Source organism: Actinomyces sp. zg296 (genome assembly GCF_009829695.1).
GTDB lineage: Bacteria > Actinomycetota > Actinomycetes > Actinomycetales > Actinomycetaceae > Actinomyces > Actinomyces marmotae.
On record NZ_VWPG01000003.1, the window covers coordinates 57672 to 115342 of the forward strand.

General features: G+C 70.7%; 37 protein-coding genes and 2 tRNA genes (2 of these 39 cut by a window edge). 19 read left to right on the forward strand and 20 right to left on the reverse strand.

The window, feature by feature from the left end:
- Together GVV76_RS02600 and GVV76_RS02605 are read right to left on the reverse strand one after the other, a co-directional pair.
- A protein-coding gene (locus tag GVV76_RS02600; protein ID WP_159624787.1) for a S8 family peptidase crosses the window boundary here: on the reverse strand, positions 1-1088 show its start. Its footprint begins 1468 nt before the window's first position; only the first 1088 of its 2556 coding nucleotides appear in the window; the start codon lies at positions 1086-1088; the stop codon falls past the left edge of the window.
- An 8-nt stretch (positions 1089-1096) separates the two neighbouring features.
- Positions 1097-2074 carry an AAA family ATPase gene (locus GVV76_RS02605; RefSeq protein WP_159624789.1) on the reverse strand — a complete coding sequence of 326 codons (978 nt, stop codon included), beginning with the start codon at positions 2072-2074 and terminating at the stop codon, positions 1097-1099.
- A 216-nt stretch (positions 2075-2290) separates the two neighbouring features.
- On the opposite strand from GVV76_RS02605, the gene GVV76_RS02610 reads away from it, so the two are divergent.
- Genes GVV76_RS02610 through GVV76_RS02620 form a run of 3 tightly spaced genes read left to right on the forward strand, consistent with a single transcriptional unit; the run spans position 2291 to position 10358 of the window.
- Positions 2291-5356: a helicase-related protein gene (locus GVV76_RS02610; RefSeq protein WP_236263164.1), complete on the forward strand. Its 3066-nt coding sequence runs from the start codon at positions 2291-2293 to the stop codon at positions 5354-5356.
- Entirely contained in the window at positions 5356-10119 is a 4764-nt protein-coding gene (locus GVV76_RS02615) for a class I SAM-dependent DNA methyltransferase (protein WP_159624791.1), read from the forward strand. Before GVV76_RS02610 ends, GVV76_RS02615 begins: the two co-directional genes overlap by 1 nt.
- Before the next feature lie 41 nt (positions 10120-10160).
- Positions 10161-10358 carry a hypothetical protein gene (locus GVV76_RS02620; RefSeq protein WP_159624793.1) on the forward strand — a complete coding sequence of 66 codons (198 nt, stop codon included), beginning with the start codon at positions 10161-10163 and terminating at the stop codon, positions 10356-10358.
- A gap of 287 nt (positions 10359-10645) precedes the next feature.
- On the opposite strand, the gene GVV76_RS02625 is transcribed toward GVV76_RS02620, so the two are convergent.
- Positions 10646-11299 carry an RloB domain-containing protein gene (locus GVV76_RS02625; RefSeq protein ID WP_159624795.1) on the reverse strand — a complete coding sequence of 218 codons (654 nt, stop codon included), beginning with the start codon at positions 11297-11299 and terminating at the stop codon, positions 10646-10648.
- A 9-nt stretch (positions 11300-11308) separates the two neighbouring features.
- Positions 11309-12658, reverse strand: coding sequence for an AAA family ATPase (locus GVV76_RS02630; RefSeq protein WP_159624797.1), 1350 nt, complete (start codon positions 12656-12658; stop codon positions 11309-11311).
- Positions 12659-12957: 299 nt separating this feature from the next.
- Here GVV76_RS02630 and GVV76_RS10555 point away from each other — a divergent pair, with 299 nt between their 5' ends.
- The 4 genes from GVV76_RS10555 to GVV76_RS02650 all read left to right on the forward strand — a co-directional run bounded on the left by GVV76_RS10555 (position 12958) and on the right by GVV76_RS02650 (position 22505).
- Entirely contained in the window at positions 12958-19431 is a 6474-nt protein-coding gene (locus tag GVV76_RS10555; RefSeq protein ID WP_159624799.1) for a DEAD/DEAH box helicase, read from the forward strand.
- Position 19432: 1 nt separating this feature from the next.
- Positions 19433-21937 (forward strand): 3'-5' exonuclease, encoded by a 2505-nt coding sequence (locus tag GVV76_RS02640; protein ID WP_159624801.1) that lies wholly within the window; start codon positions 19433-19435, stop codon positions 21935-21937.
- Positions 21938-22018: 81 nt separating this feature from the next.
- On the forward strand, positions 22019-22258 hold the full coding sequence (locus GVV76_RS02645; protein WP_201288709.1) for a ribbon-helix-helix domain-containing protein: 240 nt from the start codon (positions 22019-22021) through the stop codon (positions 22256-22258).
- Entirely contained in the window at positions 22251-22505 is a 255-nt protein-coding gene (locus tag GVV76_RS02650) for a toxin (protein ID WP_236263165.1), read from the forward strand. Before GVV76_RS02645 ends, GVV76_RS02650 begins: the two co-directional genes overlap by 8 nt.
- A 166-nt stretch (positions 22506-22671) precedes the next feature.
- Here the strand turns inward: GVV76_RS02650 and GVV76_RS02655 are convergent, their stop codons facing one another.
- The 8 genes from GVV76_RS02655 to rpmF all read right to left on the reverse strand — a co-directional run bounded on the left by GVV76_RS02655 (position 22672) and on the right by rpmF (position 32618).
- On the reverse strand, positions 22672-24216 hold the full coding sequence (locus GVV76_RS02655) for an alpha/beta hydrolase family protein (protein WP_159624806.1): 1545 nt from the start codon (positions 24214-24216) through the stop codon (positions 22672-22674).
- Positions 24217-24237: 21 nt separating this feature from the next.
- Complete coding sequence (locus tag GVV76_RS02660; protein ID WP_159624808.1) at positions 24238-25854, reverse strand: hypothetical protein; 1617 nt, start codon at positions 25852-25854, stop codon at positions 24238-24240.
- Positions 25855-26103: 249 nt separating this feature from the next.
- Positions 26104-29385, reverse strand: a complete 3282-nt coding sequence (locus GVV76_RS02665; RefSeq protein ID WP_159624810.1) for a DEAD/DEAH box helicase — start codon at positions 29383-29385, stop codon at positions 26104-26106.
- 68 nt (positions 29386-29453) lie between these two features.
- Positions 29454-30119, reverse strand: coding sequence for an NAD(P)H-dependent oxidoreductase (locus GVV76_RS02670; RefSeq protein WP_159624812.1), 666 nt, complete (start codon positions 30117-30119; stop codon positions 29454-29456).
- A gap of 303 nt (positions 30120-30422) precedes the next feature.
- Positions 30423-30845, reverse strand: a complete 423-nt coding sequence (locus tag GVV76_RS02675; RefSeq protein ID WP_159624815.1) for an Hsp20/alpha crystallin family protein — start codon at positions 30843-30845, stop codon at positions 30423-30425.
- Between the two features lie 1377 nt (positions 30846-32222).
- Positions 32223-32296 (reverse strand) — tRNA-Pro (locus GVV76_RS02680).
- A gap of 53 nt (positions 32297-32349) precedes the next feature.
- Positions 32350-32420, reverse strand: a tRNA-Gly gene (locus tag GVV76_RS02685).
- 33 nt (positions 32421-32453) lie between these two features.
- Positions 32454-32618, reverse strand: a complete 165-nt coding sequence (gene rpmF, locus GVV76_RS02690; protein ID WP_073451189.1) for a 50S ribosomal protein L32 — start codon at positions 32616-32618, stop codon at positions 32454-32456.
- Between the two features lie 402 nt (positions 32619-33020).
- On the opposite strand from rpmF, the gene GVV76_RS02695 reads away from it, so the two are divergent.
- From GVV76_RS02695 to epsC, 3 genes are all read left to right on the forward strand, one after another.
- The gene (locus tag GVV76_RS02695) at positions 33021-33794 is read left to right on the forward strand and encodes an IMPACT family protein (protein ID WP_159624817.1); all 774 of its coding nucleotides are present in this window, start codon (positions 33021-33023) and stop codon (positions 33792-33794) included.
- Between the two features lie 432 nt (positions 33795-34226).
- Positions 34227-35165, forward strand: coding sequence for a cysteine synthase A (gene cysK / locus GVV76_RS02700; RefSeq protein WP_159524337.1), 939 nt, complete (start codon positions 34227-34229; stop codon positions 35163-35165).
- 153 nt (positions 35166-35318) lie between these two features.
- Complete coding sequence (gene epsC / locus GVV76_RS02705; RefSeq protein WP_159524336.1) at positions 35319-35894, forward strand: serine O-acetyltransferase EpsC; 576 nt, start codon at positions 35319-35321, stop codon at positions 35892-35894.
- Positions 35895-36022: 128 nt separating this feature from the next.
- Here the strand turns inward: epsC and GVV76_RS02710 are convergent, their stop codons facing one another.
- Genes GVV76_RS02710 through GVV76_RS02720 form a run of 3 tightly spaced genes read right to left on the reverse strand, consistent with a single transcriptional unit; the run spans position 36023 to position 38711 of the window.
- Positions 36023-37033: an Fpg/Nei family DNA glycosylase gene (locus GVV76_RS02710; protein ID WP_159624819.1), complete on the reverse strand. Its 1011-nt coding sequence runs from the start codon at positions 37031-37033 to the stop codon at positions 36023-36025.
- 57 nt (positions 37034-37090) lie between these two features.
- Complete coding sequence (locus GVV76_RS02715; protein ID WP_159624822.1) at positions 37091-38200, reverse strand: glycerate kinase; 1110 nt, start codon at positions 38198-38200, stop codon at positions 37091-37093.
- 49 nt (positions 38201-38249) lie between these two features.
- On the reverse strand, positions 38250-38711 hold the full coding sequence (locus GVV76_RS02720) for a ribose-5-phosphate isomerase (protein WP_159524174.1): 462 nt from the start codon (positions 38709-38711) through the stop codon (positions 38250-38252).
- 92 nt (positions 38712-38803) lie between these two features.
- Here GVV76_RS02720 and GVV76_RS02725 point away from each other — a divergent pair, with 92 nt between their 5' ends.
- The 7 genes from GVV76_RS02725 to GVV76_RS02755 all read left to right on the forward strand — a co-directional run bounded on the left by GVV76_RS02725 (position 38804) and on the right by GVV76_RS02755 (position 47758).
- Positions 38804-40924, forward strand: coding sequence for a M13 family metallopeptidase (locus tag GVV76_RS02725; protein ID WP_159624824.1), 2121 nt, complete (start codon positions 38804-38806; stop codon positions 40922-40924).
- A 317-nt stretch (positions 40925-41241) separates the two neighbouring features.
- Positions 41242-42195 carry an LPXTG cell wall anchor domain-containing protein gene (locus GVV76_RS02730; protein ID WP_159624826.1) on the forward strand — a complete coding sequence of 318 codons (954 nt, stop codon included), beginning with the start codon at positions 41242-41244 and terminating at the stop codon, positions 42193-42195.
- 20 nt (positions 42196-42215) lie between these two features.
- Complete coding sequence (locus tag GVV76_RS02735) at positions 42216-43292, forward strand: LCP family protein (protein WP_236263166.1); 1077 nt, start codon at positions 42216-42218, stop codon at positions 43290-43292.
- A gap of 123 nt (positions 43293-43415) precedes the next feature.
- A complete protein-coding gene (gene pepN / locus GVV76_RS02740) occupies positions 43416-45995 on the forward strand; it encodes an aminopeptidase N (RefSeq protein WP_159624828.1) in 2580 nt (859 codons plus the stop codon).
- Between the two features lie 118 nt (positions 45996-46113).
- Entirely contained in the window at positions 46114-46908 is a 795-nt protein-coding gene (locus tag GVV76_RS02745) for a GntR family transcriptional regulator (RefSeq protein ID WP_159624830.1), read from the forward strand.
- Positions 46909-47021: 113 nt separating this feature from the next.
- The gene (locus tag GVV76_RS02750) at positions 47022-47303 is read left to right on the forward strand and encodes a PTS glucose/sucrose transporter subunit IIB (protein ID WP_268891767.1); all 282 of its coding nucleotides are present in this window, start codon (positions 47022-47024) and stop codon (positions 47301-47303) included.
- On the forward strand, positions 47300-47758 hold the full coding sequence (locus GVV76_RS02755; RefSeq protein WP_159624832.1) for a PTS sugar transporter subunit IIA: 459 nt from the start codon (positions 47300-47302) through the stop codon (positions 47756-47758). The genes GVV76_RS02750 and GVV76_RS02755 overlap by 4 nt, the downstream gene beginning before the upstream one ends.
- Before the next feature lie 80 nt (positions 47759-47838).
- Here the strand turns inward: GVV76_RS02755 and malQ are convergent, their stop codons facing one another.
- Together malQ and GVV76_RS02765 are read right to left on the reverse strand one after the other, a co-directional pair.
- The gene (gene malQ, locus GVV76_RS02760; RefSeq protein ID WP_159524167.1) at positions 47839-50025 is read right to left on the reverse strand and encodes a 4-alpha-glucanotransferase; all 2187 of its coding nucleotides are present in this window, start codon (positions 50023-50025) and stop codon (positions 47839-47841) included.
- Positions 50026-50271: 246 nt separating this feature from the next.
- Positions 50272-50526 (reverse strand): glucose PTS transporter subunit EIIB, encoded by a 255-nt coding sequence (locus GVV76_RS02765; protein WP_159524166.1) that lies wholly within the window; start codon positions 50524-50526, stop codon positions 50272-50274.
- A gap of 235 nt (positions 50527-50761) precedes the next feature.
- Here GVV76_RS02765 and ptsP point away from each other — a divergent pair, with 235 nt between their 5' ends.
- Complete coding sequence (gene ptsP, locus GVV76_RS02770) at positions 50762-52459, forward strand: phosphoenolpyruvate--protein phosphotransferase (RefSeq protein ID WP_159624834.1); 1698 nt, start codon at positions 50762-50764, stop codon at positions 52457-52459.
- Positions 52456-53412 carry an acyl-CoA thioesterase gene (locus GVV76_RS02775; RefSeq protein WP_159624836.1) on the forward strand — a complete coding sequence of 319 codons (957 nt, stop codon included), beginning with the start codon at positions 52456-52458 and terminating at the stop codon, positions 53410-53412. The genes ptsP and GVV76_RS02775 overlap by 4 nt, the downstream gene beginning before the upstream one ends.
- A gap of 283 nt (positions 53413-53695) precedes the next feature.
- On the opposite strand, the gene ettA is transcribed toward GVV76_RS02775, so the two are convergent.
- The 3 genes from ettA to sucD all read right to left on the reverse strand — a co-directional run.
- Entirely contained in the window at positions 53696-55378 is a 1683-nt protein-coding gene (gene ettA, locus GVV76_RS02780) for an energy-dependent translational throttle protein EttA (protein WP_159624838.1), read from the reverse strand.
- 192 nt (positions 55379-55570) lie between these two features.
- Entirely contained in the window at positions 55571-57466 is a 1896-nt protein-coding gene (purN, locus tag GVV76_RS10320) for a phosphoribosylglycinamide formyltransferase (protein ID WP_236263167.1), read from the reverse strand.
- Positions 57463-57671 carry the 3' end of a succinate--CoA ligase subunit alpha gene (gene sucD / locus GVV76_RS02790; RefSeq protein ID WP_159624840.1) on the reverse strand. 730 nt of this gene lie beyond the right edge of the window, so 209 of the gene's 939 nt are visible here — the last part of the coding sequence; the start codon falls outside the window, past its right edge — the gene reads right to left on this strand; the stop codon is at positions 57463-57465. Before sucD ends, purN begins: the two co-directional genes overlap by 4 nt.

A 57671-nucleotide genomic window follows, 5' to 3' on the forward strand; every position in this document is an offset into this window, starting at 1 on the left:
ATACGCACCGACTCCAGGCGGTGCTGCAACGCGACGCCCCCGAGTCCCTGCAAGAGGTCATCGAGATGGTCACCGTACAGCGCCAATCCCGCCATGGACGTGCCGTGCCCATCAGCATCATTGCCAGGTCCTCCAACAGCCGTATGCTGATCCCGGCTCGCCAGCGACGAGCGGAGCAGCCGGTGTTCCCGGAACACGCCGGTGTCGAGATGACAGACCGCGGGAGCATCTTCACTCGCCGCACTCACCCTGCCCGCGAGGTCAACAACGTACTCCATCCGTTCGTCGACATCGAGGTCTTCGATCGTGTCGATGAAGGAAGGCACGCGCACCTCAGTCAGAGGAAGATCAGTAGCAGTCAGCGGCCCGAGGTCTCGCCACGTCGAATTAACATGGACGACGAGCGAGTCTTTGACGCGGACATGCCGGTCGAGAGTCTCCAGGTTGTACGCCATCAGGACCCGTTCCAGGAGTCCAGGACGTTCCCGGCGCATATCGAGCCATAACTCCCACCACACTTTCCCTTCCTCGGGCGGCTCTCCTTGAGAAGTCCACAGATCCCTCAAGAAAGCACCTTGAACCCGAGAGATATTGGCTACCAACCCACTGTTCTTCGGAGCACTTCTCTCACCGTCCTTCGACCACCTATCCTTCTCAGGATCAAGATACTCCTCAAACAGTTTAAGGAAATGAGATCTAAACTCGTCGGCCACCCAGATGACGGCACGTTCCGGGGAGACCTCGGTCGCCTCATGAACGGACAGCAGGATCCATTTCGGCTTCTTGAGCGTCTTACGGTGCGCAGTTAAGGAGGTCAGACGATCTAACTGGAGGGGGAACTCGGCCGCTTCCCCCTCAAGGGTCAGGTACGTGCCGGTAGCACGAAGAACCTCCTCTACATCATCCACTTTTCGAGACTCGTCCGTGGACGCGAACACCCCCGCGACCTCGTCAAGAATCCGCTGCCCGTGAACGGCGCGATCCACTGCGCGCCTCGCACTCTCTCCGCCTCCGCGCGCCACCCAACTCTTCGGCTCGACGCGATCGCGCACGAGCAGGTGGTCGAGGTTGTCGGCAGCCGGGGACATCGTGGTCCTCAGGCGAGACTGGCCGACCGACGTACGACGAGCGCTGTCTCGAGATCACTGCGGGTCACTCCGTCATCTCCTCGCATAAGTGCCGACTTGGCGGCGGACTCGGCCGCCTTGACAAGGTCTGCATGGCTGAGCCCGTCCGTCAACGGGCTGAGACCACTGAAGCTGACGCCCTTGACCAGGCTGCCCAGCCGTTTGCGCATGACCGACTGCGCCTGCTTGCTCGTGGGCAGGGCGTAGGTCAGTACGGCGTCGAAGCGCCGGAAGAGAGCGCGGTCAAGGATGGTGCGGTGGTTCGTCGCGGCGATGACGATGGACTCCGCACTGGCTCCCTCCAAGAAGACGAGGAAGGAGTTGAGGATGCGCCGGGCCTCTCCGACGTCGTTGCCCGCTCGGTCCCCGCCAAGCGCGTCGAACTCGTCGAAGAGGTAGACCGCGCGACGTGTGGCGATCTCATCGAAGATGACCCTCAGCTTTGAGGCCGTCTCACCCATGAACTTGCTGAGAAGGCTGTCGAGGCGGACCGTGCACATGGGAAGAGACAGTTCGGAGGCAATCACCGAAGCGGTCATCGTCTTCCCCGTTCCGGGCGGCCCCTCAAGAAGCAGCCGGTGCATGGGGACGAAGCCGTGCTCGAGGAGGACGGCTCGTTGCCGCTGCTCCTGAATGACCTGGGCGACCTGTCCGGCCAGGTCCGCGTTGATGACCAGGTCACGCAGATGCGCTCGAGGGCTGCTCACCTCGACGAGGTCGGCGGCCTCGCCCTGGGGACGCGGCAGAGTCGCCACAGCAGCCAACGGAGCAGGCGAAGCAGCACGACGGGACGACTCGACCGCCTTCTTGAGGTCAGCGGCTAGGCGGTGATGCCCCTGGCGCGCCTCCCGAGCTGCCACCTGGAGGGCGACCGCGTAGAAGGCTTCCTCATCCCCAGCAGCGTGGGAGCGCACCAACGCCGTGATATGCGAGCCATGACCGGCCACTGGCGCCTCCTCCCGCGCTGGCTCCACAGTTGCGATCACCATCCTATGGCAGGCGCACGACACGACCGACGGGCTCGCCGAAGCGAACACCCGGCCCACTCACGGAACATCGAGACCAGCGTCATGGCCAACACTGCCCACGCGCGGGCGCCGGTGAGCACGGCGCGCGCCCAGGGAGGGCCCCGGAGGCGTTCCCCGCTGCCTAGGATCATGTCCGTGACCACGGCCATGCCCGCCCCTCCCCCATCCGGTTCCCCAAGCACCGCCCCTGCCTCCCCCGACGTCGCCCCCGGCTCGGTGGTGCGCGTACGCGATGAGGAGTGGCTGGTCACCCAGGTCTCCCACAACGCCGACGGCCTGCTCATCACCGTCCAGGGCCTGTCCGAGCTGGTGCAGGACACCACCGCCCAGTTCAGCGCCGGCCTGGATCGCATCACCCCGGTGGACCCGCGTCTGACCCGCGTGCTGGCGGACCCGTCACCCGGCTATCGCCTGTCACGCCTGTGGTTGGAGGCGACGGTTCGCAAGACCCCGCTACCCGCCGTCTCTACGGACCTGGCGGTGGTCGGCGACGTCCTGGCTGACGCCTTGCCCTACCAGCTCACCGCGGTCCGCCAGGCCCTTAACCCGGCGAACCTGCGCCCCCGGATCCTGCTGGCCGACGCCGTCGGGCTGGGCAAGACCCTGGAGATCGGCATGATCCTGGCCGAGCTCGTGCGCCGCGGCAGGGGCGAGAGGATCCTCATCGTCACGCCGCGCCATGTGCTTGAGCAGATGCAGCATGAGATGTGGTCGCGCTTCGCCCTGCCTTTTGTGCGCCTGGACTCGGTGGGCATCCAGCGGGTGCGGCGCTCGGTGCCGGCCACTCGCAACCCGTTCTCCGTCTACCACCGCGCGATCATCTCGATCGACACGCTGAAGTCTGACCGCTACCTCAACCACCTGCGCCGTCAGCGCTGGGATGCCGTCGTCATCGATGAGTCGCACAACGTCACTAACCGCGGCACGCTCAACAATCGGCTGGCGGACATCCTGGCGCGTCAGACCGATGCCCTCATCCTGGCCTCGGCGACCCCGCACAATGGGGATCCTGCCTCTTTCGCCGAGCTCATCCGGCTGCTGGAGCCGACGGCGGTCCACCCCGACGGCGAGCTTGACGAGGAGGCCGTGCGCCGGCTCGTCATCCGCCGTCACCGTCATTCACCTCAGGTGCGCGACGTCGTGGGCGGCCGGTGGAAGGAGCGGCTCACCCCGGTCAACCGGCTGGTGGAGCCCTCCGGCGCGGAGGAGGCGGTGGCCGCAGAGCTGTCCCGTTCCTGGCTGCACCGGCCCGACGGCACCGCGGCGCCCGGGCTGGTCCCGGGCCACGGCCGGGGTGGAGACGCCCTCTTCTCGTGGACGCTGGCCAAGGCCTTCCTGTCCTCCCCGGCGGCCCTCATCCAGACGATCGACGAGCGCCTGGCGCGGCGCCTCTCCCGCGCGGCCAGCCAAGACGCTCTGGCCACCTCGGAGCAGGCGCAGGCCCTGACCCGGCTGCGCGAGTTGGCCGCAGTGGCGAACACGACGGACTCGGGCAAGTACCGGGCGCTGCTGGAGGAGCTGAAGCGGATCGGTATCGGACGCCGCTCGCCGCAGCGGGTTGTCGTGTTCGCCGAGCGCATCGCCACCCTGAACTGGCTGGCGGAGCACCTGCGTGAGGACCTGGGCCTGCCGGCGGAGGCGGTGCGCGTCATGCACGGCAGCCTCTCGGACGTGGAGCAGCAGGAAATTGTGGAGGCTTTCCGCCAGTCGCACACGCCTGTGCGCATTCTGGTGACGGGTGATGTGGCCTCGGAGGGCGTCAATTTGCACGCCCAGTGCCATGAGCTTATTCACTACGACATTCCGTGGTCGCTCATCCGTATCGAGCAGCGCAATGGCCGTATCGACCGTTACGGCCAGGAGGTGGCTCCCCAGATCACCACCCTGCTGCTCAGCCCTGCGGACCCGGGTTTCTCCGGTGACGTGCGGGTGCTGACCCGTCTGATGGAGAAGGAGGAGCAGGCGCACCGGGCGCTGGGTGACGCCGCTTCTCTCATGGGCTTGTACTCCGGTGAGAAGGAGGAGAAGGCGATTCGTGAGGCGCTGGCGGCGGGCACGGATATCGACCAGGTCGTGCCGGATGTGGACGAGGCGCTTGAGCGCGACCCGATGGCGGCCCTGTTCGCGCGTCTGACGGGGGCGGCGCCGGCGCGCACCGATGCCACTCCGGAGCGCCCCGACGCCACTCCGGAGCGCCCCGACGCCACTCCCGCGCACTCACCCGCTCCTGCCCCTCTGAGCACCACGTCGTCTGAGCCGACTTCTCTGTACGCCTCGCAGGTGGACTACCTGCGCCAGGCGCTGACAGAGCTCTATGAGCGTCCGGAGGAGAAGGCTGACCCGATATCGGGCGCCGGCGGGGTGTCGTGGCGTGAGCACGGCGTGGAGCATGTGGCTGAACTCGTGCCCCCGCCGGGGCTGCGTGCCCGCCTGGAAACCCTGCCGCAGTCCTACCTGCAGGAGCGTCGGGTGCGCGAGCGCCTGCTGCTGGCGACCACGGCCAGCAAGGGTGCGCGGCTGCTGGCCCAGGCTCTACGCGATGAGTCGGATTCCTCCTGGCCTGAGGCCCACTACCTGGGGCCACTGCACCCGGTGCTGGAGTGGGCCGGTGACCGGGTGCTGGCGCGTCTGGGACGCTCGTCGGTCTTCGCCATCCACGGCGAGGTGGATGCCCCCACGGTTCTGCTGCTGGGGACGCTGTCGAACCGGGCGGGCCGGACGGTGTCGATGGTGAGCGCGAGCGTGGCTTTCCCCGTCCTGGACGTGGAGGCGGCCCGGGCGAATGTGGCGGCAGGGCGCGCGCTCACGCCTGTCCCCTTGACCACAGTGCACGCCTCACCGGCAGCCATGTTCGCAGCGGTCGGGGTGGGCCCGGGGCAGATGAATCCGGGCGCGCCCGCGGACCTGGACCTGCTCGGCGCGCTCATCGCCCCGGCGGTGGATGCAGCCGACAAGCAGATGCAGACGGTGGTTACTGTGGCCACGGCGGAAGCAAAGAGGCGGGTGGACGCCTGGGCGGCGCGAGTGGACTCGTGGGATGACGACGCCGGCCGGCTCCTGCAGAACCGTCAGTTGCGCTCCCAGCGCCGCACGGTGAGCCAGGAGCGCGAGCTGATCGCGCAGCACTCCCCCGCCCACACGCTTATCCGGCCACTGCTCGTCGTCGTACCACGGCTGAGCGCTGAGGAAGGAGGCCGCTGATGGCGGTGTCGGACGCGCTCGTTGTGGGCGAGGACTTTATCAGTGAGCACTACTTCACCACTGACGCCACCAAGGGGTCTTTCCTGGCGCGGGTGCTGGAGCGTCGCAAGGAGTGGGAGGACCTGGAGAAGGCGGTCGGCGCTGCGACGCCCGTACCGACGCCCCGCACGCGCCTGCGCTCCGCCCGCTCACGGCTGGAGGAGCTGTTGGCGGCGCTGATGGTGGCCGACGACGGCGGGCCGTCGGACGGCGGCGTCGCGGGCGGGCAGGAGGCCCTGACCGCCGGCGCCCTTGAGGCCTCGGCCGAGCTGGACGGCCTGCTGCGCGAGGTCCTGGGGTTTGCCTCTGCGGAGTACCGGCTGACCGAGCGCGGCCCCGTGACGCTGGTGCGCCCCGTCGGTGACGAGGGCCCGGCTCCCGTGGCTCTGCTGCGGGCCCGCCCGGCCACGGCGGTGGAGGACCTGCTGGTCAAGGACGGCCAGACCTTGGCTGAGCCGTGGCAGCCGGTGGACCTGGCCGACCCGGCCGCAGCTGCGGTGGAGAGCGCTGAGCCGGTGGAGTCGGTGTCCCGGGCACTGTCCACGCTTATGACGGACGAGCACGGCCCGGCTTTCGCCCTGGTCCTGGCGGGGCGGTGGGCACTGGTGGCGGAGAAGGAGCGCTGGCCGGAGGGCCGGTGGCTGGCGGTGGACGTCCAACTCGTCGTCGAGCGCCACGACCTCAGGCGCGGCGGTGAGGTGGAGCGGGCCCTGGCCTGCCTGGAGGCAGCCAGCCTGGTACCCGGCCCGGAGGGTGAGACGTGGTGGGCGGTGACGCTGGCTCAGTCGGCGGCGCACACGGTGGGGGTCTCGCAGGACCTGCGCGAGGGGGTGCGCTCCTCGATCGAGGTCATCGCGAATGAGGTGGTGCGTCGTCGTGCGGCGCAGGGTCTGGCCCCGCTCCCCCAGTCGGCGGCGCAGCCGCTGGCGCTGCAGTCGCTGCGCTTCATCTACCGGATGATCTTCCTGCTGTATGCGGAGGCGAGCCCGGAGCTGGGTGTGCTGCCGGTGGGGGCCGCGGAGTACGACGCCGGCTACGGCCTGGAGCGTCTGCGCGAGCTGTGCCTGCGCGAGCTGCATGAGGAGTCCTCCCAGTCGGGCACGCACATCTATGAGTCCCTGGGCCTGCTGTTCACTCTGGTGGACAAGGGCCATGACGCCCGGGCGGCGGGTGAGGATGGCCAGGCGCCGGTCGACGGCCTGGTGTTCCAGCCGATGCGCGCGGACTTGTTCCGCCCTGAGGCGACGGCGCTCATCGACGAGGTGGGGCTGGGCAACGCGGCGATGCTGCGGGTGCTGCGCAGCCTGCTGCTGACGAAGGAGGGCGGCAAGGCGGGTCGCGGCTTCATCTCCTACGTGGAGCTGGGCATCAACCAGCTGGGCGCGGTCTACGAGGGCCTCATGAGCTACACGGGTTCCTTCGCCAGGCAGCGCCTGTGGGAGGTGGCCCCGGGCGGGGACGCCTCGAAGGGCTCGTGGGTGGTGCCGCGTGACGTCATGGAGGGCCTTGAGGAGCGGGACTTCGTGACGGTGGCCGATGAGGTCACTGGGGAGCGCCGGAACGTGACGTATGAGGCGGGCGAGTTCGTCTTTAGGCTCTCGGGCCGGGACCGGCAGCGTTCGGCCTCCTTCTACACCCCGGAGGTGCTCACCCGGTTCACGGTGCAGCAGGCGCTGGCCGAGCTGCTGGACTGCGAGGGCCGCACGACGACGGCTGAGGAGGTGCTGGGCCTGACGGTGTGTGAGCCGGCTCTGGGTTCGGGGGCCTTCGCGATCGAGGCGGTGCGTCAGTTGGCGGAGCAGTACCTGTCGCGCCGGGAGCGGGAGTTGGGCCGGCGGGTGGATCCGCAGGAGCGTCCCCGCGAGCTGGCGAAGGTCAAGGCGTACCTGGCGCTGCACCAGGTGTATGGGGTGGACCTCAATGCGACGGCGGTGGAGCTGGCGGAGGTCTCCCTGTGGCTGGACACGATGGTCGCGGGCCTGGCGGCACCGTGGTTCGGTCTGCGGCTGCGGCGCGGCAACTCGCTCGTGGGCGCTAAGCGGGCCTTGTACTCGGTCTCTCAACTGAAGAGGGGCGCGTGGTTGAAGAGCGCGCCGGTGGCTGAGCCGCTCAGTCGGGTGGCTGAGGTGCTGGATGGCGACGACGGCGCCCGCCGCCTGGGTGAGGCCATCGACGTGTCGGATCGCATCCACCACTTCCTCCTGCCGGCCAGGGGCTGGGGCAGCGCGGTGGAGGTGCCCAAGCAGGTGCGGGACCTCGTGGACGCTGAGCGTCTGAAGGCTCTCAAGACCTGGCGCAAGGAGGTGACCAAGCCGCCGACGCTGGCGCAGACGAGGCGGCTGACGGCGCTGGCGCGGCGGGTGGAGGTGCTCTGGGAGCTGAGTCTGCGGCGCCTGCGGGTGGCCCAGGCGGAGGCTTCCCGACGCATCGACCTGTGGGGGCAGCAGTCGGCTCCTTCTACCAGCTCGGGCGTGAGCCGTGAGCAGATTGAGGCCTACCTGGCCGATGACAACTCGGCCTACCGGCGACTGCGCCTGGTGATGGATGCGTGGTGTGCCCTGTGGTACTGGCCGCTGACGACGAACGTGGCTCCGCCGACGCTAGAGCAGTGGCTCGATGCCCTGGAGGGGATTGTCGGAAAGGCCCTCAAGGACGTCAAGGGCACTGATGGGACGCTGGCTGAGGCCTCCACCTGGGCTCAGCTGGAGGATGTGGAGGCCGTCGAGCTGGGCTTTGCCGGCGCCCGCCCGGTCACAGCCATTTTCGCTGACCCGGATAACCGCTGGCTGGAGGTCGTGCGCAAGACAGCTGCCGAACAGGGCTTCTTCCACTGGGAGCTCGACTTCGCCCCCGTTTTCGCCTGTGGTGGCTTCGACCTCCAGGTGGGCAACCCGCCGTGGGTGCGCCCGCGCACGGACGTCAATGCCCTGCTGGCGGAAGCCGACCCGTGGTGGACGTTAACCAGCAAGCCCTCGGTTGCTGCCAAGAACGCGCGTCTGCCTGGGACGCTGGCGCGCGACGGTGTGCGGGACCTGGTGATCGACGGTACGACGGAAGTGATCGTCCAGTCCGAGCTGCTGAGCGATGCGAGCATCTATCCGTTGCTGAGCGGTCAGCCCGATCTCTATCGGGCCTTCATGTGCCAGGTCTGGGATCACCAGAGTGAGCGGGGCGTCTCTGGACTAATTCATCTTGAGAGTCACTTCACGGATGCCAAGACTCCTGAGCTCCGTGCCGCGACCTATCGGCACCTGCGTCGCCACTGGCAGTTCATCAATGAGCTTCAGCTGTTCGACATCGAGCACCACAAGTTTTACGGAGTTCATATCTACAGCCAAGAGACACCGACGACCTTCCTCCATGCCACCGCTCTTTATCACCCTGAGACAGCGATGCGCTCGCTCCTCCACGACGGCAGTGGTGAAGAGCCTGGCTTCAAAGATCCTCACACCGGCACGTGGGATCTCCGCCCACATGCGGCGCGGATCCAGCAGGTGGACGAGTCGGTCTTGCGGACCTGGCAGGCCGTGACCGAGGCCGAGGACTGGCGGTCTACGCCCATGGTCTCAACGGTGAACTCTGCGGCAGCACGCACACTGACCATCCTCGCGTCGCATTCGCGGATCGGTAGCCTCGGACTGGAGTTCTCCGCTGGCTGGCATGAGACAGCAGACTTTTCGAAGGGTCTCTTCATCAAGACCTGGGGTGAGGCGTCGTGGGAGGATGCGATCCTTCAAGGACCACACCTTCACGTCTCAACACCGCTGTACAAGAGCCCGAACGCGACGATGAAGCACAATCAGGACTGGACCTCAACTGACTTTGAGGCTCTTCCTGCCGGCGCCCGGCCGGTGACCCAGTACAAGCCTGCGGGCGACCGCGCCACGTACGAGCGCCTCTATACCCACTGGGGTGAGTCCTCTGCCCGCGACCACTACCGCATCGCGTGGCGCCGCATGGCCGCCAACACCGGCGAGCGCACCCTCATCCCGGCGATCATCCCTCCCGGCAGCGCACATGTTAACCCTATCTACAGCGCGGCACCCCCATCAATAGGCACCACTATTCTACCTCTCATCCTCGCTGATGCCTCAACCCTCCTCGCCGACTTTCAAATCCGCGCCCGCTCTCGTAACGACATCATTAATCAGGACTTCGAGCGCCTACCACTCGTACCTACTGGCCACCCACTAGCCCCTCGCATTGCGCTGCGGGCACTCCGCCTCAACTGTCTCACAAACGCTTATGCGGACTTGTGGGCTGAGTGTTGGGAAGACTCCTTCCTCGATGACGCGCCGATCCTGGAGCGTTATGACGAACGTCCGGTGGGCCCGGTGTGGACGCGGGACGTGCCGTTGCGTCGGGCGGAGGATCGTCGGAATGCTCAGGCAGAGATCGATGTGATGGTGGCGATGACGCTGGGGGTGCCGGTGGAGGATCTGTGCACGATCTATCGGACGCAGTTCGCTGTGCTGTACGACTATGACCATGGCCGTGGCCAGGGCGCGTACGTCTATGATGCGAACGGAAGGCAGGTGCCGACTGTGGTGCGTCAGGCCTGGGCGAAGCGCGGCCGTCCGGACTCGGATGACGCCATGCCAGTATCGGAGCGCACCCACCCCCACCCCGGCTCTGGCGTAAAATATGTGTACTCTCTCCCCTTCCGCACCCGCGACCGCGAATCCGACTTCCACCGCATCCACACCGCCCTGACGGGAGATTAAAAAGGTTCAATGCGCTCAACATCGAAGGAGGAGAGCGTCCCATGGCTACGACGACTGCAACGATCGCGACGACCGCTGCCGAACGGTACCTGCGCGTGGCCGAGGCAATCCACAGCGTTGAGATGGAGGGCCTGACAGTGACGGAATCCGGCCGCCAGGACGCCCGCGAGTACATCGCCGGTCGCATCGATTCTGACGAGCTGGTGGCCCGCGCCCGCGCCCGCTATGGCCTCGACTGAGTTCGTCGACCCATATCTCGATCCCGAGACGGGCCTCCTGCGAAACAAGCTCGGAGCAGGGACGAAAGTTGCCCTCGATGAAGCTGAGGGCTACCTTTCGTTTGCCCGCCTGATACAACTCATGGATCACCCGGTGAATCCGACCAATTTTGGCAAACAGGATTTGAGTTGTGGGATAGTTCTGGCTGGTCGTGGAATCGAGGACCACCGATGAGTAGAAGGAGGCGTAGAACATCTCCGTCTAATGCCGCGCCTCCTGCCCGCACCGCCTCAAGGACACACCCCACCTACCCCGGGGGATTCTGCCTTCGCACCCGAGCCTGCTCATCCAGGTAGGCGATGAAAAGCGGTAGTTGAGATGAGCGATCCATCGGCCACACTCCGTCATTCCGCGCACCATCAAGGAAGACAGACTCCCGCCGGCACGCCTCATCCGTCTGCTCAATCAACCACGCCGGGATCATCCTGCCCTTCGCATAGTCTTCCCACTGCTTGCTGACGAGACTGAGGGCTTCCCCACTGCTCGTCGGTCGAGACGGCTTTGTGAGGTGCTGAAGAATCCAGCCCTCGATCGACACCGCCTGGAAGGCGCTCCGATGAGCGGGGCTATCCTTCCGCCACTTCTCAAGCAACTCGCGATGCACCTCGTTCTTATCGACGTCGCACACCACCCAGATCACCCCCTGGCAACGTCCCTCACGTTCCGCCCGCCGAGCCTTGTCCAACAGACCCTTGAGAGAGGTGCGAGAAGCCGCCGATCCCGAGCGATGCCACTGCGGGGCGAACACGCCAGGGTACCTGTGATCCAGCAGCGCTTGCAGGTAGGCCTTCTCCGTCTCGCCCTCGACGATGAGGTCGATGACCTCACGAGGCTGCCGCACGCCCGTTCGACGCGAGCCTCGCCCTACGTCCTTCCATGACGTCTTGCGCTTCTTGGCCACGACCGCCCCTCAGCCCCGGGGGACGCCGCCGATGCGGCCGGACATATAGAAGCCCAGGAGATCAGCGTCCTTGCGAACCCCCACGTCGGCATAGTCCGACACCCGCGTCAGCTCGGACTGACCATCGACCTTGTCAGCGAGCCAGATCTCGTCACGGCGCAGAAGATCGGCGCGCATGAGCTGGATCTCATGCGTCGTGAAGATGAGCTGGCGCCGCCCCTCCGGTCCCAGCCCATCAAGGAAGGAGGCGATGAGCTCCTCCGTGAGCCGGGGGTGCATGGAGTTCTCCAGCTCGTCCACAACGAAGACGCTGCGCTCATCCACCTCCCGCAGCTGGAAGAGGATCGGCAGGAGGTTCATGAAGCGCCGAGTCCCATCGGACTCCTCACGCAGGGGCAGGCTGAAGGACCTCCGGTCCTGTGCGCCCGGTCCCGTCTCCACCTCGTGGCGCGCAACCAGCCGCCGCACCGCCGGCTCCCCGTCGTCGTCGAGGGTCAGGAGGGCATGGTCGCCACCGCGAGTTGAGAGCATGGCAGTGCCACCCGCCTCCCGCAGCGACTCAACGAGCTCATCCAACTCATCCGCAGGAAGCGACAGGGCTCCGACACGCATGTCCTCGAAGTCCAGCCTTGAGATACCCGTGTCCGCTCGCGTGAGACCGGCGTTCATCGCGTCAGCGAACACGTTGTCAACCTCCAACCGGCTCGGCAGGTGCACGTACTCAGCTCCCGGGTGGATGACCGCGAGATGCCGGTCGAACCATCCGTAGGCGAGAGCCACGGCACTCTCGGCGTCCGCGCCCAGCACACCAGTATCCCCGCCCAGCACGCCGAGGAAGGTCTCGTTGTCCGCGATCACCGTCTTGTGCGCGTTCGCCCTCACGTCCTCATCGAGGTCCCCGTACAGCTCGACCCCGTTCTCGTCACGCTCGAAGATCACCTCCTCGGTTCGCGTACGCACCTCAACGAGGGACTCACGATGGATACGACGCCGGTCGGCAACGACCTCGTACAGGAACACGCGGTCCTCACCCACACCATCCGGCCGAGGTGCGCCGGTGACGAACTCGATGGTGAACGACGTCGGCTCGCCCGCACCCTTGAGCAGGTGGGGCGTCAGCCGCAGCATCGCCCCGACGGGCCGTGCCTGAAGGATGAGACCCCGTAACGCCTCCAACGCGTCGACAAGCGTGGACTTGCCCGAGGCGTTTGCCCCGTAGACCGCCGCCACAGGCAGGATCCGGGAGCGACCGACCTTCGCCAGGCGCTCACCATGGCGGCGCTCACGCGTAGCCACCATCGTGAACTCAACAGGCTCGTAGTAGGACTTCCAGTTCTGGACCCGCAAGTACCGCAGCATCACAACCTCGATCCGGATGACGCAGGTTTACTGCAACAAATGTACCCCATGGGGGTCATCGACGCCAGAACCTCGACACCTCACGCACGCCCGCATGTACGGCCACACCCCCTCGACTTCGGGCCCATCAAGAGGAAGCGTTGACCGGGAGCGCATGACAGCCAGGTGGACTGGGCCTCCAGCACAGACACCCTCGCTCGGCAGCCAGGCCTACGGCTTCGTGTCACTGCGCTAGCCTCGTCTCAGGCCCACGAGCCCATCACCAGCCACCGTCTTTCTCTGCCCTTGACCACAGCACCATGCCCCTCCTGCTCCCCAGCCTCCAGGCCGAGCGCATCCGCGCCGCCGTCGTCGACTACCTCTCAACGACCTTCGCGCTGACGGATGCCGAGCCCCGACGCGCCCTCACCGGCTTCCTCCACGACGAGCACGACGGCGTCTTCGTCGGCCCCTTCGTCCGCCTCCGCCTGCCCTACGTCCCGGCGAGCGCCCGCTCCGAGGCCCTCGACTGGGACCCAGGCCTCACGCCCTACCGCCATCAGGAACAGGCCTACCAGCGCCTCACCACCAAGAACGGCCACCGCCCCCAGCCCACCCTCATCACCACGGGCACCGGCTCCGGCAAGACCGAGGCCTTCCTCCACCCCGTGCTCGACCACGTGCTGCGCGCCCGCGCCGAAGGCGTCACCGGCCTCAAGGCCCTCATCCTCTACCCCATGAACGCCCTGGCCTCCGACCAGGCCGGTCGCCTCGCCCGTCTCCTCACCTTCGATGCCTCGCTCACCGGCATCCGCGCCGCCCTCTACACCGGTGACGCCTCTGCCGCCCCGACCGCGCGCGTCACCCCCTCCTCCCTCATCACCGACCGTCACGTCATCCGCGACGACCCGCCGGACATCCTCCTGACCAACTACAAGATGCTCGACCACCTCCTCTTGCGCCCGGAGGACAGGGCCCTGTGGAGCGCGTCCGCCTCCTCCCTCACCTACCTCGTCCTCGACGAGTTCCACACCTACGACGGCGCCCAGGGCACCGACGTCGCCATGCTTCTGCGACGCCTCGGCCTCACCCTGCGCGCCCACCTGGCCGACGACGACCCCCGCCAGGCCGACTACGAGCACTCCCCGCTGGGTCCCCTGTGCCCCGTGGCCACCTCCGCCACCCTCGGCGACAACGGGGACCCCACCCGCATGCTCGCCTTCGCCCGCGACGTCTTCGGCGCCGATCTGCCCACCGAGGCCGTCGTCACCGAGACCCGCACCAGCCTCGACGCCTGGGCTGAACCCCACAAGAAGGCCACCACCGCCCTCGGCCTGAAAGCCCGCCGCCTCACCGCGCTGCCCCCCGCCGACCTCACTCACCTGGCCGGCCTCGCCCGCAGGCCCGTCACCCACCCCGAGCGACTCCTCGCCGACATTGCCCCCATCCTCTACCGGCCGCAGGAGAGCCAGCCCGCCGACCGCATCGCAGGCCTCATCACCACCGATCTCGCCCACGCCATCCAGGCTCACCCCGACGTCATCGATCTGATCAGCCGCGCCAAGCGCGCCACGCCCCTGGCCGAGATCGCCGCCTCCGCCCTCTCCCCCGCCCAGCTCACCGACCCCGCCATCGGCCGTCAAGCCCTGGCAGTGCTCCTCGCCGCTCTGTCCGCAATCCGGGCGGGGCTGAACGGCGCCCCTGACCGCGGCGCCGTAGGCGTCGAGATCACCCTGTGGATCCGTGAAGTCACTCGCGTGGACCGTCTCCTCGATACCCGCCCCGCGTTCCGCTGGTCCGATTCCGCCGACCAGTCATCCCAGGAGGTCCCCGCCCGCCCCGCCCTGTACTGCCGCTCCTGCGGCCGCTCCGGATGGGGCATCAGCCTCGCCCCCACGGGTCAGGGGGAGAAGGTCGACCAGAGCGAGGTGCGCCGCGACCGGCTCCTCGGCGACACCCGCTTCCGCGCGCTGCTCGCCGCCCCCGGGGAGGAGGCCGACTACCGTCGCCGGGTCGAGGCCGGGGAGCCGGATCCGGCCCGACACCATCCCGGGCTTCGCTGGTACTCCGTCGCCGACCGCGAGCTGCTCACCCGCATCCCCGAGGAGGGCTCCTTGGAGGCCCGCGAGGGCCGCTACCTGCCCGTCCTCGTCCTCACCGGCGACGAGCGCTCCATCGCCGACGACACCACCCACGACGTCTGCCCCTCCTGCGGGACCGCGGACTCCATCCGCTTCCTCGGCTCCGCCGTCGCCACCCTCCTATCCGTCAGCCTCACCACCCTCTTCGGCGACGACGCCCTCGACGACGCCGACAAGCGCGCTCTCATCTTCACCGACTCCGTCCAGGACGCCGCCCACCGGGCCGGCTTCGTCGACCAGCGCTCCCACACCATGAGCCTGCGCTCCGCACTGCGCGGCGCCCTCAACACCGAGACGACCCTGACCGACTGGGCCGACGCCGCCCTCGACGCCGCGGCGGCAGACGCCTTCGACCGTTACCGCCTGGTCCCCGCCGCTCTCGCCGAGCACCCGCGGTTCAAGCCCTACTGGGACCCCAGCTCCCGCCCCGGCGAACGCCGAACCGCCGCGAAGTACGTGCGCCGTCGCCTCCTGTTCGACATCGCCCTAGAGGTGGGCCTCCAATCCACGTACGGCCGCACCCTGGAAGCCACCGGATCCCTGACCGTCCACGTGGACGCCGGTCGGCCCACGGACCTGGTCCGGATCGCCCGCACAGCCCTGGACGGCGGCCGGGGCCAATACCACGACACCCTGCCCGGCCTGGACGACCTCACCGAAGCCAACCTGCTCGCCTGGGCCCGCGGCACGCTGGAGCGCATGCGTCGCGACGGCGCCATCGACCACGAGTGGCTGAAGACCTACAAGAAGGAGGACGGCGGGCGCCTGTGGATCTGGTACAAGCGCGATCGCGGCCAGGGGCAACCCGCTTTCCCCGCCGGACGCTCGGCCCCCTCCTTCCCGCAGGTCGGTGGGCGCATCGACACCCGTCACTCGGCCTTCGTTCAGGTCACCAACGCACAGTCGTGGTACGCCAGTTGGGCTCGCACCTGCCTGAGCGTCACTAGCTCCCACGCGGCGCGCCTCGCCGCCGCCCTGCTCGCCCGCCTCGCCGAGGCCGGCATCCTGTCAACCACCCGCACCAGTTCCGGCGGCACCGTCTACGGCATCCCCGCCGACCGGATCCTCCTCACCCCACTGCCGGACGGCTGTGAGGAGGAACTCCTCCTCGTGTGCGACACCTGCCGAAGTCAACTGCCCGCCGCGCGCGCCACCGTCGGGCAGCTCACCGGCGCGCCTTGCCTGGTCGCCCGCTGCCCCGGGCGCCTGGCCGCCACCCAGCACCCCGCCGACAGCTTCTACCGCAGCATGTACACGGCCACACACGTGCGGCGGGTGGACGCCCACGAGCACACCTCCCTACTTGGCGCCAACAAGCGGGCCGCAGTCGAGCAAGGGTTCAAGCGCCCCATCCAGCAGCCCGGAGACCCCAACGTCCTCGTGGCCACCCCCACCCTGGAGATGGGCATCGACATCGGGGATCTGTCCACCGTCATGCTCGGCTCCCTGCCGGACACGGTCGCCTCCTACGTGCAGCGGGTCGGTCGCGCTGGCCGCCGCAGCGGCTCCGCCCTCGCACTGGCCTACGTTCGCGGGCTCCCCAACCAGATCCGCCTCCTGGAGGACCCCGCCCACCTGCTCGACGGCGCTGTCGCCCCGCCATCGACCTATCTGGGCGCCGAGGAGATACTGCGCCGCCAGTTCTTGGCCTACGTCATCGACACTCTTACCCGTGAGGGCCACCCCGCGGTTCCCGGCGGGCGCAGGCAGCGGGCCACCGCATCCGTCGCCCTGACCACGCGCGGGCACGACACGCTCATCGGCGCCCTGAGCGAACGGATCAGCCGCGACGGGCAGCTACTCGCCGCCGCCTTCACCAGCACCTTCGCCGACCGCACACCCGCGCTGGACCGGCTCACGGACTGGGTGAGCGCCGACAACGGGGCCGGCCCTCGCCTCATGCTTGAACGGGCCGCCCGGGAGCACCAGGCCGAGATTGAGCAGCTCAACCACCAGGATGAGCAGATCAAGACGGCCCTGCCCGAGCTCATCGCCGCCACCGAAGGTCCCAACGCCACCGAGGAGGACCAGCGTGCCCGGCGCGCCGCCACCGGCGCTCGCAAGGCAATCGTCTCCCGGCTCCACGACCTGAGCGACGAGCACTGGGTCTCAGCCCTTGAGCGGCACGGCGTCCTGCCCAACTACGCCCTCATCGACGATGCCGTCCGGTTGTCAGCCCGCGTTTCCTGGCGCGACCCGGAGACTGAGGAGTTCAAGACCGAGCCCTACGACCTCGACCGCGCCTCCACCCACGCCCTGCGCGAGCTGGCCCCCGGCGCCACCTTCTACACCCACGGCATGGAGATGCGCATCGACGGGGTGGACTCCTCAGGCCTGGCTGCGCAGGCGCGCTGGTGGCTGGCCTGCGCCTCCTGCGGCTACGTCCAGGACGACGGCCCCTCCGACGCGCCGCCCTCCGCCCCGAGCCAGTGCCCGCGCTGCGGGGACACCCGCATCGCCGACGTCGGGCGGGCCCGACGCGTCCTGCGCCTGACCCGTGTCTTCGCCGACGTCGCCCGGGACGACGCCCGGATCGGCGACGCTCGCGACGAGCGGGCATCCTTGAGCTTCGAGGTCCTCCCCTTGGCCGATCTCGACCCCACGCGCGCTGAGAGGCAGTGGAGTGTCGAGGCCACCGGGCTCGGGCTCAGCCGGTACAGGAACCTGCCCCTGCGATGGCTCAACACCGGACGGGCCCTGCCGGGACAGTGCGTCGACCAGGTCAGCAGTTCACCGGTGCGCGCTCGCGGCTTCCGTCTGTGCGAGGCCTGCGGCAAGCTCGACACCAGCACCGGGACCTCTTCTCCAAGAGAGCACCGCGCCTGGTGCGAGCACCGCGGCGACCCGCGCGAGCACGTCATCCAGATCGATCTCATGCGCGACCTCGTCACTGAGGCGATCGCGCTCGTCCTTCCCCAGGAGTTCGCCTCCGATCCGATCGGGGTGGCCTCCCTGGCCAGCGCCCTCAAGCTCGGGCTGGAGATCACCACCGGCGGTGCGCCCGACCACCTGGGCGTGATCACTGTCCCCTATCCCGTGCCCCATGGCTCCCCCGGCGAGACCCGCCTGGCCCTGCTCGTGCACGACCTCGTGCCCGGCGGCACTGGCTACCTCACCGATTTCGAGGATCCCACCGTCATCTGGAGCCTGCTGACGCGCACCGCCCAGCGCCTGGAGACCTGCCCCTGCGCGGCTGAGGGCAAGGACCTGTGCCACCGCTGCCTGCAGCCCTACCCGATGAGCGACACCCTCGGGAAGATCTCCCGCGCCTCCGCCCTGCGCGCCCTGCGCCTCATCCTCGGCCTGGACGCGGGCGAGCCCGCCGCGGACCTCGAGCCGGCCGAGCCCCGGTGGACGGTGACCGACGAGCAAGTGCGCGCCGGGCACGGCGAAAGCCCCCTGGAGGCGCGCTTCCGCACCGAACTCAAGAAACTGCTCTCGGCCCGGATGAGCGTGCGCGTCATCGGCGATGCCTCAGGGGCGCCGGCCCTCGAGCTCGACGGCGGCCGGTGGCGGCTGCGGCCCCAACTCAACGTGGGGCGTACTCGTCCCGACTTCACCGCCCTGCACGTGAGCGGGCGCTCCCCCATCGCCGTCTACACCGACGGGCTCAACTACCACGCCAGCCGCCAGCACAACCGCCTCGCCGACGACGCGAGCAAGCGCGCCGCCCTGCGAGCCCACGGCTACCGGGTCGTCGCCCTCGCCGCAGCCGACCTCGACGGCCCGTGGAACCCGCAGTGGCTCGGTGATGAGGCCACCGCCGCGCTCAAGAACGGCAGCCTGGTCGCGGCCCGCGCCGCCGCCGTCACCGACGAGGCGATCGAGGTCTGGCGCGGCGGACCCATGGCACTGCTCACCGCCATGCTGCACGAGGACGCCACCGGCGTCGGCGCACAGTCAGCGGCCCTGTCCGCTCTCGCTGTCTCGATCGGGGGGCCGCTCGTCCTCGGTGCCGCCGGGCACGTCACCTTCTTCGGTGGCTCCGCCCTCAGTTACGCGCCGGGCGCGCGCCCGGAAGCGGACCCCGCCTGGGAAGCGGTCCATGCGCTCTTGCCCACCCAGGACCTGCCCGCCCCGCTGTCCCCCGCGACGTCGGTCTCCGGTGCCGTCTTCCACGGCCCGCACGTGGCCCTTGCCATCCAGCTCAGCGGCACAAGCACCACCGGCATGGCCCTGGTCATCGACGACTCCGAGCAGGCGCTGGCCGCACCCGAGCACCACGACGCCTGGCTGACATGGCTGAGGCTCGGCAACGTCCTGGCCCTGGCGGACGTGCCCGTGGAGATCACGACGACGAGCCTGGCCGTGGAGCAGATGCGCACGCGGGCCGCCTCCCAGGCCAGCCCCAGCACGCGGGCGATGGCCGACCTGGGCTGGGACGGCATCGACCGGGAGCTCGCCGCACCCCAGGTCCTGGCCCTCCTGCCCCACCTGGCCGAGGCCGGGGTGCGCTTCGCACGGGAGGGTGAGGAGGAGGCCAACGGTGTCATGACCGAGTTGTCGTGGCCGGAGCAGCGCGTCGCCGTCGTACTCGACTCAGATGACGCAGCGGTCGCTGCACTCCAAGAAGCCGGTTGGCGTGTCACAGCCGTGGGGGATGATGCTGCCGTCACCGCCGACGAGATCCGCTCGCTTCTGGAAGGACGCTGATATGCCCGCCATCGTCTGGCCCAGCAACAAGGCCAAGGACGCCACTCACAAGGATCCTTCCCTGCGCTCGAAGATCGGTCCCTTCATCACCAAGCTCTCCGCTGGGACCACGAGCCTTGGTCTCCATGTCGAGCCCATCAGGGAGTCGGCGGACCGCAGGGTGCGCACCGCCCGAGTCACCGACTTCTACCGGGCCGTGCTCTTCGAGCTCGATGGCGGCGGCGAGCCCGTCTACGTCATCCACGGGATCTGGCCGCATGACGAGGCCATCGCCATCGCCAGGACAGTGACGGTCGGCATCAACCCGTACAACGGCACCGCTCAGATCACCGACCTGCGTGACGCCGCAGGCCAGGACGATCATGCTGTTGATCAAGCGCGCCACAATGCCCGCCGCCGCTTGGAGGCCGCCCGGCAGGAGGCTGAGGAGATCGCCCGCGAGGCCGCGCGCCTCGAGGCCGGCAATGCTGAGGCGCGCCGCCGCATGGAGGCCGATTCCGCGCCCTCCGTGCCCTCCATCCCCACCCGGCCTAGGGTTGCCAGTGGGGCGCCGGCATCTGGGGCCGAGGCGGCGATACCCGGCGTCATCGTGGCAACGCGTGATGATCGTCCGGTGTGGCCGGATGGTCTGACGGTGGAGTCCCTGCGCGACGAGCTGGGCATCGACGTTCGCCTCGCCGCCGCGGCGCTCGCCGCCAGCCGAGAGTCCGAGCTGCTCGACCTGGCGGCCACCGCCTCCCCCTCCTGGCAGGGCGAGGCGCTGCTGGCGCTGGCCACGGGGACGAGCATCGAGGGAGTGCGTGAGGACTTCGAGCTCCTCCACCCGCGGGACGTCACCGCTGAGCCCTCTGACGCCGAGGTCATCGCGGGCCTGCTTCGCAGGGCCTCTCGCGCTGATTTCACGTGGCTGGAGACCGATGAGGACCTGCGCCGCGCCATCGAGGGCCTCACCTTCGCGCAATGGCAGCTCTTCCTCCACCCCCGGCAGCGCCACCTGGTGGAGCGGCATTCCAACGGCCCGATGCGGATCTCCGGTGGGGCCGGGACGGGCAAGACCGTTGTCACCGTGCACCGAACGGCCGCCCTGGCCGGGCGAATGGCCGGAATGAAGCGGGGATTGCCTCACTCCCACGCTCCTGGGAGCGGCCGCGGTGGCCAACGAGCGGACGCCACGCGCATCCTCCTGACCACTTTCACGCGCAACCTCGCTGACGACCTGCGCCGCCAGCTCGCCGAGCTGGAGCCGGGGCTGACCCTCACCCAGAAGGTCGGCGAGCCCGGCGTGCTCGTCTCCGGCCTGGACAAGGTGGCCCGGGCCATCCTCCAGCGGGCCGGGGAGGGCATCGCGCCGGTCGCCGAACTTGTTCTGGGCCGGCACCGCGCCCGAGTCCTCGCATACGCCAGGAACGACATATGGGACGACGTTCTCGCATCGATGGGTGAGGGATTGCCCGCCGGCCTCCAGTCAGCGGAATTCCTCGCCTCCGAGTACGAGCTCGTCGTGCTGCCGCAGCACGTGACGACCCTCCAGCAGTACCTGCGCGTGCGCCGTCCGGGTAGGGGCGTGGCACTCGATCGTCGCAAGCGAGCCGCGGTGTGGGCGGCCATGGAGCGCTACCGGGACCGCAGCGCGGAACTGGACGTCACCTCCTTCGCCGAGCAGCTCGCCCTGGCCGCCGCTTGGCTCGACGGCGAGGCGGCGCAGGGTGGGGCGCGGCCCTTCGATCATGTGCTCGTCGATGAGGCGCAGGACCTCAGCCCGGCGCACCTGCTGCTCCTGCGCGCGCTCGTCGAGCCCGGGCCGAATGACCTCTTCCTGGCCGAGGACTCCCACCAGCGGATCTACGGCAAGAAGATCACGCTGAGCCACTACGGGATCAATATCCGGGGCAGGTCCCGGCGACTGACCCGCAATTACCGCACGACCCGCCAGAACCTGCGCGCCGCCTTCGAAATCCTTGACGCCGGGTCGTATGAGGACATGGAGGGGCGCGCCGAGGAGCATCGGTACGTCTCACCACGATCCGGGCCAGAACCGGTCCTGCTGCGCGCGCAGTCCCGAGCCGAAGAGCTCGACCACGCCGCCCAGCTGCTGCGCGGTTGGCTCACGGAGCAAGGCGAGCAGCGCGAGGCGGGTGCTCAGAGCATCGCGATCCTCGTTCGCGACCGCTATCAGCGCGACGCGGTTGCTACGGGCCTGGCTGAGCGGGGCGTCGATGTGCGCCCGGTGGACAGGGAGGCGATAGGCCGGGGGCGCCCGGTGGTGATGACCATGCACCGCGCCAAGGGCCTGGAGTTCCGCAAGGTCCTGCTCTTCGACGTCTCAGAGGCCTCGATCCCCCGCGCGCTGCGCGACCAGCAGTACTCGAAAGCCGACCACGACGACGCCCTCCTGCGTGAGCGCTCCCTGCTGTACGTGGCCGCCACCCGCGCCCGCGACCAGCTCGCCATCTCCTGGAGCGGGCAGGCCAGCCCGCTGCTGGAGGGGATCGCTGGTCAAGTGTGACGCGCCCGTCCCCACGTCACACCTCAAAGGTATTTCGTATACACTACGTGTGTGGGTGAGCATCTCCTTCACGGCAGGATCGTGAGCGACGAGCAGATTCAGGCCTGGGCTGACGAGGCCGAGGACGGCTACGACCTGTCACAGTTGCCCAGGGCGCGTCGCGGCCGCCCGCCGGTAGGTGAGGGGCCTGGTGTCGTTGTTCCGGTTCGACTCGACGAGGCCACCCTCGCGGCGCTGATGGCCAGAGGCAAGGCCGAGGGCCTGGCCACGCGCTCGGACGCAGTCCGAGCAGCCGTGCGCGAGTGGGCGCACAGTGCCTGACCTGCATCCTTCGGCCCGCAAGCACTACCGCCGCGATCATCTCGATGACAACGCCGTTCGCTATGCGGCCTCCCACGTACTGAGTTCGCGCCCGCTTGACGACGAGGATGACCCGCGTCGTTGGCTCATGATCGCCGTCGATCCGGCCGGTCGCCTCTTGGAACTCGTATCCCTTGTCTTTGACGACGGTTACGAGTTGATCATTCACTCCATGAAGGCGCGCCCCCACTATCTCAACGAGCTGTAGTCAGCGTCTCCGGCTCCGGCCTCTTCACCGCCGCCCTCCTTGAGCCAGAAAGAGACCAGACCGCTCCCAACCGGGGCGGGCTGAACCGTTGCACGGGGCGCTACTGCCTCAAGTGCTCACAGCCAAGCGGATCGCCTCCCGCCGCCCCAGTTCGGCGGCGTCCTGATCAGGTCCTGGGCACCCGTGGGTCGGGCAGGAAACGGGTCGTCAGCGGGATGTCTCCTCCCTGGCCGAGCAGGCGCGCCGGGGCGCCCGCGAGAGCGTGGTCGAGGAAGTCGACCACCAGCGTCTCAACGGTGTCCACCTGCGCGCGTCCCGTCCCGGCCTCGCCGCCGAGGATCGGGGAGATGAGCGGGAACACGGTGTGGCTCAGGTGCGTCGTACCCTCGACGGAGGCCACCCACACCGGGCCGCTCGCGCTCGACATCGTGCCCCGGTAGCGGTTGAGGGAGTCGCTGGCTATGCCCGTCTCCTGCTCGGTCTCCAGGTCCTGCTCGAGGTCGGTGAGGTGGTCCGCCGCGATGACGTTGAGGAACGGGGCGGGCACGCCCGTCGTCGACACCTTCCCCAGGTACGGGCCGTCGAGGCTGACGGCGGCGTCCAGGCGGGGCTCCTGGGTGAGCGCCTGCGTCACCGTGTCGCCCCCGAGGGAGAAGCCCACCGCCCCCACGGTCTCCAGGTCCATGACGCCCTGGAGGACGCTGCCGGGGCGCGTCTCAAGCGCGGCCAGGTGGTCCAGGACCGTTGACAGGTCCTCCACGCGGGTGTCGATCCAGTCGTTGAGCCTCTTTCTGACCGTGGCGTCGCTCCCTGGTCCCAGGAGCACAGGGTCGACCGTGGCCTCCGCGCCGCCCGCCAGGGTCACGGATCCCGAGGTGTAGGGGTGGTCGACGGCGACGACGACGTAGCCACGACTGGCCAGGTCCTCCATGAGCGCCACGTTCTCGAAGCGGCTGGAGGCCAGCCCGGGTGAGTACAGGACGACCGGGAACCCGTCCCCGTCGTGGGCTGCGGCCTCGGCGTCGCGCACCGCGTGGGTCGCGATCCGCTGGAGGTGGTCGAGCGGCGCGCCCAGCACGTCGGCCGCCGTCCTGAGGGAGGGCACCGCGGCCGCCACCGAGCCCGCGACGGACTGGGCGATCTCGTCACCGAGGACCTCGGTGGCGGCGCCGCGAGCGGCCGCGGGTTCGGCGGGGTACCAGACGGAGGCGACCACTTCACGCACGTCGTCGTCGGCGCTGGTGGCCCACTCCTGACGCCGCATATCGGTCAGGTGCAGGTCGGTGCGTCCGACGGCGTAGGGGCCCTCGGGGGCGGGAAGCTCGAAGACGGGCAGGAGGGTGGCGCTGAGGGCCGATGTGGCCAGCGCGATGAGCCCGAGCAGCACGGCGATGACGCGGCCCAGCGCTCGCAGCCGCGGGTGCCGGCGCGCCTCGGACAGGGTCGGGATCCTGCCCGCCCTGCGGGCGCGCAGCCCGAGCAGTAGGAGAAGGCCGGCGCACACCGTGTAGGCCGGGATCATGACGGTGCGGTAGCCGTCGACGAGGAGGTGGAGGACGAGGGGCGCCAGCAGTGCGATGGCCATCGCCGTCTCGGGGGCGGGCCATCGGGTCCCCTCCGGCCACCACCGTCCTCGGCGGGGCCGTCGGATGGCAGCCAGGACCAGGACGAGTCCGGTGATGGCGACGACCGCTACCTCCAGCGCCTGCACGTATTGCTCCTCCCGGTCCCGTCAGGCGTCCGCCGACGGCAATACGACACGAGCCGGCCGTGGCTGGCACAGGAGCGGGTCGTGCTCGCGCTCGTCATCGGGCAGGTTCATCGCGGTTCGCAGCAGGGAGAGCGTCCGGTCGACGGCGCTGGCGCGATCCGTGCCCTCCTCTACCCCCTTGAACTCGACGGGGGTAACACCTTCGCGCGTGACGATCTCCACGCGCCGCCTGGAGTCCTTGAGTTTGGAGTCGACGACGTAACGCAGGTCCTCCAAGGGCTTAAGGGCGTCGGACTGTGGAGCCAGCAGGTCGCGAAGCGTGACATGCCCCCAGCGGTGGCTCGTCACGACGAGGTGGCCCGCGCTCTGGTCGGCCTCCACCAGGGCGAGGAGTTCCTCGTCGGCCGGGAGCAGCCACCGCAGTGCCTCGCACAGGCTCTTCGCGTTGGCGCCTCCGTCCTGGATCTCTGGGCTCAGTTCCCCGGGAGCGGCGAGGCGCGCGTCGTCGAAGGAGTCGATGGCCTTGTCGATCGTGCCGACGGCGTCACGAAGCGTCGGGGCACTGTCCGTCTCTAGGAAGGGCAGCCTCTGGGCGACCTTTTTCGCGGTTCCCCCGACGCGCTTCTTCGCCTCACCTACACGACCCGGGGTCTCCTCCTCGATGAGGAGGAGATGGGCTCGCGAGCGCAGGGAGGAGACGGCCGCGGTCACCTCACCATGACGCTGGTCCACAGCGGAATTGATCTCCTCGGCTCTGGAGAGGAGTAACTTCTCCTTCTCCGCTCCTGCCTCAGCGAGGGAACCGATACTCAGAATGCCGATGATATCGCACGCCCGCCACACCGCGATGAGCGCACGAACGTCGGAGGCGATCCGACCTGACGTTTTGCGTAGGTCCGCACCGCTTAGCACACTCTTCTCCACGTGCTCACGAGCATTGTCGAGGTACCGCTCGTACATTTTGCCAAGGTCGCCGCGACCGACGAACGTATCAATCCTGCTCCGCGTCTCGGCGTGCTCAAACCCGAATTCGCAGATCTCTTCGAAGATCACGCGCGCATCCCGGAGAAGCGCCTTGAGATCTGATCGGTCCCGCCTCTCCAACTTGGCCAGAATCGCGTCGAGCTTGCTCTCGATCCGGCCCGCCGTCGAGGCGAGGGCGGAGGCCTGGGCGCTGATCGCGGCGAGCACCAGGGCCGGCCCCAGGCCCGCCAGGACCGTCACCGCCTGCGCGCTGGTGGCGGGCAGCCACCGGACGGACTGGGTGAATCGCCCGCCCTTGCCCACCAGCGTGCCGAGGTTCCACCCGTCGGCGACGACGGGATGAGCGGCCCTCAGCGCCTGGAGCGTCTCGGGGGCCAGCCTCACGAGCCCGCGAGCGCTCAGCGTTGCCTGCGCCCCCTGCGCCACGAGGTTCGCCCCGGCGAGGGCACCGGCGACCTTATCCGACAGGTCAGGAGCGGCCGTGATATCGACGTCGAGTACCTCGGCGCCAAGAGCCTTCAGGTCGATCCCGCCGTAGGCGACCATCAGCCCGGGCAGGACCTCGACGAGGGCCCCTGAGGCCTCCACCCCGGGCGCCTGGGTGGCGTCATCCTCGGCGCGACCGCTGTCGGTCGTTGTCTCGTTCGCATCCATGTGATCCCTCGGCTCGCGTCCCGGTGTTCCCCGAGTCCCCATTCTCGCACCCGTTGGCGCCCCTCACGCGTGCCGCCACCACCGGGCGGGTGGGCGCCGTCGTCGCCCTCGGTCACGGCGCCGCCCAGGGCACCGCGCACGACTCCAAGCCCTCCCTCCGAGGGCCTCGCCTCCTACCAGGTCGATTGCGCGGGCCAGTACCGCGGCATCGTGAGGCGCTTCTTCGAGGTCGGCGCGGGAAGGAGAGCTTCAGCTGGGCGTCCTGACCGCTCCATCCCCGCCCTCTGACAGCGCCGTTGACAACTGGGAGAAGTAGTTGTGCTGCGCCCACGCGGCCCGATCCCCAATGACGTACAGCCGGCGCTTCGCGCGACTCGCCGCGACGTTGACAAGGTTGACCGTCTGCGCCGCCCACGCCTTGGCCCCCGGCCGATTGGGATCCCCTCCCAGGACAAGAAAGACGACGTCGGCCTCCCTGCCCTGTGCAGTGTGGATCGTGCCGCCGTGAAGCCCCGGATACTCGTGCGTGAGCCCCTCCAGTTCATGGGCCATCTCCCGGAACGGGGAGATCGCAATCATCCGCTTCGGGCTCACCTGCTGGCGCCGGAGGTCAGCGATGAGTATCCGCAGCCTGTCGACCTGGCTGGGCTGGGCGTTCGATCCTGGCGTGTTGGCAGGAACGTCAATCCACTGGCTGCGCAGCACACGAGGACCGTCGGGGCCGTCGAAGACGTCACCGGGGTTCGCACGGGACCCGACTCCGCTGATCATGATGCCGTCATACGCCATCGTGTTGCACAGGCTGAACATCGGCTCATCACACCGCCGGTGCACCGTCAACGGCGAGCTGACCCACACGGGGCGCTCGCCCTGACGCAGGGTCGTCCCACAGCGGGAGACCCGGTCGGTGAGGCTCTGCACCGACGCCCGCGGCGGGATCCACGACGGATCGACACCGTACGCGGCAGCAATATCGAGCATGGCCTTGCGCGGCATCGTCACCACCGGCTCGAGTTGGAGGGGGTCACCAACAGCTACCACACGCTTCGAGCGCCACATCGCCCCGACGGCGTACTGCGGGGCCGCCTGGCCCGCCTCGTCGATGAGCAGCCACCCCAGGCTCTCCGGGCCGAGCCTCGCAAACATACGACCGTAGGACGCGAAAGTTGTGGAGACCACCGGGACGACGAGGAAGAGGCTCTGCCAGGCGGCGCGAACCGTCTCCTCAGGCAGCGTGCTCGGGGCCTCACCACTGACGACCTCCATCGCAGCACGCAGACTCTCCAGCATCTTCCCGGCGGCGTTCGCCAGGAAGTCCTCGTGCAGGCGCAGTGCCGCAAGGAACAGCTCCGACCTGGCCTCGTCGAGCTCGGCGTCGAGCCAGGGGGCGCGCAACTCACGCTGCGCCCCGGCCCACTGAGGGCCGGGGTACGCCCGCCCCAGTCGCTCACGGTGGTCAGCCAACCGGGCACGCAGGTCCCTCTCCTCGCGACGCAGCCGCTCGACGACGTCCTGGGCGTCCCCCAGCTCACGCCGCAGCGCCTCCGCCTGCCAGCCCAGGCGCGCCGCCTGCTGGCCGAGCCCCTGCTCGGCCTCCTCCGCCACCCGTAGACGCTCATCGAGCGGGGCCAGAGCGCTGCGCCACTCGCGGGTCGCACGCCCGAGGGTCAGCAGCATCTCGAGGAGACCAGGACGCGTCTGCACGTGTCGGTCGCGGACCCGTGCCGCCACGTCACGTTGCGCCCGGGCCTCGTTCAGGGCCTGCTCGCACCCGCGCAGTCCCTCAGTGGCCTCCGCCAGGAGACCGCCCAGGCGGTGCATCTCCTCATCAGCCCGGTCCTGCTCACCGCGCAGCTGCCCGAGGCGCTCACGGCAAACCTGAGCCTCGCGCCGCACCGCCACGAGGCCGGCCACGCGCTGCTCCGCCTGCCGGAACGAGGCGCAGGCCTGCTGCCAGGTCGGGTGCGCCGCCCCTCCTCGCGCCCAGTCCCTCAGCCGTGACTGCATGCGAGGCACGGTGCCAGGCCGGCGCCGCCTCGTTCGCCAGTCGATCTTGTCGAACCAGAACTCGCTGACGAAGGCAGCCCGGTTCCTCTTGCTGCCCAGTCGTGCGGCTACGAGCCCCCACGCGGGGCGAGCGGCGCACCGGCGACGAGCGCCCTCGGCGTCCCGCCCTTGGCCGTCCTCGTGCCGCCTGAGTGCGCCCGAGCCGGCGCTGGGGTCCTGCGGTTCCTTGCCATCCTTCTCACCTCGAGGAGCGGACACCGCGAGGAGCGCCGACGCGATATCCGCGAAGTAGTCGGCGCGGCCACGCCACCGCTCGTCGATCGCGCCAGCGCCGGGAATCTCGGTGCTGACGTTCTCCACGGCCATGTTGTTCGCCGACGCCACCACCATCTCGAAGCCGGTCAGCTCCTCACGCAGTGCGTGCACGACACGCGAGTGGCGCCCCGACATCCACCGCAGGCTCTGCCCGACGAAGGCGTCGTCTGCACGCTCCAGCGCCGCCAGGCGCCTCGCCCGCTCGACGACGTTGCCCGCCACGATGTCGCGCAGCATGGTCGTCTTTCCCGTCCCCGGAGGACCGTTGACCCCCATGAGGCCGTGGATCGGACCGAGGTCTAGCAGGGCACGGTTGACGGCGAACTGCTGCCTGAGAGCGAGCGTGTGATGCGGTGCCGAGGGCCATCGGCCCGCGGGAATCCGGTCTGCGCCAACCCCCGCGTTGACGACGTCGTCGTGAGTCATGACGTCGATCCTCGGGCCACCGGGCGCTTGCGGGACCTGGGACCCGGACTCGGCAAGGTATGAGGCCAGCGCCGCCGGGCACCGTCCGGTCGCGACGCCCTGGCGCACAGCGGCAAGGTCCTGGAGGAAGAAGCTGTTGAGGAAGTCGATATCCGCGTCCCCAGCACCGCCCTCGCGCACACGGACGGACTCGATGACGACGCGCTCGCTCGCGAGCTCGGCCACGGCGTCGATCCCCGACGCGCGGTGCGCGAGAGAGGTGAGCGCGCCAGGTTCGGCATCACCACGCTCAGCCAGCTCGGCGACGAAGCCCTGCTGGGCGGCGTCGAACTCGCTGCCCCATGACGAACTCGGCCTCTGCAGATGCACGGCGAGCCTGGCGACGGCCCACAGGGAGGAGGACAGCACCCCCGAGCCCGACACGACCTGCCCTTCACTGTCAACCTGCACGCCCGCGCAGGCGCTGATACCGCCGCGCCGCTCGTCGAAGGCATCGCGGTCGTTAGTGAAGGCGCGGTGCAGGTACTGGTAGGTACTCTCCAGGTCGTAGACCCCCAGGTAGAGGGTGTGCCTCCACACGAACCTCGTGCCGTCACGCCTCACCTCGGGGGTCAGTGTCTCCCAGGGCAACGGCTGCCTCGGTCTCCATTCGATGACCTGGCGCCGATCCCCCCGTCTGGCGGGCCTGGTGCGCTTGGGGACCTGCTGCGGGCTGAACAGCTCGAGCAGCCACCAGTAGTCGAGCAGCCGAAGGCGATGGGCGGGCGGGGTACTCGGAGTCATGCCCATAGTCCGTACTGGCGGGCCCGCGCCGGCCGCCCGCCGCTCATCTCACCAGCCAGGCCCATGGCTCAGCCGATGACCTGGACGACCTCGTCGTAATCGCGGCGGCGCTTAGGGCGGATCTCCTCGGCCCGGTACCCGAAACCCGCCATCACCGACACCCCCCACTCGGCGGGATCGATGAGGCCCCGGGCCGCGAGCAGGTCGGTGACGGCGGACACGGCGAAGCCCTCGACGGGCACGGAGTCGATGTCGAGGGCGGCGGCGGCCGACAGCATGTTGGCCAGCGCGATGTAGGTCTGCCGCTGAGCCCAGTGATCGACGTCCTCGGGCGAGGACAGGCCGAGCAACTGCTCCTGGAAGCCCTTGAACATCTGGGACAGATCGGCGTCGGGGTCGAAGTCGACGCCGAGGACGTCGGTGACGATATGCGCGGCGTGGGGGCTGTCGTGGACCACGCCCTTCTTGAACAGGATGATGACGAGCTCGGCCCCGCCGCGCAGGACGGCGCCGGCGCCCACGGCCAGGGGCGCGAGCTCGGCACGCAGTTCCTCGTCGCGCACCACCAGGAACTTCCACGGCTCGTACCCGAAGGACGAGGGGGCCAGGCGCCCGGCCTCCAGGATCGCGCGCAGGTCCTCCGGCGAGACGCGGCGGTCAGGGTCGAAGGCCCTAGTGGCGTAGCGGCGGTGGGCGGTGGCGATAACGGACTGGCGCTCGGTCTCGGTGGCCATGACAGGGCTCCTGAGGCAGGTGGGGCAGGACGATTTGTCCGCCTCAACTTAGCACCGGCCGCACGGGGCGAGGACCTGTTCGGCCATTCACCCGCCAGCCGAGCCCCCTCGGCGATGCGCGAGGACGTGGCCCTGCGCGAGGCGGCGGCCCTGCACGAGGCAGCGGCCCTGCACGAGGCAGCGGCCCTGCACGAGGCAGCGGCCCTGCGTTGGGACGCTCCCCCGCACGAGGACGCTCCCCCGCGCGGGGCCGCGGCCCACCACCGATCCGGGGCCCAGACGGCCCGACGGATCAATCCCCGCTCAGGCCTCGATGACCTTCGAGTTGTCGCCGTGGGCCACGCTGATCTTGCGGGGCTTGGCATTCTCGGCCATGGGGATCGTCAGGCGGAGCACGCCGTCGGAGTACTCGGCCTCGATGCGATCGAGGGCCACTCGGCTGCCCAGCGTGAGCTGACGGGCGAAGGTCCCCGTCGGGCGCTCACGAGTCAGCCAGGAGCGCTCCCCCTCGCCCGCGGTGGCCTTGCGCTCCGCGCGCACGGTGAGAGTGCGGTCATCGACGTCGACGTCCACGCTGGCGGGGTCGACTCCGGGCAGGTCGATCTCCGCGTAGAACGTGTCGCCCTCGCGGAACAGGTCCATCGGCATGCCGACGGCGGCGGGGCTGCGGGTGAGGTCCGTGAAGAGCCGGTCCATGTCCTGGAAGGGGTTGAGGGTGCGAGCCATGATATTCCTCCTGCGGTAGCTCACGGTTGTTGTCGGATGGTTCGTACGGCGCCGGGCCGGCCCGGGGGGCGCTGAAGGCCTCCGAGTAGGTCCTTGACCGCTCACACCCGTGCCAACAGGACCGCTCAGGCAGGTATTCCCAGAAGTTGAGTCCAACTCACTCAAGATTGCACGACGGGGTCTGAGGCGACGCGCTCCGGGAAGGCCGTCGACGCCCGTGGCGGGGCCAGCCACGACCCCAGCGCCAACCCAACGGGCGGCGAGGGGCGCCCCGGCGATGCTCCCCGCCCGGCGTCGGGATCATCGGGGACGTCCAGAGCAGCGCTGGGGCATCCGGAGCAGCGCTGGGACGCCCAAAGCAGCACTCCCCGCAGTACTCCCAACAGCCCACCGATGCCACAGACAGCCCACCGATGCCCACGACAGCCGAACGACGCCCACGATGGTCGAACGACACCCACGACACCCCAGCCAGCACCCACAACAGCCAACTCGACACCCAAGCACACCGGCGCCCACAGCAGCACCGGGACGCCCAAAGCAGCGCTGGGGCATCCGGAGCAGCACTGGACCGCCCAAAGCAGCGCTCCCCGCAGTACTCTCAACGACCCACCGATGCCACAGACAGCCCACCGATGCCCACGACAGCCGAGAACGACGCCCACGACGGTCAAACGGCGCCCACGACGCCCCAGCCAGCATCCAAACACACAGGCACCCACAGCAGCACTGGACCGCTCAAAGCAGCGCCGGGCCGCCCAAAGCAACGTTGGGCCATCCAGAGCAGCACTGGGACGTCCAAAGCAGCGCTCCCCGCAGTGCTCTCAGCGTCCCACCGATGCCACAAACGACCCACCGATGCCGCAGACGTCCCACCGACGCCCACGACGGTCAAACGGCGCCCACGACGGTCAAACGGCGCCCACGACAGCCAACTCGACACCCAAACACACAGGCACCCACAGCAGCACCGGGACGCCCAAAGCAACGTTGGGGCACCCAGAGCAGCACTGGACCGCCCAAAGCAACGCTCCCCGCAGTACTCTCAACGACCCACCGATACCACAGACGGCTCACCAATGCCCACGACAGCCGAACGACGCCCACGACGGCCCAGCCAGCCGTGCCGGGCCCCGGCGAGCGCCCATCCGGCGCCATCATGACGCCCCCGGTCAGACCACCACGACGCGCCCTGGGACGAACTCGAGGCGAACCGCCGCTGATACGAGAGAAACCCGCGATACCAGCGAAAAACACGCGTCGAAGCAACAGAGGGCGCCCCGCGCGAGAACGACTGCGCCCCGTGAGCCGACACCTGCACCCCATGAGCCACAACACCTGCGCCCCGCGCGAGAACGGCGCGGGGCGGCATGCGAGTCGGGCTGGCGGGATTTGAACCCGCGATCTCCTGCTCCCAAAGCAGGCGCGCTACCAAGCTGCGCTACAGCCCGAGGATGCGGCAGCGGGGCGGCCCTCCGTGGAGGGCGCCCCGCTGGCCTCATCGAGCGGGTGACGGGAATCGAACCCGCGCAATCTGCTTGGAAGGCAGAGGCTCTACCATTGAGCTACACCCGCAGAAGGCGGACGGCGCCACCGTCCGCTGCCGCGTCAGTGCTCGAGAAGACCGGTCTTGTAGGCCTTCACCAGACGACGGGGCACGCTGATCTCACGGCCGTTCACCTTGATGGTGTCGAGCTGGGGGAGCTCGGCCTTCCACTGCGAGCGGCGGTTGCGGGTGTTGCTGCGGGACATCTTCCGCTTCGGCACTGCCATGGGCCCGCTCCTCTCAAACTCCTTGGGATCTTCCGATCCCGGCAAACAGGACCAGGGGACACCATAGCCAGTCAGCACGAGCCGCTTCCAGTTGACGACGGCGCCCAGAGCTGTGACATCGGTCCCGTCAGCCCTCCGCGGCCGCGGGCCCGCCAACGAGGGGACCCCGGTGACGCCGGTGGGGCGCGTCAGCCCTCCGCGGCCGCACCGCCACCATTGCCCCACGGCCACTGCCGCACCGCGGCCAATGCCCTGCGACCGCTGACCCCCAGCCGCTGCCGCCGCACCGCCGCTGTCCCGCCACCACTGCCCAGGCCCCTTCCAGGGCGCCCCAGCACCAGTCCAGCACCAGCCCGCCACCAGCCCGGCGATCGCCGGGGGCGCTCATGCGACCATACCGCCATGCCCGTCGAGCGCCCCATGCCCGCCAAACCCGCCCCCGCCGGCGGCCCCATTCCCGCCGCCAACCCCGCCCCCGTTGGCGGCGCCGCGCCCTATCGACTGACGCTCGCGCCGGGCGAGCAGCCTGAAACGGACCTGGAGGTCAAGCGATCCCACTTCCTGGCGCGCGCCGAGCGGGCCGATGACGAGGACGCCGCCCGCTCCTTCATCGCCCGCATCCGCTCCCGCTACCCCGACGCCCGCCACCATTGCTCCGCCTTCATCGTCCCCCAGCCGGGCACCTCCCCTGCCCCCCTTGCCTCCCCCGGCTCCCCCGCGATCGAGCGCTCCAGCGACGACGGCGAGCCCTCGGGCACAGCCGGCCAGCCGATCCTGGAGGTCCTGCGGGGCAGCGGGCTGACCGGGGCGGCCGTCGTCGTCACCCGCTACTTCGGGGGGACCCTGCTGGGCACCGGCGGGCTCGTGCGCGCCTACTCCGAGGCCGCCTCCCAGGCCCTCGCCGCGGCCGCGCGCGTGAGCATCAGCGAGCGGGCGCTGTGGGAGGTGCGGGTGCCGGTGGCGCGGGCCGGCCGCCTGGAGGCCGAGTTGCGCGCCGCGGGGTCGGCCGACGGCGCGCTGGCCGTGGAGGGCACGTCCTGGGGGGCCAGCGACGCCGTCATCCTCCTGTCCACGCCGGTCGGCGCCCCCTCCCCCGACGAACTCATCGCCTCGCTCACCGCGGGCAGCGCCAGGCCGGCCCCGGCCGGCACGAGACTGGTCGAATCACCTCTGTGATCACCCGCCTGAGCTGCGCCCGGGGCTTCCCCCTCTCCGCTGACGGCGGATCGGGCCCGCTCACTATCCGAGCCGCTTGACGCCCCCCACCGGGGCGGCATTAGGGTCTATCCCACAGCGCCCGTTATTATGTCGCATTCACGGCGCCATTCGCGAGAGGAGGACCCCCATGATGCCCGTGCCGGCCACGTGCCTCATGCGCGAGATGTCCGCCTCCTGCAGCCTGTGTCGATAGAGCGCCAGGCTCCTCAAGACGTGCGCGCGTCGCTGCGCGCATGCCCGGCGCTCCGGGACCGCAGGCCCCTCGACCATTCCTGCACCATCGCGGCCGCGAACCGCCCCATCATTCCTCACCATCCTCCGCCTCCCGGACGCCCCCGAGCGCGTCAGCGCGATGGGCCCGGAGCACCATTCACACCTCAAGGAGAACCCATGTCCCACGCATCCTCCATCGCCGAGAACGTCACCGACCTCGTCGGCTCCACCCCGCTGGTCCGCATCAACCGCGTCATCTCCGGCCCCGCCACGGTCCTGGCCAAGGTCGAGGCCTTCGAGCCCGCCAGCAGCGTCAAGGACCGCATCGCCCTGTCGATCGTGCGCGCGGCCGAGGCCTCCGGGCAACTCAAGCCCGGCGGGACCATCATCGAGGCCACGAGCGGCAACACCGGCGTCGGCCTGTCCATGGTCGGGGCCGCCCTGGGCTACAAGGTCATCATCACGATGCCGGAGACCTTCTCCAAGGAGCGCCGGGCCCTCATGCGCGCCTTCGGCGCCGAGCTGGTCCTGACCACCGAGGGCGGGGTGGCCGGGGCCGCCAAGCGCGCCGCCGAGATCCAGGCCGCCACCCCGAACTCGATCCTGGCGTCCCAGTTCACCAACCCGGCCAACCCCAAGGTCCACCGTGAGACCACCGCCCGCGAGATCATCGAGGCCACCGGCGGAAAGATCGACGTCTTCGTCGCGGGCATCGGCACCGGCGGCACGCTCACCGGCGTGGGCACGGTGCTGCGCAAGGAGTTGCCGGACGTCAAGATCTTCGGCATCGAGCCCGCCGAGTCCCCCTTCCTCCAGGAGGGCAACTGGAACCCGCACAAGATCCAGGGCCTGGGCGCGAACATCGTCCCGGAGGTCCTCGACCAGGGGATCTGGGACGAGCTCCTGCACGTCTCCTCCGACGACGCCCTGGCCTACGCCCGCCGCGCCGCGCGCGAGGAGGGCCTGCTCGTGGGCATCTCCTCCGGCGCCGCCCTGGCGGGTGCCGACCTGCTCTCCCAGCGCCCGGAGCTGGAGGGCAAGACGATCGTCACCGTCCTTCCTGACACCGGCGAGCGTTACCTCTCCACGCCGCTGTACGCCGAGTACCTCAACTGAGCCGCCCGTCGCCCCACAACGCCTGAGGGCGCGCCCCAGGCCGACGGCGGTGGTCCCGGGAACAGGATCATCGCCGTCGGCGTTGGGGCATGGGGCGACGGCGCGAGCCGCCCCCCGCGCCCGATCGGGGCGCCCCACCGACCGAGGAGAGTCATGTCCCACAGCCACCGCTCCCTACTGGCGCAGGCCAAGGAGGACCTCGCCACCGCGCGGCGCAGGGACCCGGCCGCCCGGACGAGCGCCGAGGTCGCCCTCCTCTACCCCGGTGTTCACGCCGTGTGGGCCTACCGGGCCGCGCACCGGCTGTGGAACGGCGGGCACCGCTTCGCTGCCCGCGCCCTGTCCCAGGCCGCCCGCAATCTCACCGGCATCGAGATCCACCCCGCCGCCAAGATCGGCGAGCGCTTCTTCATCGACCACGGCATGGGGGTGGTCATCGGCGAGACCGCGGAGGTGGGCGACGACGTCCTCATGTACCACGGGGTCACGCTCGGCGGGGTCTCCATGAACCCCGGCAAGCGCCACCCCACGATCGGCAACAACGTGCAGATCGGGGCCGGGGCGAAGGTGCTGGGGCCGGTCACCGTGGAGGACGGCGCGAAGATCGGCGCCAACGCGGTGCTCATCAAGAACGTCCCCCAGGGGCATGTCGCGGTCGGCGTGCCCAGCCGCGTGCGCGACCCCAAGGTCGATCCCGAGCTCATGACCGATCCCACCATCTACATCTGACCGGCGCCCGCCCCGCGCGCCGGGGCCGCGGGGCCGTCCGGCCGGGCCCGCCCCGCGCTGCCGGGACTCCGCTCAGGCGCCCACCAGCCCACCGGCCCATCGCCCGCCCGGGGCGGATGGGAGCGGCGTCAGGCGCGCTGGCAGGCCGGGCACCAGAAGAGACGGCGCCCGGCGACCTCCCGCTGCGCGATCGGCGTCCCGCAGCGCAGGCAGGGGCGCCCGGCGCGGTGATACACGTACCAGCGGGCGGCCTCCGGATCATCCTCGGGCAGCGGTGAGGGGACGTCGTCGAGGTCGACGGTCGTGATGAACCCCGTGGCCACCCCGTACTCCATGAGGGGGACCAGGTCGTCCCACACCGCCCTCAGGCGCGCCAGGCTCACCCGGTTGCCCGCCCTGAAGGGGCTGATGCCGCAGCGGAAGAGCGTCTCGGCGCGGTAGATGTTGCCCGCGCCGGCCAGCACCGACTGGTCCATGAGCAGCTCGCCGATCGCCTTGCGGCGCGCCCGGGCCGAGGCCACGAAGGCCTCCCGCTGTCCGTCGGCGCGAAGCGGGTCGGGGCCGAGGCGACGGCGAACCGCCGCCACGCCCTCGGCGTCGATCACCTCACAGGCGCTCGGCCCGGTCAGGTCCGCCACCCCGTGCTCACCGAGCAGGCGCAGCCGGACGGCGCCGCGCGGCTCGGGCGGCACCCACGCCCCTGGCTGGGCACTGGGCGCGCCGGCCCCATGGCCCGCGCCGCCGTCGGCGTCCTCGGCGCCTCCCGCCAGGCCCGCCAGCGCCGATCCACCACCGCCGCGCAGGGCGTGCTCCCCGCGCTCCCCCACCTTCCGCCTGGGCGCCCCGATGGCGTGCGGGGCGGTGAAGCGGGAGTCGCCGTCGAAGGTCCATGAGCCGTACAGCCCCAGGTGGATGCGCAGCCAGACGACGGCGCTCTCGCCCACCGGCACATCGGCGCGGGGCGCGAAGGCGGTGAAGAGGTGCTTGCCGTGGGCCTGCGCCTCCAGGAGGACCCGGCCATCGAGAAGGGCGGCCCCGGCGGCGAAGCGGCCCTGGGGCGAGGAGACTCTCAGCACCTGCCCGCCGTAGAGCTCGGTGAGGGCGGCGGCGAGTCGGTGGATGGTGTGTCCTTCGGGCATGGGCCGACGGTACCCGCGCGCGGCCCGCGCCCGCGCGCCGGCGGTGAGGGGCGGGCGTCAGAGGCGGTCCCGCAGGTAGCCGACGACCGCCTCGCGCATGTTCTCCGGGCCTCGGGCCAGGGCTTGGGCCAGCGGCTCATCGGGGGACCCCACCTTGACGAGGTCGCGAACGCCGTGGTCGAGGAGGGCCTCCGCGCCGGGCTTGATCCGTCCCGCGAGGACGACGCACGGAACGCCCTCCTGGCGGGCCAGGCGGGCCACGCCCGCGGGCGCCTTGCCGTTGAGGGTCTGCTCGTCGACGGAGCCCTCCCCGGTTAGGACGAGGTCGGCCCGCGCGATCGCGTCGCGCAGCCCGATGGCCTCGGCGACGAGCTCGACGCCGGGGCGCATGCTCGCGCCGAGGAAGGCGCTCAGCGCGAAGCCGAGCCCCCCGGCCGCCCCGGCCCCCGGCTGCGCCGCCTCGGCCCGCGCGCCGGTGAGCTCGGCGAGGCGGGCGAGGCGGGCGTCGAGTATCCCCACCATGTCGGCGCTGACGCCCTTCTGGGGCCCGAACACCGCCGTCGCTCCATTGGGCCCGGTCAGCGGGTTAGTGACGTCGCAGGCCACGAGGATGGTCGCCTCGCGGGCGGCCTGGGACAGGCCCGCGAGGTCGACGCTCTCGATGAGCCCCATCCGCGCCGGCTCGGGACCGACCGGCCCGCCCGAGGCGTCGAGGAGGCGGACGCCGAGTTCGGTGAGCATGCCCAGGCCGCCGTCGTTCGTCGCTGACCCGCCCAGGCCGATGATAAGGGTGCGGGCGCCGCCTTCCAGCGCGTGCGCCATGAGCATGCCCAGGCCGCGCGTGCTGGAGCGCAGGACGTCCCGCTCGCCCGGGGCGACTCGCTCCAGCCCGGCGCAACTGGCGACGTCCATGACGGCGCGGTCGCCGGCCAGCCCGTAGACGGCCTCGATGGGCCGCCCGAGCGCGTCGGCGCTGGGCGCGCAGACCATGTCGGCGCCCCAGGAGGCGCCGACCGCGTCGACGAACCCCTCCCCACCGTCGGACATGGGCATCAGGACGGTGCGAGCCCCGGGGACGGCGTCGCGCACGCCCTCATCCATGGCCCTGGCGGCCTGGAGCGCCGTCATGCTCTCCTTGAAGGAGTCCGGCGCGAGCACGATCCTCATCGCCGCTCCCCTCTTATCGCCTCGGTGGATGGCCCGCCCCGCCCTCGCCTCAGGCGCGCCCTGGGCGCGCCGCCTCGTAGGCGGCCAACTGGTCGATGCGGCGCTGGTGGCGCGCCTCCCCGCTGAAGGGCTCGGCGATAAAGGCGTCGACGATCGCCAGGGCCTCCTCCAGTGAGTGCATGCGCCCGCCCACGCTCACCATGTTCGCGTCATTGTGGGCGCGGGTCAGGCGTGCCGTCTCCAGGTTCCAGGCCAGGGCGCAGCGCGCGCCGTCGACGAGGTTGGCGGCCATCTGCTCGCCGTTCCCGCTGCCGCCCAGCACCACCCCGAGGCTGCCGGGCTCGTCGACGACGGCCTGGGCCGCCTCCAGGCAGAAGGCGGGGTAGTCGTCGTCGGGGTCGTAGGAGAAGGCGCCGTGGTCGATGACCTCATGGCCGGCGTCCTGAAGGTGGCTGACGAGGGCCTCTTTGGTCTCGTAAGCGGCGTGGTCCGTGGCGATATGGATGCGCATGAGCCGATTCTGCCCCAGCTCAGCGGCGCGCGCCCACCCCCGCCGGCCCACAGATGTGCGACAGGGGATGGCCCCCGGGTTAGGTTGGGCGCATGACCACCACAGGCAGCACAGCCAGCACCGCCAGCGCCCCTGAATCACCCGATGCCGGCCGTGTCCGCGCGGGAGTCCTCGAGCTCGACGCCGTCGACGCCGGGCTGCGCCCGCAGGACGACCTGTTCCGGCACGCCAACGGCTCCTGGCTCGCCACCGCCGAGATCCCCGCCGACCGCCCGGGCACGGGCTCTTTCACGCTCCTGCGCGACGCCGCCGAGGAGGCCTGCCACCAGATCCTGCGCGACGCCGCGGCGAGCGAGGAGGCGGCCCAGCCCCGCCCCGCCACGCCGGCGGGCAAGATCGGGGCCCTGTTCGCGACCTTCATGGACGAGGAGCGCATCGAGGCCCTGGGCGCGGCGCCCCTGGCCCCCGAGCTCGCCCCCGTCCTGGAGGCCCCCACCAAGGAGGCCCTCGCGCGGGCCCTGGGGGCGGGCGCGCACTTCACCGGGCCCATCGACGCCGGCGTCTACAACGACATCAATGATCCCGACCGCTACACCACCTGGATGGACCAGGCCGGCCTCGGCCTGCCCGATGAGTCCTACTACCGCGAGGAGGGACGCCAGGAGCTGCGCACCGCCTACGTCGCGCACGTGGCCAGGATGCTGGAGCTCGCCGGGCTGCCCGAGCGCCTCGGCGCGGGCGCGCAGGACCTGGCCGAGCGGATCATGGCCCTCGAGACCTCCCTGGCCAAGGGCCACTGGGACCGCGTGGCCTGCCGGGACATCGACAAGACGAACAACCCGATGACCTGGGAAGGGATCGTGGACTCCTCCCCCGCCTTCCCCTGGGAGGCCTGGCGCGAGGGTGCCAGGGCGGCCGCCGCCGCCGCGGGGGTGGGGCGGACCACTTACCTGGACGAGACGATCGTCAACCAGCCCGATTACCTCGCTCACATGGCCGGCTGCTGGGAAGCCGCCCCCCTGGCGGACCTGCGGGCATGGGCCTGCTGGCACATCACGCAGAGCCGGGCCACGCTGCTGTCCAGCGACTTCGTGAATGCCAGCTTCGACTTCTACGGAAAGACCCTTCAGGGCACCGATGAGTTGCGGCCGCGCTGGAAGCGCGGCGTGGGCCTGGTGGAGTCGAGCCTCGGGGAGGCCCTGGGCGAGATCTACGTGGCCGAGCACTTCCCGCCCGAGCACAAGGCCGCCATGGAGCGGCTCGTGGCCGACCTCATCGAGGCCTACCGGGGCTCGATCTCCACCCTGGAGTGGATGGGCCCGGCCACCCGCGAGCGCGCGCTGGCCAAGCTCGACCAATTCACCCCCAAGATCGGCTACCCGGACTCCTGGCGCGACTACTCCGCCGTCGTCATCACCCTCGGGGACCTGCTGGCCTCTGTCCGCTCGGTGGAGGCTCACGAGAACGCCCGGGCCCTGCGCAAGCTCGGCGAGCCGATCGACCGCGCCGAGTGGCACATGACGCCGCAGACCGTCAACGCCTACTACAACCCAACGATGAACGAGATCGTCTTCCCCGCCGCGATCCTCCAGCCCCCGTTCTTCGACCCCGAGGCCGACGACGCCGTCAACTACGCGGGCATCGGCGCCGTCATCGGCCATGAGATAGGTCACGGCTTCGACGACCAGGGATCGACCTTCGACGGCACGGGGAAGGTCGCCGACTGGTGGACCCCTGAGGACCGTCAGGCATTCTCCGCGCGCACCTCCGCGCTCATCGCCCAGTACGACGCCCTCACCCCGGCCGCCATCGCCGCCAAGCATGAGGAGGCCGGCACCCCGGCCGCTGATGTTCCGCACGTCAACGGGGCCCTGACGATCGGGGAGAACATCGGCGACCTCGGGGGCGTGGGCATCGCCCTGAAGGCCTACCGCCTGGCCCTGGCCCGCGTCGACATCGAGGGCTTCGAGGGGGCGCCGGTCATCGACGGCCTGACGGGCCTGCAGCGCTTCTTCTACTCGTGGGCGCGGATCTGGCGGACGAAGAACCGCGACGACTACGCCGAGCTGCTGCTGACGATCGACCCGCACTCGCCGGCCGAGTTCCGCTGCAACAGGATCGCCAGCAACGTCGACGCCTTCTACGAGGCCTTCGACGTGGCCCCCGGTGACGGCATGTGGCTCGACCCGGAGCAGCGCGTGTCCATTTGGTAAGACCCAGGCTCGCCGATGGGGGCGGTGGGGAGGACTCCCCACCGCCCCCGTCGCACCCCATGGGCGCGGCGATTCCTGGCGGTCCGATGAGCGCAGCCGATGAGCGCCATCCCGGGCCATGGGCCCGCCCGCCGCCGCCCCCGCCCGGCATGGGGCGTTACCAGAACGGATGAGACTGCTGCGACACGCGAGCCTCCTGGGACGAGAACCGGGCTCATCACACGGGTTATGCGCCTTGCATCCGCAATCAGATCGAGGCAGGATCGTTACCGTCCCCAGGCACCCCATGGTGCGCCCCGACCTCAAGGAGGACACAGATGCGTCTTGGACGTCCCCTCGCTATCACCGCCGCAGCCGTTCTCGCCGCCGGTGCCGTCACCACCACCGCGACCGCCGCCGAGTCCGACTTCGCCTTCAGCGACGACGTCGCCCGCGTCGCGGACCCCGCCAGCACCGCCTTCCCCATCAGCGGCACCGGCTGCACCAGCACCGCTGACCGCCCCACCGAAGTTCTGGTGACCCTCGCCCAGGGCGACCCGGCCAAGAACCCCAAGGCAGCGACGCCCACCACCATCAGCGTCAAGCCCGGCACCAGCAACTGGTCCGGCACCCTCAACCTGGCCGCCGCCATCAAGGAGGTCGGCGCCGACCCGACCACCGAGCCCTGGTTCCTCGCCGCCGAGTGCCAGGAGTACGACAAGCACGATGGCGCGACCACCGCCCGCCGCCTCATCCTGGACGCCACCAAGGCCGAGGGCACGCTGACCCTCAAGGAGGACAACGGCGCCCAGAGTTTCGAGTTCACTGGCTCCGGCTTCACCCCCGCTGAGACCGTCACGCTGACCCTCAGGGACGACAACGGCAAGATCGTGGCCACCCTGGCCACCATGACCGCCGATCCCGATGGCAAGGTCTCCTCCTCCTTCCCGGCCCCCGCCGGCGTCCCCGACGGCTCCTATGACGCCGTCGTCGAGGGCTCCCGCTACGGCGAGGGCGGCACGCTCGAGTACAAGGTGACCGTCTCCAACGGCGTGTTCTCCTACGAGGGCAAGGGCGGCAGCGGGCTTGTGCGCTCCGCCAACAAGCCGTCCGCCAACAACGCCGCGGCCGACCCGGCCGTCGCCGCCCCCGGCGCGGCGCAGAACGCCGCCGCCCCCGCGAAGGAGGGCCTGGCCAACACCGGTGCCGACGCGATGACCTTCGTCATCATCGGCGGCAGCCTCGCCACCGCTGGCGGCCTGCTCCTGGCGGCCCGTCGTCGTCGCGCCTGACGCCCCATCGGGCCGGTCGAGTGAGCAGTTCACCCGCCGCCCCTGACCGCGCGCCCGCCCGGGCCCCGAAAGCGCTCACCGCGCTCGGGGCCCGGGCGGGCCGTTTCGCGCGCGCTCACCGCGCCCTGACCGCCCTCATCGCCGGCCTCGTGCTCGCCCTCGCCCTGGCGCTCGGCGACCTGGGGCTCCTCGCCCACCGCATCAGGCACGTGCCCGTCGCGATGCCCCACCACGCGAGCGCCCTGGCCGCAGGCGACGCCACCGTCCCCTACGAGGGCGAGACCTGGCTCATCATCGGCACCGACTCCCGGCTCAGCGTGCCGGGCGGGCCGGACCGCTACGGGGACGCCTCCGGGGACCGGGCGGGCGCCCGGGCCGACGTCGTCGTCCTCCTCCAGCCCGGGCCCGGCGCCCCGCGCGCGACCGTCCTGCCCCGCGACCTCACCCTGCGCGTTGGTGCCCTTCATCACGAGCGTCTGACCACCTCCTACCTCAAGGGCCCGCAGAGCACCGTCGACCTGCTGTGCTCCGCCCTGGGCGTGCCCACCACGCACCTGGTGACCGTCGACATGGCCGGCTTCGCGAGCATCGTCGACGCCGTCGGCGGGCTCACGCTCGACTTCCCCGAGCCCATCCGCGACGAGATGGCCGGACTGGACATCCCCACCGCCGGAACGCGCACCCTCAGCGGGATCGACGCCCTCGCCCTCGTGCGCTCCCGCCACCCGCAGATCCTGCGCGACGGGCAGTGGACCGCCCTGAGCGAGACCGAGGGGGCCCAGCGCCGCAGCGAGTCCACCGGTCTCGTCATGAGTGCCCTCATGACCGCCCTCGCCCAGAAGTCCTCGACCCCGTGGGGCGCGCGCTCCCTGGCGCGCGCCGTGGCCGGCACCCTCACCACCGACGAGGGCACCGGACTGGTCGATCTCGCCCGGCTCGGCTGGGACCTGGCCGCCGGGAGCGAGGACTCCCAGGGGCTGGAGGTCACCACCGTCCCCGCCCCCACCGTGGGCGACGGCTTCATCGCGCTGCCCACGCCACAGACCTACTCCGCGCTCTCGGCCCGGGGCTACGCCCCCGGCACCTGCTCGCCCTGATGCCCCGGGAGCCCCAGCACTGTTCACGCGCCGCGCATGAGGGGGCCGCGCCGGCGCGGCAGTGAGAGGATCGGGCGAAGCCCCGCGGGGCGCGCGAGCCCCGCCACGATGACAGGAGCGCAGATGCCCGGAATCAACCTGACCCGCGATGAGGCCCGCGAGCGCGCCTCGCTCGTGACCACCGAGAGCTACGACGTGGTCCTGGACCTGTCCGGGGCGGCGGACCCCGACCAGGCGACCTTCCGATCGGTGACCACCGCGCGGTTCTCCGCGACGCCGGGCGCCTCGACCTTCATCGACCTCATCGCCCCGCGGGTGCGCGAGGTCCGCCTCAACGGGGCTGCCCTCGACCCGACCGCGGTCTTCGCGGACTCCCGGATCGCCCTGGAGGATCTGGCGGAGTCCAACGAGCTCGTCGTCGTCGCCGACTGCGCCTACATGCGCACCGGTGAGGGCCTGCACCGCTTCACCGACCCCGCCGACGGCGCCACCTACCTCTACACGCAGTTCGAGGTGCCCGACTCCCGGCGCGTCTTCGCGGTCTTCGAGCAGCCCGACCTCAAGGCCTCCTTCACCTTCACCGTCACCGTGCCCGACGGCTGGACCGTCTTCTCCAACTCCCCCACCCCCGAGCCGAGCCCCGCGGGCGCCGGGGCGCGGGTCTTCTCCTTCGCGCCGAGCGAGCGCATGAGCTCCTACATCACGGCGATCGTCGCCGGGCCGTACGTGGGGGCCACCGATGAGTACCGCGCCGATGACGGCCGCGTGGTGCCGTTGGGCGTGTACTGCCGCGCCTCGCTGGCCGAGCACCTCGACGCCGACGAGATCCTGGCGCTGACCAAGGGCGGCTTCGCCTTCTACGAGGAGCTGTTCGGCACGCCCTACGCTTTCCCCAAGTACGACCAGGTCTTCGTCCCCGAGTTCAACGCCGGCGCCATGGAGAACGCCGGGATCGTCACCCACCGGGACGACTACGTCTTCCGCTCCCGCCCGGTGGAGGCCCGCGTCGAGCGCCGCGCGGTGACGATCCTCCACGAACTGGCCCACATGTGGTTCGGGGACCTGGTGACCATGGAGTGGTGGAACGACCTGTGGCTCAACGAGTCCTTCGCCGAGTACACCTCCACCCTGGCCACGGCCGAGACGACGCGCTTCACCGACGCCTGGACCACCTTCCAGACCCTGGAGAAGGCCTGGGCCTACAACCAGGACCAGCTCTCCTCCACCCACCCGATCGCCGCCGAGATCAGGGATCTTCACGACGTCGAGGTGAACTTCGACGGCATCACCTACGCCAAGGGCGCCTCGGTGCTCACCGCCCTCGTGGCCTATGTGGGCCGCGAGCGGTTCTTCGCGGGGATCGCCCGCTACCTGGAGGCGCACGCCTTCTCCAACGCGACGCTGGCCGACCTGCTGGGCGAGCTCGAGGCCGTCTCCGGGCGGGATCTCGCGGCCTGGACGCGGGTGTGGCTCCAGGAGGCGGGGGTGACGGCCCTGCGCCTGGAGACCACCACGGATGATGCGGGCCGCATCGCCTCCGCCACCGTCGTCCAGGAGGTCCCGGAGGGCTCTCCGGCGACGCTCCGCCCGCACCGCCTGGCGATCGGGGCGTATAGCCATGACGACTCCGGGGCGCTGACGCGGGTCGGGCGCGTCGAGTTGGACGTTGCCGGCGCGCGCACGCCAGTGCCGGGCCTGGTCGGCATGTCCCGCCCCGAGGTCCTGCTCGTCAACGACGACGACCTCACCTACGCCAAGCACCGCCTGGACGAGGCCTCCCTGTCCGCCGCACTGGAGGGGATCGGCGACTTCACCGACTCGTTGGCGCGTTCACTGATCCTGGCCTCGGCCTGGGACATGGTGCGCGACGGCGAGCTGCCCGCGTCCCGCTACCTCAGCGCCGCCCTGGAGGCGCTGAAGGCGGAGTCCCACTCCAGCGTGGTCCAGGGGCTCCTGGCGCGGATCGGCACCTGCCTCGCCCTCTACCTGCCCCCCGCGGCGCGCCGCGAGGCCGCCCCCGAGGCCGCCGGGGCCCTGCTGGCCCTGGCCCGCGGCGCCGAGCCCGGCTCCGACCGCCAGCTCCAGCTCGTGCGCGCCGTGGCCGCGCACGCCGTGAGCGAGGAGCAGATCGACGCCGTCGCCGGGTGGCTCGACGGCTCCGCCGCCCTGCCGGGACTGGCGGTGGACGCCGATATGCGCTGGGAGCTCCTCACCGGTCTGGTGGCGGCCGGCCGCGCCGGCGAGGCCGAGATCGCCGCCGAGGAGGCCCGTGACCGCACGACGACGGGCCGCGAGCGGGCGGCGGGCGCCCGTGCCTCGATCCCCACCGCCGAGGCGAAGGGGGCGGCCTGGCGGGCGCTCGTGGAGGACTCCTCGATGCCCAATGAGACGCAGCGCCAGGCGCTGGCCGGCTTCGGCCGCGTTGAGCGCGCCCCCGAGCTCATGGCGCCCTTTATCGAGGAGTACGTGGCCGCCATCGAGCCCGTCTGGTCGTCGCGGACCTTCCACATGGCCGAGGCCCTGTTGGAGGGGCTGTGGTCCTGCGCGACCGTCGGCCTCCCGGGCGCCGACCCGATCGGGGCACTCGAGGGCTGGCTGGACGCCCACGCCGATGCCCCGGCCGCGCTGCGCCGGATCGTGACGGAGAATCTTGACGACGCTCGCCGGGTGGCCCGCGCCCAGGCGGCGCAGGCGGCGGCCTGAGTGGCGAGGGGCCGTGGCCTCCCACGGCCCCTCGTAGCTCTCGCCCGTCCAAGAGCGCACATCGCCCTGACGATGCGAGGCACAATGGGACCGCCCCTGGCCCCTTCCCGAAAGCGCCATGACCACCTCATCATCCCCATCGAGCCGCCGCGCCCGCTCAGCCCCGCGCGCGCCCGCCAAGTACGTCGTCGTGAGGGACCACCTCCTCGCCCTCATCGCCGACGGCCTTGAGCCGGGCTCGCCCATCCCCTCCGAGAGGGAGTTGTGCGAGACCTTCTCCGTGTCCCGGATGACGGTGCGCCAGGCGATCGACACCCTCGTCGTCGACGGCGCTCTGGAGCGCCACCAGGGCCGGGGGACCTTCGTGTCCCAGCCCAAGCTCGACCTCCAGTTGCGCCTGTCCTCCTTCACCGATGAGATGCGCCGGCGCGGCATGGAGCCGGGATCTGTCTTCCTGACCGCCGAGACCACGCGGGCCACCCCTCAGGTGGCCCAGGCCCTCGAGATCACCACCGGGGACGAGGTGCATCACCTGCGGCGCCTGCGCACGGCGGACTCGACCCCGATGGCGATCGAGGAGAACTGGCTGACCGCCTCGCTGCTGCCCGGCCTCCTGGAAGGAGCGCTCGACTTCTCCGTCTACCAGCGCCTGGGGGAGGTCGGCCTGGAACCGAGTTGGGGCGAGGACGTCATCCAGGGGCATGTCGTGTCCTCGGAGGAGGCGATCCTCCTGGGCGTGCCCGAAGGCGCGCCGGCCCTCGACATCACCCGCCGCGCCTTCCACGACGACGTGGCGGTGGACTACTCCCGCTCCCTGTACCGCGCGGACCGCTACACCCTGTGGGTGCCCGTCGCGGCCCCTCACCCCGCGGCCTCGCGCCCCTCCGCCCTGCGAACCAGGATGAACCAATGAGCCCGCCCGCACGGGCCCGCAGAGCGCCCGCGCACCGGGTGAGCGGCGCCCCCATCGGGTGACGCGGGAGTGATAACGCTCTCAATCAGCGGTATCGTTCACATCCAGCCGCTATAGCCGGCAGCGCGCCGCAGCCGCGCCCACCGCATCCAGGAGGAGCAACCATGTCCCAGGCACGCCAGATCGTCGAGGCCCTCGGCGGCTTCGACAACATCATCGAGATCGAGCCCTGCATCACCCGGCTGCGCTGCGAGCTGGAGAGCGCCTCCGCCGTCGACGAGGCCGCGCTCAGGGCCGCCGGAGCCCACGGCATCATCACCGTCGGCGACGTCGTTCAGATCGTCATCGGCCCCACCGCGGACGCGCTCTACGAGCAGATCGAGGACCTTCGATGACCCTGGAGGTCCTCTCCCCCCTGGCCGGGGCCGTCGTCACCCTCGACGACGTCCCGGACCCGGTCTTCTCCGGCCGGCTGATCGGGCCGGGGCTCGCCGTCGATCCGCCCCGCGCCCCCGGGGAGGTCGTCACGCTGGCGCCGATCCCCGGGCGCGTGGCCAAGATCCACCCGCACGCCTTCGTCATCGCCGCCGATGACGGCAGGAGCGTGCTCGTCCACCTGGGCCTGGAGACCGTGGGCCTGGGGGGCGGGGGATTCACCATCCACCGGGAGGAGGGGGCGAGGGTGCGCGCGGGCGACCCGATCATCACCTGGAGCCCGGCCCGGGTCGAGGAGGATGGTTTCAACCCGGTCGTCCCGATCGTCGCCCTCGACGCCGGCGCGGCCGACCTCACCCTCGCCGCCCCCGACACCGCCGTCGCCCCCGGCGACGCGCTCATCACCTGGTCCTAGGCGGACGGACGGCGCCCCCAGGGACCAACGAGGCGGGGTCCCGGCCGATCGGCCGGGACCCCGCCTCGCGCTCACGATGATCAGTCCCGGGGCGTGCGGCGCTGGCCCATCTCCTGACGGATCGCCTGGAACAGGCTCGCCGACCGCGTATTGCCCGGTAGGTCCTCGATGAGGACCGGCTCGCCCGAACTGTCCGCCAGGGGGATCCTCCAGTTCGGGTACTCCTGGTCCGTGCCCGGCTGGTTCTGCGTCCTGCGCTCGCCGACGCAGTCCACGAGGGCGACGCCGATGAGAGCCGAGGGAGTACGCGCGATGTACCGGTGGAGCGCCTCGACGATCTCGCGCTCGGAGGGGTCGGCACCCAGCAGGCGGTGCTCGCGCAGGCGCTCGATCATCCGGTCGCGCTCCATGCTCGCCTCGGCGCGCACCTGCTCGACCGGGTCCGCCAGCAGGCCGAGGCGCTCGCGCAGGGCGACGTGCTCGTCGGCGAGGTAGCCCGCGGTGGGCGGCAGGTCGTGGGTGTTGACGGTGGACAGCGCGAGGCGCCGGTAGTCCTGCGGCTGGAGCGGCCAGCCATCGCCCTGCTTCTCGAACCAGAGCACGGAGGTGCCTAGCACGCCCCGGCCGGCGAGGTAGTCGCGGGCCCAGGGCTCCACGGTGCCCAGGTCCTCGCCGATGATGACGGCACCGGCGCGGTGGGCCTCCAGGAGGACCACGCCGACCATTGCCTCGTGGTCGTAGCGCACGTAGGCGCCCGAGGCGGCGCCCATGCCCTTGGGGATCCACCACAGGCGGAACAGGCCGATGATGTGATCGACGCGCAGCGCGCCGGCATGGCGCAGGACGGTGCGCACCATGTCCCGCAGTGGCTGGAAGGCCGTCTCGGCCAGGTACACGGGGCTCCACGGCGGCTGGGACCAGTTCTGCCCCAACTGGTTGTACATGTCCGGCGGGGCGCCCACCTCGATGCCGGGGGCGAAGGCCTCGGGCTCGGACCACACGTCCGCCCCCCGGGCGTGGACGCCCACGGCGAGGTCGTCCATGATCCCCAGCGCCATGCCGGAGGCCTTGGCCTGCTCCTGGGCCCGCGCGAGCTGCTCATCGACGATCCACTGCAACCAGGCGTAGAAGTCGATGCGGTCGGTCAGGGCGCGGGCCTCGTCGGCCACGACGGCAGAGGAGGGGTCCTTGAGGGCCTCGGGCCAGCCGGCCATCTCGCCGTGCTTCTCGGTCAGCGCGCACCACAGGGCGAAGCGCTCCAGGCCCTCGCCGGCCTCGGCGCGGAAACGCTCGAAGTCCCGGCGCCGGGAGCGCGAGCGTCCGGCGGAGAAGACGACCTCAAGGGCGTCGCGCTTGAGCTGCCAGATGGAGTCCCGGTCGATCGGGTCGACGGTGCGGTTGGTCGCGGCGAGTTCTTCCAGGGACCACTGGATGAGCGAGCGGCGCGGCCCCGACAGCCGGGTCATCTCCGGGATGGCCTCGGGGCGGATGTAGATCGGGTTGACGAAGCGCCGGGTGACCGGGAGGTAGGGCGACGGCGTCATCCGCCCTGAGGGCTCGGCCGCGTGCAGGGGGTTGATGAGCAGGAAGTCAGCGCCCTCGTCGCCGAGGAAGGAGGCGAGCTCGGTCAGGTCGTCCGCGTCGCCGATGCCCCAGGAGTCGGCTGAGCGCGCCGAGTAGAGCTGCGCCATGACGCCCCAGCCGCGCTCGCCCAGGCTGGCGGGGAGGTCGAGGCGGTCCGGGGTCATCGCCAGCGCCGCCGTGGCGGTGGTGGCGGGGCGGTCCTCGACGGCCTCGATCTCGGCCACAAGGGTGTGCCAGCCCAGTGGCAGGTCCCCGGGGACGCGGAAGGAGGCGCGGCCGGTGAGGACGCCGTCGACCTCCCGGGGGCGCTCCCAGTCCTCGGCCTGCTCCAATTCCACGGAGCCCCCGGACTCGAGTTCGACGCGCACGGTGACCTGGGCGCCGTGGGGGATGTGGAGGGCCACGGGGGCCTCCCACCCCTGGCGGCGCACGACGGTCGGGGGGAGGATGCGCTTCCAGGGGGCGAGCTCGGCATCGGCCAGGGACGCCTCGATCTGAGCGTCGGTCGCGGCCGCGACCCCGAGCGCGGCGAGGACCGCCACGAGGGTGGCGCGGCTGGGCGCGGCGCGATTGCCGTGGTAGTCCCAGTACTCGGTGGAAACGCCGTGCATCTCCGCGAGGCGCTTGAGGTCCTCGCCCGCGGGCTCGTCGGAGGCGGTTCCAACGGGGGTCGACTCAGTCATGGGCAGTGCCGCCTGTTCTCGTGAGCGCTCTCACGCCGGGAGCGCTCGTGCGATGCCGTCGCGCTCGGGATGGATCGGGTACGGACCTTCCCGCCGGGGTGACGTCTTAGTCAGTCGCGGTCGTAGGAACAGGATAGGGTCCGCGTGTTGCTGCAAGCCTTTCACAGTCTGGGCCGGAGCGCCAAAGCCTCCCGTCGGCGAGTCGCGCCCGCGGGGCGGGATGAAGGGCGCCGAGCGGGAGGGCCCTTAAAGCGACGCGATCTCGTCGGCGAGGGCGTCCGCCGTCGGGCCGACGACGACCTGCACGACGGAGCCGGAGCGGACCACGCCGAAGGCGCCCGTGGCCCTCAGGGCCTCCTCATCGACCTTCCCCTGATCGACGACCTCGACCCTGAGCCGGGTGATGCAGGGCTCGAGGACCATGATGTTGTCACTACCCCCGAGGCCCGCGACAATGCGCTCCGCCGTCGTACTCATCGCTACTCCTTCACTCGCCTTCATGCGCGGCCCGCACTCCCTGTGCGAGAGTGATCCGACATCTATTATCAGGCTCGCCCGGCGCCACCGCGCACGGCTCGCCATCATGTGCGCTCCATCACCTCCCCCGGGACGCTACTCCCCTTTAAGGCGGGGCCGTGTGCCAATCGTGATTCATACCCCGGTCCCTCTCCCGAAAGCGCCCCCAGGCGTGCACAATGGTCCCTACGACCGCCTCCAGCACTGACGAGGAGCACTCATGGCGCTGTCCGACGCATCTCCTACTTCCCTGTCCGGTATCGGCGTGAGCCCCGGCATCGTCGCGGGGCCCGTCGCCCGCATGGCGCCGGGCATCCCCGAGCCCGAGCTCGCGCTCATCGACGCCTCCCGCGACCTCGACAAGGAGTGCGAGCGGATCGAGGCCGCGGCGCAGACCGTCAAGAAGGGCCTGGAGCTCTCCGCCGCCCAGGCCAAGGGCGAGGGGCGCACCCTCCTGGAGACGACGGCGCAGATGGCCGCGGACCCCACCCTCACCTCCTCCGCGCAGGCCATGGTCCGCGAGCGCAGGCTCGTGCCCGAGCGGGCGGTCTGGGAGGCCGCCGGCACCCTCGCCTCGATGCTCGAGTCGCTCGGCGGCTACATGGCCGAGCGCACGCGCGATGTCGCCGACGTGCGCGACCGCATCGTCGCCGTCCTGACCGACTCCCCCATGCCCGGCATCCCGGTGCTGCCCGAACCCTTCATCCTCGTGGCCGAGGACCTGGCGCCCGCGGACACCGCGCTGCTGGACCCGGAGAAGGTCGTCGCCTTCGTCACCTCCGAGGGCGGCCCCACCTCGCACACGGCGATCCTCGCCCGCGCCCTGGGCATGCCCGCCATCGTGGGCACCGGCGCCGAGGTCGCCGACCAGCTCCATGATGGGGACATCGTCCTGGTGGACGGCACGAAGGGCGTCATCACGCTCAACCCCGACGAGGCCGCGCTGCGCCGTGCCAAGGAGTTGGCCAGCCGGGTGCGCGTCTTCAACGGCGACGGCGCCACGAAGGACGGCCGGGAGGTCCAGTTGCTCGCCAACGTGGGCGACGCCGCCGGGGCCCGCAGCGCCGCTGAGGCCGGGGCCATGGGCGTGGGCCTGTTCCGCACGGAGTTCTGCTTCCTCGACCAGCCCGAGGAGCCCACCATCGAGGCGCAGGTGGAGGCCTACACCGGTGTCCTGGCCGCCTTCCCCGGCAAGAAGGTCGTGGTGCGGACCCTGGACGCGGGCGCCGACAAGCCCCTGCCCTTCCTCACCGACGCGACGGAGGCCAACCCGGCCCTCGGCGTGCGCGCCTACCGGACCGCCCGCCGCGACCCCGATGTGCTGGAGCACCAGCTCGAGGCGCTGGCCAAGGCCGAGGCCGCCACGGACGCCAAGGTGTGGGTCATGGCCCCCATGATCTCCACCGCCGAGGAGGCCAAGGCCTTCACGGACAAGGCGCGCTCCTACGGCCTCAAGACGGCCGGCATGATGATCGAGGTCCCCTCGGCGGCCCTCATGGCGGATAAGCTCTTCGAGTACGCCGACTTCGCCTCGGTGGGCACCAATGACCTCACCCAGTACGTCATGGCAGCGGACCGCCTCCTGTCCTCCCTGGCGGACCTGTCCACCGCCTGGCAGCCGGCCGTGCTGCGGCTCATCAAGCAGGCCTGCGACGGCGCGGCCCCGCACGGGCGCCCGGTGGGCGTGTGCGGCGAGGCCGCGGCGGACCCGGCCCTGGCCACCGTCCTCGTGGGCCTCGGCGTGGCGAGCCTGTCGATGACCGCACGCGCCCTGCCGGACGTGGACGCCGTCATGAAGTCGGTGACCTTCGAGGAGTGCCAGGAACTGGCGCGCCTCGCCATCGACTCGCCCACCGCCGAGGACGCGCGCGCGGCTGTGCGCGCCAAGCTGCCGATCCTGGAGGAGCTCGGCCTGTGACGACGCCGTATCCCGTCCCCTCCGCCAGCGAGGAGCCACTCGGCTCCCTCACCCGCATCCTGGCACTGGCGGAGGGTGACGGGACCGACTCGTTCCTCGGCGACTCCCTCCCCCACCTCTCCGGGCGCATCTACGGCGGGCAGGTCATCGCCCAGGGCCTGCTGGCGGCCGCCGCCACCCTTCCGGAGGCGGCCGATAACGCCCTGGAGCCGCGCCTGCCACACTCGCTCCACGCGTACTTCATGCGGGGCGGGGATCCCAAGCAGCCCGTGGTCTACGAGGTGGAGCGGCTCCATGACGGGCGCTCCTTCTCCCAGCGCCGCACCACCGCCCTGCAGGCGGGCCGGGCGATCCTGGCCATGGTCGCCTCCTTCCAGATCGACCAGGAGGGATCACAGGCCCAGATCGCCGCGCCATCGGTCCCCGGTCCCGAGGAGTTGGTCAGCGCCCTGGAGATCTTCCGGACGCTGGACGACCCGGCGGCCAAGTTCCTCGGGCGCACCGCCTCCTTCGACATCCGCCATGTGGAGGGGAACATCTACCTCGGCCCGGGCGCGGAGGTCACCCACCGGCAGCGCCTCTGGCTGCGCTCGCGCGGACACGTCCCGGAAGAGGCCTCGCAGACGGTGCACCGGGTGCTGCTGACCTACGTCTGCGACCAGGTGATGCTGGAGCCGGCGCTGCGCAGTCAGGGGCTGAGCTGGCGCAGCGAGGGGATGAGTCTGGCCACGCTCGACCACGCCCAGTGGTTCCACCGGGATGTCGACGCCTCGGACTGGCTGCTGTTCGTCCAGGACTCCCCCACCTCGCAGGGCGGGCGCGCGGCGGCGCGGGCAGAGGTCTTCGACTCCGCCGGCCGCCTGGTCTCCACGATCGCCCAGGAGGGCATGATCCGCATGCCCACGGCCACCTCGCGCGGCAGCGGCGAGTGGGCCGTCCGCTTCGACGCCTGAGCCCCGGACCTGGTAAGCGCCCGCGAGCCTGAAGCCTCTCCGCGGGCCTCCATCCACGCGGCGGGAAGTTGCTCGCGCGTCGACATCCGTTCCCTCCGCGCCGGGCCCTCAGCCCGCGGATACCGTCTCACCCCGCTCCTGCGCCCTCAAACTGCGAGAATGAGGGCGCAGGAGCGGGGTGAGACGGTATCTGGCGGGTTGGGTCAATCGCGTGTGTTCGGCCTACGGCCCCCAACACCGCTCAATCGCCTCGGCAGCACGAGCAAGCTCGGCTGCGCTCGGCTCAATCGCGTGTGAGCTTCCGGTAGGTGACGCGGTGGGGGCGGGCGGCCTCGGCGCCCAGGCGCGCGACCTTGTTCTCCTCGTAGGAGGCGAAGTTGCCCTCGAACCAGTACCAGTTCGCCGGGTTCTCCTCCGTTCCCTCCCAAGCCAGGATGTGGGTGGCCACGCGGTCGAGGAACCAGCGGTCGTGGGTGATGACAACGGCGCAGCCGGGGAACTCCAGCAGCGCGTTCTCCAGGGAACCCAGGGTCTCGACGTCGAGGTCGTTCGTGGGCTCGTCCAGCAGGATGAGGTTGCCGCCCTGCTTGAGGGTCAGCGCCAGATTGAGGCGGTTGCGCTCACCACCGGAGAGCACGCCAGCGGGCTTCTGCTGGTCCGCGCCCTTGAAGCCGAAGGAGGCCACGTACGCGCGGGACGGCATCTCCACGCCCCCGACCTGGATGTAGTCCAGTCCGTCAGAGACGACCTCCCAGAGGGTCTTGGCAGGGTCGATGCCGGCGCGGGACTGGTCCACGTAGGACAACTTGACGGTCTGGCCGATCTTAAGGCTGCCGCCGTCGAGCTCCTCCAGCCCCACGATGGTCTTGAACAGCGTGGTCTTGCCGACGCCGTTGGGGCCCACGATACCCACGATGCCGTTGCGCGGCAGCGTGAAGGACAGGTCATCGATGAGGGTGCGGCCGTCGAAGCCCTTGCTCAGGTGGCTGGCCTCAAGGACCTGGTTGCCCAGGCGCGGGCCCGGCGGGATCTGGATCTCCTCGAAGTCGAGCTTGCGAGTGCGCTCGGCCTCGGCGGCCATCTCCTCGTAGCGGGCCAGGCGGGCCTTGGACTTAGCCTGGCGGCCCTTGGCGGAGGAGCGCACCCACTCCAACTCCTCCTTGAGGCGCTTGGCGAGCTTGGCGTCCTTCTTGCCCTGGACCTCCAGGCGCTTCTCCTTGGTCTCCAGGTAGGTGGAGTAGTTGCCCTCGTAGGGGTAGAGGTGCCCGCGGTCCACCTCGGCGATCCACTGGGCGACGTGATCGAGGAAGTAGCGGTCGTGGGTGACCGCGATGACGGCGCCCTTGTAGGTGCTCAGGTGCTGCTCCAGCCACAGCACGGACTCGGCGTCCAGGTGGTTGGTGGGCTCGTCGAGCAGGAGCAGGTCGGGGGCCTCCAGGAGGAGCTTGCACAGGGCGACTCGGCGGCGCTCACCACCGGAGAGGTGCCTGACCTCGGCGTCCGGCGGCGGGCAGCGCAGGGCGTCCATGGCCTGCTCGAGCTGGGAGTCGAGGTCCCAGGCGTTCGCGGCGTCGATCTCCGTCTGGAGCTTGCCCATCTCCTCCATGAGGGCGTCGAAGTCGGCGTCCGGGTCCGCCATGGCCGCGGAGATCTCGTTGAAGCGGTCGAGCTTGCCCTTGATCTCGGCCACGCCCTCCTCGACGTTGCCCAGGACGGTCTTGTCCTCATTGAGGGGCGGCTCCTGCATGAGGATGCCGACGCTGTAGCCGGGGGTCAGGCGCGCCTCGCCGTTGGAGGGCTGGTCGATGCCGGCCATGATCTTGAGGATCGAGGACTTGCCGGCGCCGTTGGGACCGACCATGCCGATCTTGGCGCCGGGCAGGAAGGCCATGGTGACGTCGTCGAGGATGACCTTGTCGCCATGGGCCTTGCGCGCCTTGATCATCTGATAGATGTACTCAGCCACTGTGCGGTGCGCCTTTCGTCGAATTACGGGGAGGTCTGGTGGGCTCGCGCTCGGGACGGGCCCGCCGGTGGTCCTCCGGGGCCGACGACGCGCGCCGCGGCCCAGCCTAGAGCAGTCGCCGCCCATCGGCGACGACGCGGCGCATGACCCCGCGCACGCGGCGCTCGGATGGGCCCGGCGGGGCTGGGTCCCTCAGCGCCCGGGGCCGACGAGCAGGCGGATCTGCTCAATGAGCTGAGGGGTCTCGGCGGCCTTGATGCGCTCGGTGAGGGCTGCCTCGTCGTCATCGGCCAGTACCGGAACCTCCACCTGGGCGATGATCTCCCCGGTGTCCACGCCGGCGTCGACCCAGAACAGGGTGGCGCCGGCCCGCGTGGCCCCGGCGGCCAGGGCGTCGCGCACGGCGTGAGCGCCGGGGAAGTCGGGGAGGAGCGAGGGGTGGGTGTTGAGGACGCGCCCACCGAAGCGGGCAAGGAAGGCGCCCCCCAGCAGGCGCATGAACCCGGCGCAGACCACGAGGTCCGGCGCGTATCCGCCCACCGAGCGGGCCAGGGCCTCATCCCAGGCGACGCGGTCCGGGTAATCGGCCAGGGCGACGACCTCGGTGGGGATGCCCGCCGCGCGAGCGCGTTCCAGCCCCGCGCACTCCTTGTCCGCGACGACGCCGACGACCTCGGCGCCGTAGGCGGGGTCCTCACAGGCCTCGATGAGGGCGGCCAGGTTCGAGCCCGTCCCCGAGACGAGCACGACGAGGGCCGCGGGCTCAGCGCGCTCCGGCTCCTCATCCCGCGGGCCCGCCGGGACGGCGTCGCCGGCCTCCTCGGCGCTGCTGGCCCCGTGGGCGCCGCGCCGCTCGCGCAGGCCCTGGGCCGTGCTCCCGGCCGCCTGACTGGCCGCGCTCACGCCGCGCCGCGTCATCCGGCGGGTCCAGGGGTGGATCATGAGAGCGGCGGTGAGCAGTCCGAGGCCGACCTCGATCAGGCACAGGATGATGATGGAGGAGGTCGTCGGGCCGACGTGCGCCAGCCGCGCGGGCCCGATGGGACCGGTGGCGCCCAGGCATAGGACGGCCACCCCGGCGGTGAGGAGGAGCGCCCCACCGGCGGCGGCGGCGAGGGCCCGTCCGAGGCTCAGGGAGGTCAGCTCGCCCCGGTGGCGCCAGCCGATGGCGATCGCCCCCAGGACGATGAGGAAAGGCAGCAGGCGCGCGGGCCCCCAGGTGCCGGCGGGGAGGGCGCCGAGGATCGGCAGGGACGGCACCGCGCCGGCGATGATCGCGCTGGGGGCGAAGAGAGTCCCGCTCCCCACACTGAAACCGGGGCCGAGCACCCAGGACATCGCCCAGATGAGCCCCGTGGGGACCCAGGCGGCCTGGAAGAGGACGAGCCCGGCCGAGGAGATGATGCCGCCCCCGGCGATGGAGTCGTGGAGCAGTGAGATCCTGCCCGCCCCGGCGACGACGGCGGCCAGGAGCGCCACGAGGGACAGCCCGAGCAGCCCGAGCGCGCAGTCGCGGGCCATACCCAGCGCGGGGCTCACCCAGTCGGGCCGCTCGCGCCACCAGCGCTCCAGTGCCGGGATGCCCCGCCCCTGGGAGTGGAGGCGGGCGCCGATGACGGCCGTCGACAGGACTATGAGGCCCGGCAGGGCCGACCAGGCCCCGCCGCTGGGGGCGGACAGCAGGAGGAGGACGGCCCCGGTCAGGGCCGCGGAGGCGGCGGCCACGCCCCCGGCCGCCGGGCCGGAGAGGCCGGCCCGGCGGGCGGAGGAGCGCAGGAGCAGCGCCTGGAGGATGGTGACTCCCAGGAGGGGAAGGCCGAGGGTGCCACTGGGGCCCCCGGCGTCGCCGAGGCGCCCACCCAGGCCGAGAGCCCACAGGCCCGCGCCCGTGCGGATCGTGGAGCCCAGGTTGAGAGCGGTGGAGGCGCTCAGCGGGGCCGAGGTCATCATGACGGCAGTGGTCGCGCCGACGACGAGGAACCAGGCCAGGAGGACGGCCTCGATCCCCGCGCGCAGCGCGAAGGGCCAGTCGTCGGGCAGGGCGGCGCGTCGGCGCGGCTCCGGCCGGCGCTGGGCGGGCCCGCTCACGCGCGCGCGCCCGCGAGATCGCGGTGGATGCGGCGCGCGAGCTCCGCGGTCTGGCTCGGGGTGCGGCCCACGGTGACCCCCACGGCCTCAAGGGCCTCCTTCTTGGCGGCGGCCGTGCCCGCGGAGCCCGAGACGATGGCGCCCGCGTGGCCCATGGTCCTGCCCTCGGGGGCGGTGAAGCCGGCGACGTAGGCGACCACTGGCT

What these genes read in the sequence shown, in the direction of transcription:
- pepN (WP_159624828.1), top strand. Translation starts at nt 43,416, where the DNA reads ATGCCCGGAATCAACCTGACCCGCGATGAGGCCCGCGAGCGCGCCTCG.
- GVV76_RS02730 (WP_159624826.1), top strand. Translation starts at nt 41,242, where the DNA reads ATGCGTCTTGGACGTCCCCTCGCTATCACCGCCGCAGCCGTTCTCGCC.
- malQ (WP_159524167.1), bottom strand. Translation starts at nt 50,025, where the DNA reads ATGACTGAGTCGACCCCCGTTGGAACCGCCTCCGACGAGCCCGCGGGC.
- epsC (WP_159524336.1), top strand. Translation starts at nt 35,319, where the DNA reads ATGTCCCACAGCCACCGCTCCCTACTGGCGCAGGCCAAGGAGGACCTC.
- ptsP (WP_159624834.1), top strand. Translation starts at nt 50,762, where the DNA reads ATGGCGCTGTCCGACGCATCTCCTACTTCCCTGTCCGGTATCGGCGTG.
- GVV76_RS02660 (WP_159624808.1), bottom strand. Translation starts at nt 25,854, where the DNA reads ATGGATGCGAACGAGACAACGACCGACAGCGGTCGCGCCGAGGATGAC.
- cysK (WP_159524337.1), top strand. Translation starts at nt 34,227, where the DNA reads ATGTCCCACGCATCCTCCATCGCCGAGAACGTCACCGACCTCGTCGGC.
- GVV76_RS02720 (WP_159524174.1), bottom strand. Translation starts at nt 38,711, where the DNA reads ATGCGCATCCATATCGCCACGGACCACGCCGCTTACGAGACCAAAGAG.
- rpmF (WP_073451189.1), bottom strand. Translation starts at nt 32,618, where the DNA reads ATGGCAGTGCCGAAGCGGAAGATGTCCCGCAGCAACACCCGCAACCGC.
- GVV76_RS02670 (WP_159624812.1), bottom strand. Translation starts at nt 30,119, where the DNA reads ATGGCCACCGAGACCGAGCGCCAGTCCGTTATCGCCACCGCCCACCGC.
- GVV76_RS02695 (WP_159624817.1), top strand. Translation starts at nt 33,021, where the DNA reads ATGCCCGTCGAGCGCCCCATGCCCGCCAAACCCGCCCCCGCCGGCGGC.
- GVV76_RS02725 (WP_159624824.1), top strand. Translation starts at nt 38,804, where the DNA reads ATGACCACCACAGGCAGCACAGCCAGCACCGCCAGCGCCCCTGAATCA.
- GVV76_RS02675 (WP_159624815.1), bottom strand. Translation starts at nt 30,845, where the DNA reads ATGGCTCGCACCCTCAACCCCTTCCAGGACATGGACCGGCTCTTCACG.
- GVV76_RS02715 (WP_159624822.1), bottom strand. Translation starts at nt 38,200, where the DNA reads ATGAGGATCGTGCTCGCGCCGGACTCCTTCAAGGAGAGCATGACGGCG.
- GVV76_RS02745 (WP_159624830.1), top strand. Translation starts at nt 46,114, where the DNA reads ATGACCACCTCATCATCCCCATCGAGCCGCCGCGCCCGCTCAGCCCCG.
- GVV76_RS02630 (WP_159624797.1), bottom strand. Translation starts at nt 12,658, where the DNA reads ATGCTGCGGTACTTGCGGGTCCAGAACTGGAAGTCCTACTACGAGCCT.
- GVV76_RS10555 (WP_159624799.1), top strand. Translation starts at nt 12,958, where the DNA reads ATGCCCCTCCTGCTCCCCAGCCTCCAGGCCGAGCGCATCCGCGCCGCC.
- GVV76_RS02755 (WP_159624832.1), top strand. Translation starts at nt 47,300, where the DNA reads ATGACCCTGGAGGTCCTCTCCCCCCTGGCCGGGGCCGTCGTCACCCTC.
- GVV76_RS02640 (WP_159624801.1), top strand. Translation starts at nt 19,433, where the DNA reads ATGCCCGCCATCGTCTGGCCCAGCAACAAGGCCAAGGACGCCACTCAC.
- GVV76_RS02665 (WP_159624810.1), bottom strand. Translation starts at nt 29,385, where the DNA reads ATGACTCCGAGTACCCCGCCCGCCCATCGCCTTCGGCTGCTCGACTAC.
- GVV76_RS02620 (WP_159624793.1), top strand. Translation starts at nt 10,161, where the DNA reads ATGGCTACGACGACTGCAACGATCGCGACGACCGCTGCCGAACGGTAC.
- GVV76_RS02765 (WP_159524166.1), bottom strand. Translation starts at nt 50,526, where the DNA reads ATGAAGGCGAGTGAAGGAGTAGCGATGAGTACGACGGCGGAGCGCATT.
- GVV76_RS02615 (WP_159624791.1), top strand. Translation starts at nt 5,356, where the DNA reads ATGGCGGTGTCGGACGCGCTCGTTGTGGGCGAGGACTTTATCAGTGAG.
- GVV76_RS02710 (WP_159624819.1), bottom strand. Translation starts at nt 37,033, where the DNA reads ATGCCCGAAGGACACACCATCCACCGACTCGCCGCCGCCCTCACCGAG.